The organism is Altererythrobacter litoralis (assembly GCF_036324225.1).
GTDB classification, from domain to species: Bacteria; Pseudomonadota; Alphaproteobacteria; order Sphingomonadales; family Sphingomonadaceae; genus Erythrobacter; species Erythrobacter litoralis_A.
Genome location: NZ_JAZDQV010000001.1, coordinates 1 through 55925, shown reverse-complemented (window position 1 = coordinate 55925; position 55925 = coordinate 1). Strand labels below are relative to the sequence as shown.

The 55925-nt window shown below is 62.3% G+C and carries 60 protein-coding genes (1 of these 60 running past the window's edge); 13 read left to right on the top strand and 47 right to left on the bottom strand.

The annotated features are described in order from the left end of the window. A protein-coding gene (locus VRS74_RS00300) for a FecCD family ABC transporter permease (protein ID WP_354143237.1) crosses the window boundary here: on the bottom strand, window positions 1-691 show its 5' portion. The gene continues 263 nt to the left of window position 1, outside the view; the window shows 691 of its 954 coding nt (coding positions 1-691); its start codon is at window positions 689-691; the stop codon falls past the left edge of the window. Continuing rightward, window positions 691-1551 carry an ABC transporter substrate-binding protein gene (locus VRS74_RS00295; protein ID WP_354143236.1) on the bottom strand — a complete coding sequence of 287 codons (861 nt, stop codon included), beginning with the start codon at window positions 1549-1551 and terminating at the stop codon, window positions 691-693. The genes VRS74_RS00300 and VRS74_RS00295 overlap by 1 nt, the downstream gene beginning before the upstream one ends. A 180-nt stretch (window positions 1552-1731) precedes the next feature. On the opposite strand from VRS74_RS00295, the gene VRS74_RS00290 reads away from it, so the two are divergent. The 10 genes from VRS74_RS00290 (at window position 1732) to VRS74_RS00245 (ending at window position 14709) form a co-directional block, all read left to right on the top strand. Next, a complete protein-coding gene (locus VRS74_RS00290; protein ID WP_354143235.1) occupies window positions 1732-2055 on the top strand; it encodes a hypothetical protein in 324 nt (107 codons plus the stop codon). Between the two features lie 143 nt (window positions 2056-2198). Further along, window positions 2199-4163, top strand: coding sequence for a putative bifunctional diguanylate cyclase/phosphodiesterase (locus VRS74_RS00285; RefSeq protein WP_354143234.1), 1965 nt, complete (start codon window positions 2199-2201; stop codon window positions 4161-4163). Between the two features lie 279 nt (window positions 4164-4442). After that, a complete protein-coding gene (mdh, locus tag VRS74_RS00280; protein WP_354143233.1) occupies window positions 4443-5405 on the top strand; it encodes a malate dehydrogenase in 963 nt (320 codons plus the stop codon). A 35-nt stretch (window positions 5406-5440) separates the two neighbouring features. Continuing rightward, complete coding sequence (gene sucD / locus VRS74_RS00275; protein ID WP_354143232.1) at window positions 5441-6331, top strand: succinate--CoA ligase subunit alpha; 891 nt, start codon at window positions 5441-5443, stop codon at window positions 6329-6331. A gap of 25 nt (window positions 6332-6356) precedes the next feature. Next, window positions 6357-9194, top strand: a complete 2838-nt coding sequence (locus tag VRS74_RS00270; RefSeq protein WP_354143231.1) for a 2-oxoglutarate dehydrogenase E1 component — start codon at window positions 6357-6359, stop codon at window positions 9192-9194. Between the two features lie 12 nt (window positions 9195-9206). Beyond that, on the top strand, window positions 9207-10430 hold the full coding sequence (gene odhB, locus VRS74_RS00265) for a 2-oxoglutarate dehydrogenase complex dihydrolipoyllysine-residue succinyltransferase (protein WP_354143230.1): 1224 nt from the start codon (window positions 9207-9209) through the stop codon (window positions 10428-10430). Window positions 10431-10544: 114 nt separating this feature from the next. After that, window positions 10545-11963, top strand: coding sequence for a dihydrolipoyl dehydrogenase (gene lpdA, locus VRS74_RS00260; RefSeq protein ID WP_354143229.1), 1419 nt, complete (start codon window positions 10545-10547; stop codon window positions 11961-11963). A gap of 63 nt (window positions 11964-12026) precedes the next feature. Next, window positions 12027-13373 carry an amidase family protein gene (locus VRS74_RS00255; RefSeq protein WP_354143228.1) on the top strand — a complete coding sequence of 449 codons (1347 nt, stop codon included), beginning with the start codon at window positions 12027-12029 and terminating at the stop codon, window positions 13371-13373. A 17-nt stretch (window positions 13374-13390) separates the two neighbouring features. After that, complete coding sequence (locus VRS74_RS00250; RefSeq protein WP_354143227.1) at window positions 13391-14080, top strand: PepSY domain-containing protein; 690 nt, start codon at window positions 13391-13393, stop codon at window positions 14078-14080. Then, window positions 14077-14709, top strand: coding sequence for a trimeric intracellular cation channel family protein (locus tag VRS74_RS00245; protein ID WP_354143226.1), 633 nt, complete (start codon window positions 14077-14079; stop codon window positions 14707-14709). The genes VRS74_RS00250 and VRS74_RS00245 overlap by 4 nt, the downstream gene beginning before the upstream one ends. Before the next feature lie 9 nt (window positions 14710-14718). Here the strand turns inward: VRS74_RS00245 and VRS74_RS00240 are convergent, their stop codons facing one another. The 36 genes from VRS74_RS00240 to rpsL form a co-directional block, all read right to left on the bottom strand. Beyond that, on the bottom strand, window positions 14719-15486 hold the full coding sequence (locus VRS74_RS00240) for a hypothetical protein (protein WP_354143225.1): 768 nt from the start codon (window positions 15484-15486) through the stop codon (window positions 14719-14721). A gap of 121 nt (window positions 15487-15607) precedes the next feature. After that, window positions 15608-16171 (bottom strand): hypothetical protein, encoded by a 564-nt coding sequence (locus tag VRS74_RS00235; protein ID WP_354143224.1) that lies wholly within the window; start codon window positions 16169-16171, stop codon window positions 15608-15610. 115 nt (window positions 16172-16286) lie between these two features. Then, window positions 16287-18446: a prolyl oligopeptidase family serine peptidase gene (locus VRS74_RS00230; RefSeq protein WP_354143223.1), complete on the bottom strand. Its 2160-nt coding sequence runs from the start codon at window positions 18444-18446 to the stop codon at window positions 16287-16289. A 54-nt stretch (window positions 18447-18500) separates the two neighbouring features. Further along, the gene (locus VRS74_RS00225) at window positions 18501-19868 is read right to left on the bottom strand and encodes a serine hydrolase domain-containing protein (RefSeq protein WP_354143222.1); all 1368 of its coding nucleotides are present in this window, start codon (window positions 19866-19868) and stop codon (window positions 18501-18503) included. A gap of 86 nt (window positions 19869-19954) precedes the next feature. After that, window positions 19955-20374, bottom strand: coding sequence for a 50S ribosomal protein L17 (gene rplQ, locus VRS74_RS00220; protein WP_354143221.1), 420 nt, complete (start codon window positions 20372-20374; stop codon window positions 19955-19957). Between the two features lie 162 nt (window positions 20375-20536). Then, a complete protein-coding gene (locus tag VRS74_RS00215) occupies window positions 20537-21592 on the bottom strand; it encodes a DNA-directed RNA polymerase subunit alpha (RefSeq protein WP_354143220.1) in 1056 nt (351 codons plus the stop codon). A 102-nt stretch (window positions 21593-21694) separates the two neighbouring features. Continuing rightward, window positions 21695-22084, bottom strand: coding sequence for a 30S ribosomal protein S11 (gene rpsK, locus VRS74_RS00210; RefSeq protein ID WP_017666383.1), 390 nt, complete (start codon window positions 22082-22084; stop codon window positions 21695-21697). A gap of 57 nt (window positions 22085-22141) precedes the next feature. Continuing rightward, window positions 22142-22510 carry a 30S ribosomal protein S13 gene (gene rpsM, locus VRS74_RS00205; RefSeq protein ID WP_354143219.1) on the bottom strand — a complete coding sequence of 123 codons (369 nt, stop codon included), beginning with the start codon at window positions 22508-22510 and terminating at the stop codon, window positions 22142-22144. A gap of 319 nt (window positions 22511-22829) precedes the next feature. Next, on the bottom strand, window positions 22830-23513 hold the full coding sequence (locus VRS74_RS00200; protein WP_354143218.1) for an SRPBCC family protein: 684 nt from the start codon (window positions 23511-23513) through the stop codon (window positions 22830-22832). A 67-nt stretch (window positions 23514-23580) separates the two neighbouring features. After that, window positions 23581-24225 (bottom strand): adenylate kinase, encoded by a 645-nt coding sequence (locus VRS74_RS00195; protein ID WP_354143217.1) that lies wholly within the window; start codon window positions 24223-24225, stop codon window positions 23581-23583. A 34-nt stretch (window positions 24226-24259) separates the two neighbouring features. Then, window positions 24260-25624: a preprotein translocase subunit SecY gene (secY, locus tag VRS74_RS00190; RefSeq protein WP_354143216.1), complete on the bottom strand. Its 1365-nt coding sequence runs from the start codon at window positions 25622-25624 to the stop codon at window positions 24260-24262. 105 nt (window positions 25625-25729) lie between these two features. Next, the gene (gene rplO, locus VRS74_RS00185) at window positions 25730-26254 is read right to left on the bottom strand and encodes a 50S ribosomal protein L15 (RefSeq protein ID WP_354143215.1); all 525 of its coding nucleotides are present in this window, start codon (window positions 26252-26254) and stop codon (window positions 25730-25732) included. A 70-nt stretch (window positions 26255-26324) separates the two neighbouring features. Beyond that, window positions 26325-26510: a 50S ribosomal protein L30 gene (rpmD, locus tag VRS74_RS00180; RefSeq protein ID WP_354143214.1), complete on the bottom strand. Its 186-nt coding sequence runs from the start codon at window positions 26508-26510 to the stop codon at window positions 26325-26327. Window positions 26511-26515: 5 nt separating this feature from the next. Next, window positions 26516-27274 carry a 30S ribosomal protein S5 gene (gene rpsE / locus VRS74_RS00175; RefSeq protein ID WP_354143213.1) on the bottom strand — a complete coding sequence of 253 codons (759 nt, stop codon included), beginning with the start codon at window positions 27272-27274 and terminating at the stop codon, window positions 26516-26518. Continuing rightward, a complete protein-coding gene (rplR, locus tag VRS74_RS00170; protein WP_354143212.1) occupies window positions 27274-27618 on the bottom strand; it encodes a 50S ribosomal protein L18 in 345 nt (114 codons plus the stop codon). The genes rpsE and rplR overlap by 1 nt, the downstream gene beginning before the upstream one ends. 1 nt (window position 27619) lies before the next feature. Beyond that, window positions 27620-28153 carry a 50S ribosomal protein L6 gene (gene rplF / locus VRS74_RS00165; RefSeq protein WP_354143211.1) on the bottom strand — a complete coding sequence of 178 codons (534 nt, stop codon included), beginning with the start codon at window positions 28151-28153 and terminating at the stop codon, window positions 27620-27622. Further along, complete coding sequence (gene rpsH / locus VRS74_RS00160) at window positions 28153-28548, bottom strand: 30S ribosomal protein S8 (RefSeq protein WP_354143210.1); 396 nt, start codon at window positions 28546-28548, stop codon at window positions 28153-28155. Before rpsH ends, rplF begins: the two co-directional genes overlap by 1 nt. 11 nt (window positions 28549-28559) lie before the next feature. Continuing rightward, the gene (gene rpsN, locus VRS74_RS00155; protein ID WP_354143209.1) at window positions 28560-28865 is read right to left on the bottom strand and encodes a 30S ribosomal protein S14; all 306 of its coding nucleotides are present in this window, start codon (window positions 28863-28865) and stop codon (window positions 28560-28562) included. 26 nt (window positions 28866-28891) lie between these two features. Beyond that, window positions 28892-29470: a 50S ribosomal protein L5 gene (gene rplE, locus VRS74_RS00150; RefSeq protein ID WP_354143208.1), complete on the bottom strand. Its 579-nt coding sequence runs from the start codon at window positions 29468-29470 to the stop codon at window positions 28892-28894. After that, window positions 29463-29783 (bottom strand): 50S ribosomal protein L24, encoded by a 321-nt coding sequence (gene rplX, locus VRS74_RS00145; protein WP_354143207.1) that lies wholly within the window; start codon window positions 29781-29783, stop codon window positions 29463-29465. Before rplX ends, rplE begins: the two co-directional genes overlap by 8 nt. Continuing rightward, window positions 29783-30151: a 50S ribosomal protein L14 gene (rplN, locus tag VRS74_RS00140; protein WP_061924894.1), complete on the bottom strand. Its 369-nt coding sequence runs from the start codon at window positions 30149-30151 to the stop codon at window positions 29783-29785. The genes rplX and rplN overlap by 1 nt, the downstream gene beginning before the upstream one ends. A gap of 59 nt (window positions 30152-30210) precedes the next feature. Next, the gene (rpsQ, locus tag VRS74_RS00135) at window positions 30211-30501 is read right to left on the bottom strand and encodes a 30S ribosomal protein S17 (protein WP_354143206.1); all 291 of its coding nucleotides are present in this window, start codon (window positions 30499-30501) and stop codon (window positions 30211-30213) included. Between the two features lie 11 nt (window positions 30502-30512). Continuing rightward, the gene (gene rpmC, locus VRS74_RS00130) at window positions 30513-30722 is read right to left on the bottom strand and encodes a 50S ribosomal protein L29 (protein ID WP_354143205.1); all 210 of its coding nucleotides are present in this window, start codon (window positions 30720-30722) and stop codon (window positions 30513-30515) included. Further along, complete coding sequence (rplP, locus tag VRS74_RS00125; RefSeq protein ID WP_354143204.1) at window positions 30722-31156, bottom strand: 50S ribosomal protein L16; 435 nt, start codon at window positions 31154-31156, stop codon at window positions 30722-30724. Before rplP ends, rpmC begins: the two co-directional genes overlap by 1 nt. 21 nt (window positions 31157-31177) lie before the next feature. Next, window positions 31178-31873 carry a 30S ribosomal protein S3 gene (rpsC, locus tag VRS74_RS00120; protein ID WP_354143203.1) on the bottom strand — a complete coding sequence of 232 codons (696 nt, stop codon included), beginning with the start codon at window positions 31871-31873 and terminating at the stop codon, window positions 31178-31180. A gap of 1 nt (window position 31874) precedes the next feature. Continuing rightward, window positions 31875-32252: a 50S ribosomal protein L22 gene (gene rplV, locus VRS74_RS00115; RefSeq protein WP_354143202.1), complete on the bottom strand. Its 378-nt coding sequence runs from the start codon at window positions 32250-32252 to the stop codon at window positions 31875-31877. Further along, window positions 32252-32527 (bottom strand): 30S ribosomal protein S19, encoded by a 276-nt coding sequence (gene rpsS / locus VRS74_RS00110; protein ID WP_354143201.1) that lies wholly within the window; start codon window positions 32525-32527, stop codon window positions 32252-32254. The genes rplV and rpsS overlap by 1 nt, the downstream gene beginning before the upstream one ends. 6 nt (window positions 32528-32533) lie before the next feature. After that, on the bottom strand, window positions 32534-33370 hold the full coding sequence (gene rplB, locus VRS74_RS00105) for a 50S ribosomal protein L2 (protein ID WP_354143200.1): 837 nt from the start codon (window positions 33368-33370) through the stop codon (window positions 32534-32536). A gap of 11 nt (window positions 33371-33381) precedes the next feature. Then, window positions 33382-33690, bottom strand: coding sequence for a 50S ribosomal protein L23 (locus VRS74_RS00100; RefSeq protein WP_354143199.1), 309 nt, complete (start codon window positions 33688-33690; stop codon window positions 33382-33384). Beyond that, complete coding sequence (gene rplD, locus VRS74_RS00095) at window positions 33683-34306, bottom strand: 50S ribosomal protein L4 (RefSeq protein ID WP_354143198.1); 624 nt, start codon at window positions 34304-34306, stop codon at window positions 33683-33685. The genes VRS74_RS00100 and rplD overlap by 8 nt, the downstream gene beginning before the upstream one ends. Before the next feature lie 3 nt (window positions 34307-34309). Next, window positions 34310-35131, bottom strand: coding sequence for a 50S ribosomal protein L3 (gene rplC, locus VRS74_RS00090; protein WP_354143197.1), 822 nt, complete (start codon window positions 35129-35131; stop codon window positions 34310-34312). A 255-nt stretch (window positions 35132-35386) separates the two neighbouring features. Further along, entirely contained in the window at window positions 35387-35698 is a 312-nt protein-coding gene (rpsJ, locus tag VRS74_RS00085; RefSeq protein ID WP_034905023.1) for a 30S ribosomal protein S10, read from the bottom strand. A gap of 326 nt (window positions 35699-36024) precedes the next feature. Next, window positions 36025-37200, bottom strand: coding sequence for an elongation factor Tu (tuf, locus tag VRS74_RS00080; protein ID WP_354143196.1), 1176 nt, complete (start codon window positions 37198-37200; stop codon window positions 36025-36027). A 92-nt stretch (window positions 37201-37292) separates the two neighbouring features. Next, a complete protein-coding gene (gene fusA, locus VRS74_RS00075; protein WP_354143195.1) occupies window positions 37293-39386 on the bottom strand; it encodes an elongation factor G in 2094 nt (697 codons plus the stop codon). 54 nt (window positions 39387-39440) lie between these two features. Further along, window positions 39441-39911 (bottom strand): 30S ribosomal protein S7, encoded by a 471-nt coding sequence (gene rpsG, locus VRS74_RS00070; RefSeq protein WP_354143194.1) that lies wholly within the window; start codon window positions 39909-39911, stop codon window positions 39441-39443. 145 nt (window positions 39912-40056) lie between these two features. Further along, window positions 40057-40428 carry a 30S ribosomal protein S12 gene (rpsL, locus tag VRS74_RS00065; protein ID WP_007164630.1) on the bottom strand — a complete coding sequence of 124 codons (372 nt, stop codon included), beginning with the start codon at window positions 40426-40428 and terminating at the stop codon, window positions 40057-40059. Between the two features lie 396 nt (window positions 40429-40824). On the opposite strand from rpsL, the gene VRS74_RS00060 reads away from it, so the two are divergent. Beyond that, window positions 40825-41163 (top strand): hypothetical protein, encoded by a 339-nt coding sequence (locus tag VRS74_RS00060; protein ID WP_354143193.1) that lies wholly within the window; start codon window positions 40825-40827, stop codon window positions 41161-41163. On the opposite strand, the gene VRS74_RS00055 is transcribed toward VRS74_RS00060, so the two are convergent. After that, window positions 41147-42127, bottom strand: a complete 981-nt coding sequence (locus VRS74_RS00055) for a copper resistance protein B (RefSeq protein WP_354143192.1) — start codon at window positions 42125-42127, stop codon at window positions 41147-41149. The genes VRS74_RS00060 and VRS74_RS00055 overlap by 17 nt on opposite strands. Window positions 42128-42156: 29 nt before the next feature. Beyond that, the gene (locus tag VRS74_RS00050) at window positions 42157-43863 is read right to left on the bottom strand and encodes a copper resistance system multicopper oxidase (protein ID WP_354143191.1); all 1707 of its coding nucleotides are present in this window, start codon (window positions 43861-43863) and stop codon (window positions 42157-42159) included. A gap of 80 nt (window positions 43864-43943) precedes the next feature. On the opposite strand from VRS74_RS00050, the gene VRS74_RS00045 reads away from it, so the two are divergent. Together VRS74_RS00045 and VRS74_RS00040 are read left to right on the top strand one after the other, a co-directional pair. Then, complete coding sequence (locus VRS74_RS00045; RefSeq protein ID WP_354143190.1) at window positions 43944-44216, top strand: metal-sensitive transcriptional regulator; 273 nt, start codon at window positions 43944-43946, stop codon at window positions 44214-44216. 194 nt (window positions 44217-44410) lie between these two features. Further along, window positions 44411-45361 (top strand): transglutaminase-like cysteine peptidase, encoded by a 951-nt coding sequence (locus tag VRS74_RS00040; protein ID WP_354143189.1) that lies wholly within the window; start codon window positions 44411-44413, stop codon window positions 45359-45361. A gap of 117 nt (window positions 45362-45478) precedes the next feature. On the opposite strand, the gene VRS74_RS00035 is transcribed toward VRS74_RS00040, so the two are convergent. The 7 genes from VRS74_RS00035 to VRS74_RS00005 all read right to left on the bottom strand — a co-directional run bounded on the left by VRS74_RS00035 (window position 45479) and on the right by VRS74_RS00005 (window position 55783). Beyond that, complete coding sequence (locus tag VRS74_RS00035) at window positions 45479-45688, bottom strand: hypothetical protein (protein WP_354143188.1); 210 nt, start codon at window positions 45686-45688, stop codon at window positions 45479-45481. Window positions 45689-45837: 149 nt separating this feature from the next. Next, the gene (locus VRS74_RS00030) at window positions 45838-47106 is read right to left on the bottom strand and encodes an HlyD family type I secretion periplasmic adaptor subunit (protein ID WP_354143187.1); all 1269 of its coding nucleotides are present in this window, start codon (window positions 47104-47106) and stop codon (window positions 45838-45840) included. 14 nt (window positions 47107-47120) lie between these two features. Next, window positions 47121-48167 carry a cell wall hydrolase gene (locus VRS74_RS00025; RefSeq protein ID WP_354143186.1) on the bottom strand — a complete coding sequence of 349 codons (1047 nt, stop codon included), beginning with the start codon at window positions 48165-48167 and terminating at the stop codon, window positions 47121-47123. After that, window positions 48164-50320, bottom strand: coding sequence for a type I secretion system permease/ATPase (locus VRS74_RS00020; protein ID WP_354143185.1), 2157 nt, complete (start codon window positions 50318-50320; stop codon window positions 48164-48166). Before VRS74_RS00020 ends, VRS74_RS00025 begins: the two co-directional genes overlap by 4 nt. A 28-nt stretch (window positions 50321-50348) precedes the next feature. Continuing rightward, window positions 50349-51752 carry a TolC family protein gene (locus VRS74_RS00015; RefSeq protein WP_354143184.1) on the bottom strand — a complete coding sequence of 468 codons (1404 nt, stop codon included), beginning with the start codon at window positions 51750-51752 and terminating at the stop codon, window positions 50349-50351. A 12-nt stretch (window positions 51753-51764) separates the two neighbouring features. Next, entirely contained in the window at window positions 51765-52490 is a 726-nt protein-coding gene (locus VRS74_RS00010) for an OmpA family protein (protein ID WP_354143183.1), read from the bottom strand. 29 nt (window positions 52491-52519) lie between these two features. Continuing rightward, entirely contained in the window at window positions 52520-55783 is a 3264-nt protein-coding gene (locus tag VRS74_RS00005) for a beta strand repeat-containing protein (protein WP_354143182.1), read from the bottom strand. Window positions 55784-55925 lie beyond the last annotated feature (142 nt).

The window sequence follows — 55925 nt, the reverse complement described above, 5'->3', positions numbered from 1 at the left end:
CGGTGAGGCCCACCCCGCCGACCAGCAGGGCCAGCAGCCAGCCGGGCCGCACGCCGAGCGACCGTGCCGCCGCCTCGCCCAGCGTAAGCGCATCGAGCGAGCGAGCAGCAAGCGCGAGCAGGCCGATCCCTGCCGCCACCAGCGGCGCGGCGAGCATGACATCGCGCCAGCTGCGATCGGTCAGCGCGCCATTCAGCCACAACACGATCTCGCTCATGGCGAAGGCGTTGGGAGAGAGAGTGATCGCCAGTGCTGTCAATGCTCCGGCGAGGCTGGCAATCATCAGGCCGGCCAGCGTGAACAGCGCGATCCCGCCAGTGCGCCCGGCAATCGCGGCAAGCATCGCCATGCCAGCCGCCGCGCCCGCCAGCGCCATCAGCGGCAAGAGCCAGGGGCTGGCCGAAAAGCCGAACCACAGGCTGGAAACCGCGCCCAGTGCAGCCATCGGAGCAATCCCGAACAGGCCGGGATCGGCCAGCGGATTGCGCAGATAGCCCTGCATCGCAGCGCCAGCCGCCCCCAATCCCGCGCCGATCACGACCGCCAGCAGTGCGCGCGGCAGGCGCAGCTCCATCAGGATCAACGTGGCATTGGGGGTCGTAGCTGGATCGATCCACACGCGCCCCGCAAGCAACGACAGCGGCAGCAACAGCGAGAGAAAGCCTGCGAAAACGAGTGTGGCACGGTTCATCATGTGCCTCCCGCCCTTATTTCGCTCAGCCGCGCCATGGCCCGAATGATCGTTGGGCCGCCGCAATAGAGCAATGCGGGATCGAAGCTTTCGACGCGCGTTGCCTTGAGCCGCGACAAGGCCGGGTGGCGTTGCGCACGCGCATCCCCGGCGACCAGCAGCACTTCGGGCGGATCGGCCAGAAGCGCTTCGAGCGAGAGGTAGTCCGCCTGCCCCATTCCCCGCAACGCGCTCTGATTACCGAACCCGGCGCGCCGCATCAATTCGCTCGCCAGCGTCGCCTTGCCCGGGACGATCTGCCCCGGCTGCCACAGCACTGCCGAAACCGCAGGCGTGCCTGGAGGTGCCGTACCATCCGCCAGCGCGGCTTCGATCCGCTGCGCCAGTTCCTCACCGCGACCTTGCTGCCCGGCAAGTGCGGCGATCTCGCGCACCTGTGCAATGCTCTCTTCAGGTGTGCTGGCGATGCCGACGAAACGGGTCGGGATATCCAAATCGGCCAGCGCCTGACGCGTGGATGGGGCAAGGAAAGTATCCGCCAGCACAAGATCGGGATCGAGCGCGAGCACTTCCTCCACCGTACCGCCGGTCCTGGGATATTTCTGCGCGACGCTGGCCGGGATCGAACTGCCTGCCGGATCGCGGCTGTAATGCGAGAGGGCAAGGATCTGCTCCGGATCGGCCACTTCGACCAGCATCGCATCGATGCAGGGGTTGAGGCTGACGATGCGCGGCATCGCACCAGCATCGCGCGCGCCGCTCTCTTGCGCGCCGGGCGCGCAGCCAGCCAGCGCCAGCGCGAAAGCCGGGAGCGAGCAAGCTGCAAGGCGTTTGCCGGTCGTGAAGAATCCAGTGCGCATCGATCCCCTTCGCCCGGCCAGCGATAGAGGCGGCGCGGCGGGGCTGCAAGCTGGCGCTCCTGCCCCTCGGAACGCGAAAGGCCATGGAAAACGTTCCGTTAACCCTGTCGCAGAACCAAGCCTTAGGCCGGGCCGGTTAGAGAGTGCTCAACCAGACAAATACCCCCTGAGGTCGCACCAATGCAGTTCTCTTCGAATGCCGCGCGTAATTTGCAGCGCGGCCCGCTCGCTCGCCTTATCGTTCCGGCCCGGCCCGAAGCCGCCGCCAACGACAATGGCGAGGAGCCGGTAAGCGAAGCCATGCTCGAAGCGTCGTTGCGGCATTTCGCCGCGTACGGACTTGGCGCGGCACGCGCGGCTCGCCTGCAGGCCGAATTCGCCTTCTTTGCCGGTGACCGCACAGCCTATCGCTGGTGGCTGGGTATCTGCCGCCTGCTCGACAAGCGCATGGCGATGATCGCAGCACGCGAATTCGAAACAAACCCGCCCGGAAAGATCGGCTGAAACCGCTCAGCCAATCTCTGGCGAAAGCGCCAATTATCTCAAGTTTAAGCCAATTCTTGAGAAAACGGCTCGAATCCATCAGGTATAATGGTAAGCGGCGCGTTAACCGGAAAGTGACGACTTCGTCCTATCACGGAGCTGTGATGGGACGGATCACCCACTTCGGCGCCCTGCGGGAACGCCTTTCGCTGCTATCGCGTGAGGACAATTTGTCTGAGCGGGTGCGCCGCATCCTCGTGTCCACGCTGTACACGCAGCCCACAAGCCTCGCGATCGGCGCGATCAACGGGATCGCATCGACTGCGATCGCCGCCTGGGTCTCGGGCATCGACATCCTCTATACCGGCTGCATCGTGCTCACCGTGATCGCAGTGGCGCGCGTCACGGCGGCGCTGGGCCTTTCGCCCGACGAGAACAGCAACAGCACCAACAAGCTTGAGATCGCCTATGAAGTGGGCGCGTTCAGCTATGCCTTCGTGCTCGGCGCGCTGGCGGCACTGGTGTTGGCGCTCAAGGCGCCGGCTTCGGTCGAAGTGCTGATGATCGCCAATGCCACCTGCTATGGCGTGGGCATCTGCGCGCGCAACGCCGGGCGGCCCACGATTGCGCTGGGCCAGATGGTGCTGGTCTGCCTGCCGATCATGGCAGCTTCGCTCTACGTCGGCACGATCGCATTCGTGGCGCTGTTCGTGACCATGCTGCTGCTGCTTCCCGCGATGTGGTCGATCACGCTCAACGTGTTCAAGGTGCTGCGCGATTCAATCAGCGCAGCCGAAACCAGCACGCAGCTGGCCGACAAAATGCAGCTGCTGGCGCGGACCGATGACGTAACCGGGCTGGCCAACCGCGCGGGCCTGAACCACGCGATGGTCGAAAGCATGATGACGCTCGAACCGGACACGCGCATGGCGCTGCTTTGGATCGACCTCGACCGCTTCAAGGAAGTCAACGACCTGTTGGGCCATCCTGTCGGCGACCGGGTGCTGGCGGAAGTGGCCAAGCGGCTGCGCGACATCGCACCCGAAGGATCGACCGTCGCGCGCTTCGGCGGCGACGAATTCGTGCTCTATAGCCCGGTTTCCGGACGCAAAGAGGCCGAGCGCCTCGCCAGCGAGATCCATATCGAAATCATGCGGCCGCTGCGGGTCGACAACCGCGCGCTAAACGTGCGCGCTTCGCTCGGCGTCGCGCTGATGCCCGACGACGCACAGGACATCGACACTCTGATGCAGCGATCGGACCTTGCGCTTTACCACGCCAAGGTTGCCGGCCGCTCGCAGACCAGCTTCTTTAATCCGTCGATGACGCGCGAGCTTGTCCGCCGCCGCGAGATCGAGGACGAATTGCGGCTCGCCATCATGCGCGACGAGCTGTCGATCTTCTTCCAGCCGATCGTGGACCTTGGGACAGGCAAGATTCGCTCGTTCGAGGCGCTGGTGCGCTGGTTCCATCCGGAAAAGGGCGAGCTGCGCCCCGACGAGTTCATCCCCGTGGCTGAGGAAACCGGCGTGATCGTGACGCTGGGCAACTGGATCACCGCGCAGGCCGCGCGCGCCTGCGCGCAATGGCCCGAGGACGTGAGCGTGGCAGTGAACCTTTCACCGCTGCAGATCCGCGCGCCCGGCGCCGCGCTGGGCATCCTCAACGCCCTGCGCGAGGCAAAGCTCGATCCCCGGCGGCTCGAGCTGGAGGTCACGGAAACGCTGTTCGTCGACGACACCCATGCCACCGCGGCATTCATCGAAGAGCTGTCTGACCGCGGCGTGCGCTTCGCGCTCGACGATTTCGGTACGGGTTATTCCTCGCTGGGCTACATCAACTCTTTCCCCTTCTCGAAGATCAAGGTCGACCGTAGCTTCGTGTCCGGCCCCAATGTCGGCAAGAAGAGCGACGCGATCATCCGCGCCGTGGCCGAAATGGGCACCACGCTGGGCATGGAGATCGTCGCCGAAGGGATCGAGACGATCGAGCAGGTGCGCGCGGTGCGCGAAGCCGGATGTACGCTGGGCCAGGGCTATTATTTCAGCCGCGCCGTGCCGGACTACCTTGCGGCAATGCTGCTGGCGCAGGAACGCGATGACGACCTGCCCAAGGCGCTGATGGCCTGAAGGCCATAGCAATCCCACCAACCAGACTATCTGCCTGAACCCGTTCCGCAGCCTGTTCTGCGGAACTGGATTGCCGATTCCAGCAGCTCTTATTGCTATTGCGAATTGTTTGCGAAAATTCCCTTGCAATTAGGGCATTTCGCAGTTGCATTCGCTTGCTGCGAGGCCTAGGTCGCCTGCAAATAGCCAGGCGTACTCCCTCACGGACGCAGGGGAACGCGCCACTTGCGGCCCACACCGTCTCAGCGTCCCGAGTTTGACGAAAGGACCCTTCCCCCAATGGCCCGCAAGAAGATTGCACTCATCGGCGCCGGCATGATCGGCGGCACGCTTGCCCACCTCGCTGCCAAGCACGAAATGGGCGATATCGTCCTTTACGACATTGCCGAAGGCATGCCGCAGGGCAAGGCGCTGGACATCAGCCAGTGCGGGCCGATCGAAGGCTTCGACGCCACCATCAAGGGCACCAACGATATCGCCGATATCGCCGGAGCAGACGTGATCATCGTCACCGCCGGCATCGCCCGCAAGCCGGGCATGAGCCGCGACGATTTGCTCGGCGTCAACCTTGGCGTGATGAAGGCTGTGGGCCAGGGCATCGCCACTCACGCCCCCAACGCTTTCGTGATCTGCATCACCAACCCGCTCGACGCGATGGTCTGGGCGCTGCGCGAATTTTCCGGCCTGCCGCACAACAAGGTCGTCGGCATGGCCGGCGTGCTCGACAGCGCGCGCTTTGCAACCTTCCTCGCGTGGGAATTCGGCGTGAGCGTGAAGGACGTGAACGCCTTCGTGCTGGGCGGCCACGGAGATACCATGGTCCCCGTCACCGCCTACACCACCGTTTCGGGCATCCCGGTCGACGATCTCGTCAAGATGGGCCGTTCGACCAAGGAAAAGATCGACGCGATCGTGCAGCGCACCCGCAGCGGCGGCGGCGAGATCGTCGCCCTGCTCAAGACCGGATCGGCCTATTATGCGCCCGCCACCAGCGCGATCGCCATGGCCGAAGCCTATCTGGGCGACCAGAAGCGCATCCTTCCCTGCGCAGTGCACCTCACCGGCCAGTATGGCGTGGATGACCTTTATGTCGGCGTGCCGGTGGTGATCGGCGCTGGCGGCGCTGAAGAAGTGATCGAAATCGCGCTCGACGGCGAAGCCAAGGCGAACTTCCAGGTCAGCGTCGACGCGGTCAGGGAACTGCTCGAAGCGTGCAAGGGCATTGAGCCGTCGCTGGCTTGACCTCGATTCTATCCAATCTTCTCAGGAGAGACTGAATGTCCATCCTCGTAAACAAGAACACCAAGGTCATCACCCAGGGCATGACCGGCGACACCGGCACCTTCCACACCCAGCAGGCGCTGGCCTATGGTACGCAGATGGTTGCGGGCGTGACCCCCGGCAAGGGCGGCAGCACCCATATCGGCCTGCCGGTCTATGACACGGTGGCCGAAGCCAAGCACGCCACCGGCGCAACCGCTTCGTGCATCTATGTGCCGCCTCCGTTCGCCGCGGATTCGATCCTCGAAGCGATTGACGCCGAAGTCGAATTGATCGTCTGCATCACGGAAGGCATTCCGGTGCTCGACATGGTGCGCGTGAAGCGCGCGCTCTCGGGCTCGAAATCGCGCCTGATCGGCCCCAACTGCCCCGGCGTGCTGACCCCCGGCGAATGCAAGATCGGCATCATGCCCGGTTCGATCTTCAAGAAGGGCAGCGTCGGCGTGGTTTCGCGTTCGGGCACGCTGACCTATGAAGCCGTGCACCAGACCACCATAGTCGGCTTGGGTCAGACCACCGCAGTCGGCATCGGCGGCGACCCGGTGAACGGCACCAACTTCATCGACGTGCTCGACATGTTCCTGAGCGATGACGAGACCAAGTCGATCATCATGATCGGCGAAATCGGCGGCAGCGCCGAAGAGGAAGCCGCCGAGTTCATCAAGGAACAGGCGAAGAAGGGCCGCAAGAAGCCGATGGTCGGCTTCATCGCAGGCCGCACGGCGCCTCCGGGCCGCCGCATGGGCCATGCCGGTGCGATCGTGTCGGGCGGCCAGGGCGGCGCCGAAGACAAGATCGCGGCGATGGAAGCGGCGGGCATCCGCGTCAGCCCCTCGCCATCCGAACTCGGCACCACGCTCGACGCGCTGCTGAAGGAACTCGCCTGACACGCCTCCTCCCCGGAGAATTGTAATGGGTAACGAAAGCCACGATTTCCTGCCTGAGCTCGGCGACCAGGACGGCCCGCAGCCCGGCCCCAGCTGGGGCAATCCGCGCTGGCTGGATGCCGTGTCGGATGCGGGCGCGGACCTGACTGCCGCGCTCGACCCCACACAGCTCAAGGCGGCGGTGAAGGAAGCGGCGGCAAAGGCCGGCAAGCCCGTCGATCCCAAGGCGATCGAGCAGGCGGCGGCGGATTCGATCCGCGCAATGCTGCTGGTGCGGCTCTATCGCGTGCGCGGGCACATGGCGGCCGATCTCGACCCGCTGGGCCTGCATGCGCACAACATGCCCGAAGACCTCTCGCTCGAATGGCATGGTTTTGCCGGCCAGGAAGACCGCGAAGTCTATGTCGGCGGGGTATTCGGCTTCGAATGGGTCAAGGTGCGCGACCTCTATGACGCGCTGCGCCGCACCTATTGCGGCAAGGTCGGCCTAGAATACATGCATATCGCCGACACCGAAGAGCGGCGCTTCCTGCAGGACAAGTTCGAAAGCCCGGGCGAAACGATCCAGTTCACCGACGAGGGCAAGCGCGCCATCCTGGGTGCTGTGATCCGCGGCGAGCAATATGAGGAATTCCTCGCCAAGAAATATGTCGGCACCAAGCGTTTCGGGCTCGACGGTGGCGAATCGATGATCCCCGCGCTCGAAGCGGTGATCAAATATGGCGGCGCCAACGGCGTGCGCGAGATCATCTACGGCATGGCGCACCGCGGGCGCCTCAACGTGCTCGCGAACGTTATGGGCAAGCCTTACAAGGTGATCTTCCACGAATTCTCGGGCGGCAGCGCCAACCCCGACGAAGTCGGCGGCTCGGGCGATGTAAAGTATCACCTCGGCACTAGCACCGATCGCGACTTCGACGGTATCGAAGTGCACATGTCGCTCGTGCCCAACCCTTCCCACCTCGAAGCGGTGGATCCGGTGGTTCTGGGCAAGGCGCGCGCGCAGCAGGCGATCCGCGACGACCTTTCGAAGCACGAGCAGGTACTGCCTGTGCTGATCCACGGCGACGCGGCATTTGCCGGCCAGGGCGTGGTGTGGGAATGCCTCGGCATGTCGGGCGTACCCGGTTACAACACCGGCGGCTGCCTGCACTTCATCATCAACAACCAGATCGGCTTCACCACCGCACCCAAGTTCTCGCGCGGGTCGCCCTACCCGTCCGACGTTTCCAAGGGCGTCCAGGCGCCGATCCTGCACGTCAATGGCGACGATCCGGAAGCGGTGACCTTCGCCTGCAAGCTGGCGATCGACTATCGCCAGACCTTCAAGCGCGACGTCGTGATCGACATGTGGTGCTATCGCCGCTTCGGCCACAATGAAGGCGACGAACCGAAATTCACTCAGCCACTGATGTATGACGCGATCCGCCAGCATCCCAAGGTGAGCTCGATCTATGCCGACCGGCTGATCGAGGAAGGCGTGATCGAGAAGGGCTATGCCCCCAGGCTGCGCGAGGAATTCGTCGCGCTGCTTGATGAGGAATTCGAGGCCGCCAAGAGCTACCAGCCCAACCATGCCGACTGGTTCGGCGGACGCTGGGCCGGGCTCAACAAGCCGCTCGATCCCGAAGGCGCGCGCCGCAATGTCGAGACCGCGATCGAAAAGAAGCTGTTCGACAGCATCGGACGCACCATCACTACGATCCCGGACGATCTTGAAGCGCACAAGACGCTGCGCCGCGTGATCGACGGCCGCGCCGAAATGTTCAAGGACGGTGACGGCTTCGACTGGGCCACCGCCGAAGCGCTCGCCTTCGGCAGCCTCGTGACCGAAGGCTTCGGCGTGCGCCTGTCGGGCCAGGATTCGGGCCGCGGCACCTTCAGCCAGCGTCACGCAGTGTGGGTCGACCAGAAGACCGAGGCCAAATACATCCCGCTGTGCCAACTGCCGCATGGCAAGTTCGAAGTCTATGACAGCCCGCTCAGCGAATATGGCGTTCTCGGCTTCGAATACGGCTTCGCGATGGCCGATCCCAAGACGCTGGTGCTGTGGGAAGCGCAATTCGGCGACTTCGCCAATGGCGCGCAGATCATGATCGACCAGTTCATCGCCAGCGGCGAAGCCAAATGGCTGCGCGCCAACGGGCTGGTGCTGCTGTTGCCGCACGGATACGAGGGCCAGGGGCCGGAGCACAGCTCCGCCCGGCTCGAGCGTTTCCTGCAGCTGTGCGCGAACGACAATATCCAGGTCTGCAACATCACCACCCCGGCCAATTACTTCCACGTGTTGCGCCGACAGATGCTGCGCCCCTTCCGCAAGCCGCTGGTCATCATGACTCCCAAGAGCCTGCTGCGCCATCCGAAGGCGAAGAGCAGCGCCAGCGAGTTCATGGGCGAACAGCACTTCATGCGGATCAAGTCGGACCTCAAGTCGATCGATGACAAGAAGGTCCGCCGCCTGGTGCTGTGCAGCGGCAAGGTCAGCTACGAGCTGATGGAAAAGCGCGACGAGGAAGGGCTCGAAGACGTCTCGATCGTCCGGATCGAGCAGCTCTATCCCTTCCCCGGCGAGCCGCTTGCCGCGCGCCTCAAGCGCATGACCGGCCTCGAAGAGGTGATCTGGTGCCAGGAAGAACCGCGCAATAATGGCGCATGGTTCTTCGTCGAAAGCCAGATCGAGCAGGCGCTGAGCGACGCCGGGCATGACGGCATGCGGCCGCGCTATGCGGGGCGCGATGCCTCCGCTTCGCCGGCCACCGGCCTCGCCAAGCGCCACCAGGAACAGCAGGAAGCCCTTGTGGCTGCCGCGCTGGGGCTGGACGGCAAAGCCAATTCAACCAAATCTTCCAAGAAGAAGGCCTGAGGAAACAAGCACATGGCCACTGAAGTCAAAGTTCCCGTCCTGGGTGAATCGGTCACCGAAGCCACTGTCGGCGAATGGCTCAAGCAGCCCGGCGAAGCGGTTGCGGCAGACGAACCGATTGCCAGCCTCGAGACCGACAAGGTCGCGATCGACGTGCCTTCGCCGGTCGCCGGCGTAATGGGCGAACACAAGGCCGCGGTTGGCGACACGGTCGAAGTCGACGCAGTCATCGCGCTGATCGAGGCAGGCAGCGGCGCTGCAGCCAAGCCCGCCGCAGCCAAGGAAGCTGCGCCCGCCCCCGCCGCCGCCAAGGAAGAACCCGCCGCGAGCGGCGACACGGTGACGATGTCGCCTGCGGTGCGCCGCGCCGTGCTGGAACACGGTGTCGATCCGACCACGATCAAAGGCACCGGCAAGGACGGGCGCCTGACTAAGGAAGACGTGCTGGCCGCGGCCAAGGCCAAGGAAACCGCCCCCGCGGCTGCGCAGGCCACCGCACCCTCGCCCGCTCCGGTCGCTGCTACTGCAGCCCCGGGCCGCAATACCGAGCGCGTGAAGATGACGCGCATGCGCCAGACCATCGCCAAGCGGCTCAAGGGCGCGCAGGAAAATGCGGCGCTGCTCACCACCTTCAACGATGTCGATATGTCGGCGGTGATCGAAGCGCGCAACAAGTACAAGGACCTGTTTGCCAAGAAGCACGACGTGCGGCTGGGCTTCATGGGCTTCTTCGCCAAGGCGGCCTGCCTCGCGCTGAAGGATGTCCCTTCGGTCAACGCCTACATCGAAGGCGATGAGATCGTCTATCACGACTATATCGACATCTCGGTCGCGGTTTCCGCCCCGAACGGCCTCGTGGTGCCGGTCGTGCGCGATGCCGACAAGAAGAGCTTCGCCCGGATCGAGAAGGACATTGCCAACTTCGGCCAGCGCGCCAAGGAAGGCACGCTGACCATGGAAGACATGAGCGGCGGCACCTTCACCATCTCGAATGGCGGCGTGTTCGGCTCGCTGATGTCGACGCCGATCATTAACCCGCCGCAGAGCGCCGTGCTGGGCCTCCACCGCATTGACGAACGCCCAGTGGTCGTGAACGGCGAGATCGTGATCCGCCCGATGATGTATATCGCGCTGAGCTATGACCACCGCCTGATCGACGGGCGCGAGGCGGTGACTGCGCTGAAGATCATCAAGGAAGCGATCGAAGACCCGACGCGGATGCTGATCGATTTGTAGAAACCACATTTTCTTCCGTTCGGGCTGAGCCTGTCGAAGTCCTGTCCTTCTTCAGGACCGACGGAAAAAAGGAAGTACGGCCCTTCGACAGGCTCAGGGCGAACGGAGATTGGAATGGCTGACCATTCATACGACTACGACGTCCTTGTCATCGGTGCCGGCCCCGGCGGCTATGTCGCGGCGATCCGCGCGGCGCAACTGGGCCTGAAGGTAGCCTGCGCGGAAGGTCGCGCGACATTGGGCGGAACCTGCCTCAATGTCGGCTGCATCCCGTCGAAGGCGATGCTGCACGGTTCGGAGAAGTATGAGGAGGCCGCGAACGGCACTCTCGCCCGCTACGGCGTGAAGCTGGGGAAGGTTGAACTCGACCTCGGCGCGCTGCTGGCCGACAAGGCCGACGCGGTGAAGGGGCTGACCGGCGGGATCGAGTTCCTGTTCAAGAAGAACAAGGTCGATTGGCTTAAGGGCTATGGCACGTTCAAGGACGCGCACACCGTCACCGTTGATGGTAAGGATTACACCGCAAAGGATGTGGTGATTGCCACCGGTTCCTCGGTCACTCCCCTGCCCGGCGTCGAAATCGACAACGACAAGCACATCGTGGTGGACAGCACCGGCGCACTCGAACTGCCCAAGGTGCCCAAGAAGATGGTCGTGATCGGCGGCGGCGTGATCGGGCTCGAACTCGGCAGCGTGTGGCGCCGCCTCGGGGCGGAAGTCACCGTGGTCGAGTTTCTCGACCAGCTGCTGCCCGGCATGGACATGGATATCCGCAAGGAAGCCGCGAAGATCTTCAAGAAGCAGGGCATGACGCTCAGGCTCTCAACCAAGGTCACCGGCTGCACCGTAAAGGGCAAGAAGGCCACGCTCACGCTCGAACCAGCCGCGGGGGGCGAAAGCGAGACGCTTGATGCCGATTGCGTGCTCGTTTCGATCGGGCGCAAGCCCAACACCGAAGGGCTGGGTCTCGAGAAGATAGGGCTCGAGCTCAACCAGCGCGGCCAGATCGAAACCGACCATGACTTCCGCACCAAGGTGGCCGATGAAAATGGGGCTGTGTGGGCGATCGGCGACGTGATCCCCGGCCCGATGCTTGCGCACAAGGCCGAGGATGAAGGCATCGCCGTCGCTGAAAACATTGCTGGCCAGACCGGCATCGTGAACCACGATGTGATCCCGGGCGTGGTCTACACCTGGCCCGAATTTGCAGGCGTGGGCCTGACCGAAGAACAGGCTAAAGAGCGCGGCGCGGTGAAAGTCGGCAAATTCCCGATGATGGCCAACAGCCGTGCCAAGACCAATCACGAGCCCGAAGGCTTCGTGAAGGTCATCGCCGATGCCGAAACGGATCGCGTGCTGGGCGTGTGGTGCATCGCATCGGTCGCAGGCACGATGATCGCACAGGCGGCGCAGGCGATGGAATTCGGCGCCACCAGCGAGGATATCGCCTATACCTGTCATGCCCACCCGACGCATTCCGAAGCGATCAAGGAAGCGGCGATGGCGGTGCAAGGGAAGCCGATCCACATCTAGCGAATTCGCGTTTGATTGCGCCCGCTTGGCTGCCTAAGATCGACAGCCGAGGGGGAGTTTGCCTTGGCCTATCCGAAACTGACTGACGAGCCCGGTGCGCTGGCGACCGCCGCCGCAATACGCGCTGGCGAGATGAGCCCACACGAAGCGGTGGAAGACGCCATCGCCCGGATCGAGCATCTCGACGTGCATGTGAACGCGGTGGTCGTGTGCGATTTCGAACGCGCGATTGCGACCGCAAAGTCGATGGACAAGCATAAGCCGGGAACGAAGCAGCCGCTGTTTGGCGCTCCGATGACGATCAAGGAAAGCTTCGACATAGCGGGGCTGCCCACTTGCTGGGGCCACCCGCCGCATCGGGACAATATCGCGCAGCGCGACGCGAAGGTCGTCAGCCGCCTGAAGGCGGCGGGCGTGGTGTTCCTGGGCAAGACCAACGTCCCGATCGACCTTGCCGACTGGCAGAGCTTCAATGCGGTCTATGGCCGCACCAACAACCCGCACGACCATACCCGTTCGCCGGGTGGATCGTCCGGCGGTTCGGCGGCCGCGGTTGCGAGCGGCATGGTGCCTTGCGAATATGGCACCGATATCGGCGGATCGGTGCGCGTTCCCGCCCATTTCTGCGGCGTGTGGGGCCACAAGACCAGCTGGGGCCTCGTCAGCAAGCATGGCCACGATCACCCGCTTATGGCGGGCAAGGACGCGCATGACGGCGCGCTTTCGATCGCAGGGCCGCTTGCGCGCAATGCCGAAGATATCGAGATTTTGCTGCGGCTGACGGCGCAGTTCCCGCTGCACGAAAGCAAGAAGCCGCTGAAGGATTGCCGCATTCTTGCGCTGCTCGACCATCCCTCGAGCCCGATCGACGGCAGCGTGCGCGGCCCGACTGAAGCTGCGCTTGCGGCGCTTGAAGCAGCCGGTGTGCGGGTGGACCACAAGAGCGACCTGGTGCCCGATCTCGCCATGCAGCATGACGATTACCTGCGAATGCTCAACGTGGCGATGGCGCGCGGCATGCCCTCGCCCGATGGCAAGCGTGCCACGGCGACCGACTGGTTCGACCTGCTCGACAAGCAGGCGCGCAACGAACTGGCATGGGAGCAGGTATTCGAAGCCTATGACTTCGTGCTCGCGCCCCCTGCCCCCGTCCTCGCCGTGCCGCATCGCGACGAGGCGGTGTTCCGGGGAACCCTCTCGATCGATGGGCACGACGAGCCGGCCGCAGGCGGGCTCGCATGGGCCGGGCTGGCGACTTTCCCCAATTTGCCTTCCACTGTCCTTCCCATCGGCAGCAGCATGGTGGGCGGCAGCGAATTGCCTTGTGGCATGCAAGTGATAGGGCCGCGCTGGCGCGACCTCGATTGCATCGCCGCCGCTCGCAGCATCGACGCGATCGTCAACTCTTAAGCTTCAAAGGAAAATTAATGGCGCGCCCACTGCTCATGCAGCGCTTTGCCAAATGGCATATCTGGCTCGGCTGGCTGGTCGGCTTTCCAATCCTGATGTGGATGGTGACCGGCCTGTTTATGGCGGCGCGCCCGATCGAGGAAGTGCGCGGCAATCACTTGGTCCTGGAGCAACCGGCTGAGGCCCTGGTGCTGCCCGGCAGTTCGCTGGCAAGCCCGGAATTCCCGATCCGCGAAATGCGTGCAGTCATGCAGGACGGGCGGGCAGTTGCGATCCTCACCGGCATGGATGGCAGCGTGCGCCGGGTCGACATGACCAGTGGCGGCGCCCTTCCCTCGCTCACGGCCAGCGATGCGCGGCGCATCGTGGCCCAGCGGATCGACGGCGGCGACAAGGTACTGAGCGTCACTGCATTCGAGGCGTCCGAAGTGCCGTTCGACTTCCGCCGCGAAATGCCAGTATGGCAGGTCGCGCTTGAGGGCGGCACGCATGTCTATGTCGGCCGCGATACGGGCCAGATCGAAGCGGTGCGCACGAGCTGGTGGCGCGCCTTCGATTTCATGTGGGGGCTGCACATCATGGACCTCCAGACCCGCGAGGACACGAGCCACCCGATCCTGATCCTGTTCGCCATACTGGGCCTGGTCGGCGCGCTGCTCGGCTGCGTGCTGATGTTCCGGCGGCGCAAGGCGCGCGTAACTGCATGAACGGTGCTGAAGTCCTGACTCCGCTGCTTGACGGGCTCGACATACTGGGACTGGCGATTTTCGCGCTAACCGGCGCGCTACTGGCGGCCAAATTGCGCCAGACTTTCGTGACGATGGCCTTCTTCGCGCTCGTGACCGGCGTCGGCGGCGGCACTGTACGCGACCTGCTAATCGGGGCGCCGGTGTTCTGGATGACTGACCCGTGGGTGGCGGCGATTTGCCTTGCCACCGCACTGATCGCCTGGTTCACGCCAACCCGCTGGTGGGAAGGGAAACTGCTCGACTATGCCGACGGTGCGGGCCTCACCGCCTATGCCGTCATCGGCAGCGCCAAGGCGTTATCATATGGGGTACCGCCGGTTCCCGCCGCGCTGATGGGGGTGATCACCGGCTGCGTCGGCGGGATCATCCGCGATGTCGTCGCCGGGCGCCCATCGATCATCATGCGGCCGGAGCTTTACGTTACGGCTGCTGCCGTCTCCGCCGCGCTCACTGCTGGCGGGATGGCGCTGGGGATCGCAAACCCGCTGGTGTGGGGCGCGGCCTTCCTGTCAGGCTTTGCCGTTCGCAGCGCGGCGATCCGCTGGCAGATCGCCCTGCCCAGCTATCACGAATCCGCCGAGAACTGACGTACCGGCTCAGTTGCCGGGTGATTCCGCCATCCCGTAGCGGTCATCCCCGCCGTCCTGGAGATCGCCGTCGATCGGCCCACCCGGATAGGAGGGAAGCTGCTCGGCGCGTTCGCCGGTCGCCGGTTGGGCGCCACGATCCACATTGGCCCAAGCGGCGCGATAGCGGTCATCGCTATGCTGGTTGCCCTGCACGGGCTCCGCAGCCGCGAAACCGTCGCCATAATCGACGGTGTCGATCCGGCCATCCGCGCCGATCTGGCAAGTAAAGCGGTCGCCGTTGAAGATCGTGCCGGTCACGCGCCAGCCGTCGCCGCTTCGGTCGACGCTGTCCACGCTGTCGATCCGCACATCGCGTTCGATTTCGGCGACGCACATGTCGACCGCGCCGTCGATGCCGCGCCCGCCGGTAGAGCGGCGGGTGTCGCGCCGGTCGCGATAGTCCTGGCGCTCGTAGCGGGAGTCACGATAGCGCTCGTCAAGATAGCGCCGATCGCGCTCCGAATTCGAGGCTGCGTTGGCAATCGCCGCGATCCCGCCGATGATCAGCACGCCCGCCAGCACGTCACCTGCATCGATCCGGTCGCGATGGCGATACCGCCAATAGCGGTGCCGTTCTGCCTTGAGCGAATCCGCGTCGAACACGCCGTGCATGGGAATGGCGGAATTGGCTGAAGGCGCGGCGCGCGGCATGTCCGCAGCGGCAGCGGGCGTCGCAGCCATCGAAAGAGCGGCAATCAGGCCGCTCAACGCGGCGAAGCGGTTAATCTGGGCCATCGGGTCCCTCCGGTTAAGGCGAGCGTCCACCACCGCTCCGATATCCTTTTGGCAGCTAGGCGGCCCAGGCTTAGCGAAGCCTGAACCGCCCATTGGTGGCTCTTGAAACGGTCAATCCTGCTCAGTTGAGCCCGCGGATGCCGCGATAATCGATGTCCACCACCCGGCCGCGATTGATTTCGCACTTGAAGCTGCCGCGATCGAAATCGCGACCACGGTTATAACTGCCGCGATCGTTGTAGCGGTCGTTGTAGCCGACGCTGTAGCGATCGGCCCCGCGCATGCCCCAAGGGCGCTTCCCGTCGACGATCAATCGGCCGGTGACTTCCCACCCGCGCCGCTCGCGATCGACATCGCGGATCTCGGTCACTTCGGCGAAGCGATAGCCCGCGCGGCGCGCATCCCGTTCCACAGCCGCCACGCAGCGTTCGACCGCAGCGCGCGAGTTGCCATGGCCATGGCGGCTTTCGCGGTAGCGATAGCCATCATTGTAGCGGTCCTTGCTCGCGGCGCTTGCAATGGCGGCGATGCCTCCGATGATCAGCGCCCCGGCGATCACATCGCCTGCGTCGATCCTGTCGCGGTTGCGGTCGCCGGCAAAAGCGGGGGTTACTCCGGCCAGTGCCATGGCACCCACCGCTGCGGTTGCGATCCCACCCTTCGCAAAGTTCCTGGTCTTGCTCATTTGAGGTTCTCCTCATCTGGGCCGTGGCGGGATTGCCGCGGCTGTGAGGAGAGAGCTAGGCGATTCGCGCTGTTAACTTGCTGAATCGCTGTGACAGCAATTGTTCAGCTAAGTCCTATTTTTCCTGAACATCACTATCTGACACCTCAAGTCCGGTGAAATGCGCCAGGAAGGCCAGCACGTCGGCACCCTCGTCGATCACCTTGTCGGTCGGCTTGCCCGATCCATGCCCGGCACGCGTTTCCACCCGGATGATACGCGGCTTGTCGCCCAACTCCGCCGCCTGCAGCGCCGCGGTGTATTTGAAGCTGTGCCCGGGCACGACGCGGTCATCCGTGTCTGCCGTAGTGACCAGCACCGCCGGATAATCCACTCCGTTCCGCACATTGTGATAGGGCGAATAGGTGCGCAACACGCGGAAGTCCTCTTCGCGGTTGGGAAAGCCATAGTCGTCGACCCAATAGCGCCCGGCGGTGAAGCGATCGAAGCGCAGCATGTCCATCACGCCGACGGCGGCATGCGCCGCATTGACCAAGTCGGGGCGCTGGTTGGTCACTGCGCCGACCAGCAACCCGCCGTTCGAGCGACCTTCGATCGCAAGACCATCAGGAGTGGTGTAACCTTCTGCCTTCAGGAATTCGCCCGCGGCGATGAAATCGTCGAACACGTTCTGCTTGTTCGCCCGGCACCCGGCATCGTGCCATTCTTTGCCGTATTCACCGCCGCCACGGATATTGGCCAGCGCGAACACCCCGCCCGCTTCGAGCCAGGCCATGCGCGTGGCCGAAAAGCCGGGAGTCTGCGAAATGTCGAACCCGCCATAACCATAGAGCAGCGTGGGCGCGGCCTTCCCGCCTTCCGCCAGTTCCTTGCTGCGCACGATGAAGATCGGGATCTGCGTCCCGTCCTTCGAGGCATAGAAGCGCTGCTCGATCGCATAGCGTTCAGGATCGAAGGTGAGTTCGGGCGTGGCGAAGATGCCCGTCTGGCCGTTTTCCAGATCGAGCCGGTAGATCGAGGCAGGCCGGTTGAAGCTCGTGAAGCTGTAGAAGGTTTCCGGATCGCCCGGTGTTCCGCCAAAGCCGCCCGCTGCGCCAATTCCCGCGAGCGCGATCTGGCCGACCGGCCTGCCTTCGAGGTCATAAAGCAGAGCCTGGCTGGTAGCGTCCTTGAGATATTCGACCACCAATCGCTCGCCCACGATCGACGCGCCCGAAATCGGTTCCTCGCGTTCGGGCACGACCAGTTGCCAGTCGGCCTGCTTGCTATCGAGGTCGACCATCACGATGCGGTATTTGGGAGCGTCGCTATTGGTGGTGAAATAGAGCTTGCCGCCCAATGAGGCGATCAGCCGCCAGCTATGCTCGAAGCCTGTCACGAGCGGCAAAGCATACCAGCGGTGTTCGCCGTTCCTGGCAAGGTCGATCACATGCACTTCATACCGGTCATCCGTGCCGGTCGAAGTAGTGATGACCGCCCAGCGCCCGTCATGCGTGGTGCGCACGGCATGGCCGCGCTCGGGGTGGTTCGGCGTCGAGAAGACCAACCGGTCCTCAGACTGCGAAGTGCCGATGCGGTGGTAATAAACGGCCTGGTTGTAATTGAGCGCCTGGAAGTCCTGCCCTTCCTCCGGTTCGGGGAAGCGCGAATAGAGGAAACCCTCGCTGCCGACCCAGGCGATTCCGGTGAATTTGGCCCAGCGGATTTCGTCGCCGAGCGGTTGCCCGGTCGCTACGTCGATCACGCGAATGATGCGCCAGTCGGTGCCGCCGTCCTGCACGCTATAGGCAAGCAGCGATCCATCGGGCGAAGGTTCCCACCCGGCCAGCGCGGTCGCCCCGTCCTTGGCCCATGCGTTCGGATCGATCAGCAGTCGCCTTGCGCCCTCCAGTCCCTCCTGCACATAGAGCTGCGACTGGTTGAGCAGGCCCGAATTGCGCGTGTAAAAATAGTTCCGGCCCGCCTTCTGCGGAATGCCGAAACGTTCGAAATCGGTAAGCCCCGCGATCTTCGCAGCAAACCAGTCGCGCTCTTCAAGCGAAGCGAGAAAACCTGCGCTCACCGCATTCTGGCGTTCCACCCAGTCGGCCACTTCGGGATCGATACGCACATCGTTTTCCAGCCAGCGATATGGGTCTGTCACCTGCTCCCCGAAGATCTCTTCCACTAGCGGCTCCGCACGAGTTTCGGGATAGCCAGCCAACGATTGCGCCTGCGCAGCAAGCGGCGCGGCGAGCAGGCTGGCACTCACGGCCAGCGTCAACATGCGGATCATCGGGAAATTCTCTCCAACAGGGTCTTGGGCGAGGACACTAGCGTTGCGACATGCTCAATCAAGCGCCGCCAGCACGTCGCGGGTGAAGGACAGGATATCGAAACGGCTGCCGACCGGATCCTCGCCACGCCGCACGATCACGACGTTGCGGCTGGGCACGATCACGACGAACTGGCCGCGATTGCCCTGCATGGCGAAAGTATCTGGGGGGATGCCGTCGGTCTTGTTGAACAGCCAGAAGCCAGCGCCATAGCCCAGCGGGCCATCGGGCTGCGGGCCTGATGGGGTGGAAACATAGTGGACCCAGCCTTCGGGCAGGATGCGCTCGCCGTTTGGCAGGACACCGTCGTCCAGATAGAGCTGGCCAAGCCGCGCCAGATCGCGCGCGGTCGACCAGACCTGGCTGGAGAGGATATAGTTCCCCTGCCAGTCGGTCTCAGCGACGGTGTGGCTCATGCCAAGCTTGGCAAACAATTCGGCAGGCGGGTGTTCTACGAACGTGCTTTTGATCGCCTGCACCGCCGCGAGCGTATCGTTGTTGGCATAGCGGAACGCTGATCCCGGCTGGTGCACCAATGGCCAGTGCAGCGCGGTTTCCTCGACAGTCGATCCTCCGAAATAGAGCGGATCGGTGCGATTGCCCGGCGTGTCGGAATAGCGGCCCGACGCCATGCGCAGGAGTTGATCTATGGTGATAGAGCGGCGTGTGTAATCCTGAGGACTCAATCCCAATCCTGCAAAACGATCTACTGATGTATCACCACGCTGCACCGCCGCACCAACCAGTGTAGCGGCTATGCTCTTGGCAACCGACCAAGTGCGCTGGGGGACCTTGGGGCCAAAGCCCTCGGCATATCGTTCCGCCACGACCTTGCCATTGCTGGTTACGATCGTCGCTGTTGTCCTTGGGCCATTCTGACTGAATGCACTGCCAATTGCATTTTGGATGTCGGAGTGAACGACTGGCCCCTGCGGGTCTGCTTCAGCCGGCTTTTGCTCCCGCACCATCGCTGCGGGAGGCATGGATCCGCCTATTGGCAGCAACGAACAACCTTGCTGTGAGTCGTGAACCGCTCGTCGAGGCGCCATTCCATCTGCCCATTGGACATCGACATGGCTGATTTGAGGCGCACTCCCTTTCGGGTTGCCTATGCCATGCCGAACAATTTCAAACTGCAGCTTACCGATGACTGTATCTTGTGGCGCCTGGATTCCCGCCAGTTCCCACTCCATCACGCTTTCAGGCGTCCGCGTGGCACCATTCCGCTCCGCATTGGCGATGGCCCCGCACAGAAACAACGCCTTGTACCCGGCGGCGAGCGCACGATCATAACGCGCATCGAGTTCGTCCTGCGTGGTCGATTGCGCGGCAAGCGGGGCGGAAGCGAGCAGCGCCAGCGCTGCGAAAGTGGTTCGAATCATGCGCGCGACACTACGAGCGGGCCGGCAAAAGAAAAAGGGCCGGCGGATCGCTCCACCGGCCCTTCGCTGTTTAGCTTCGAGCGCGCTTACGCGTCTTCGAATTCTTCTTCGCTCATGACCGGGCCCGAGTCCTGGCCCTTGGCGTCGGTGTCGCGCTCTACGAACTCGATCACTGCCATCGGCGCAGCGTCGCTGGCGCGGAAACCGGCCTTGATCACGCGGGTGTAGCCACCGTCGCGGTCCGAATAACGCTCAGCTAGCACGTCGAACAGCTTCTTGAGCTGGGTTTCGTCACCCAGGCGGCTCATCGCCAGGCGGCGGTTCGAAAGGCCGCCGCGCTTCGCGAGCGTAACCAGCTTTTCGACATAGGGACGCAGTTCCTTGGCCTTGGGAGCCGTGGTAAGGATCTGCTCGTGCTTGATCAGCGCAGCTGCGAGGTTGCGCAGCAGGGCGTGGCGGTGGCCGGTCTTGCGACCAAGCTTACGCTGCTTCATTCCGTGACGCATAATTCATTCCTTTTTTTGCCGACCCCTCCGGGCGGGAAAGCGAAGCTGACCATCAGGTCAATCCGGTTCCCACTTTCCCTGAGGGGATCGGGCGTTCGCAAAGGGGCCGTTTCAGGTACCCCAGTTCTGGCGGCGGTTTGGGCCCGCCGCCGATAGCCCTGATTAGCCCAGCAGCTCCTGTTCGAGCTTCTTAGCCATTTCCTCGATGTTCTCAGGCGGCCATCCGGGGATGTCCATGCCGAGGCGCAGACCCATGCTGGAGAGCACTTCCTTGATCTCGTTGAGCGACTTGCGGCCGAAGTTCGGCGTACGCAGCATCTCGGCTTCGGTCTTCTGGACCAGGTCGCCGATGTAGATGATGTTGTCGTTCTTGAGGCAGTTGGCCGAACGCACCGACAGCTCGAGCTCGTCGACCTTCTTGAGAAGGTAACGGTTGAGCTGGTTGGCATCCGATTCCTGCGGTTCTGCGGCCTGGCCGATAAGGCCAGTCGAAGGCTGCGGGATACCGTCTTCGAAGTGCACGAACAGAGTCAGCTGGTCCTGCAGGATGCGCGCGGCATAGGCCACGGCGTCTTCGGGGGTGACGGTGCCATCGGTTTCGACGGTCAGCGAGAGCTTGTCGTAGTCGAGCTCCTGCCCGACGCGGGCATTCTCGACCTTGTAGCTCACCTGGCGCACCGGCGAATAGAGCGAGTCGACCGGGATCAGGCCGATCGGCGCATCAACCGGGCGGTTCGCCACGGCAGGGGAATAGCCCTTGCCGGTGTCGGCGGTGAGCTCCATGTTCAGCGTGGCGCCTTCGTCGAGATGGCAGATCACGAGATCCTTGTTCATCACCTCGATATCGCCAGAAACGGCAATGTCGCCGGCCTTGACTTCGCCAGGGCCGGTGGCGGAAAGCTGCAGCCGCTTGGGGCCTTCACCTTCCATCTTGAGCGCGATCTGCTTCACATTGAGGACGATGTCGGTCACGTCTTCACGCACGCCGGCAAGCGACGAGAATTCGTGGAGCACGTTCTCGATCTTGATCGAGGTGATCGCGGCGCCCTGCAGCGAGCTCAACAGCACACGGCGCAGCGCGTTGCCGAGAGTGAGGCCGAAGCCACGCTCGAGCGGTTCGGCGACGAAAGTGACCTTGCGGGTCTTGTCGCCGCTTTCCTTGATCTCGAGAGCGTTGGGCTTCTTCAGTTCCTGCCAGTTCTTCATATTGACGGACATGGATTTCCCCTAGGGTTCAGGTGCGGACAGGACCGGAGCGCTGGTAACGCGTCCGGTCCGTTGGGAGGCGGCGACCGTAACCGGCCGCCGGGCAGGTACGGATCAGACGCGACGGCGCTTGGAAGGCCGCACGCCATTGTGCGGGATCGGCGTCACGTCGCGGATCGACGTGATGTTGAAGCCGACCGCAGCGAGACCGCGCAGTGCGCTCTCGCGGCCCGAGCCAGGGCCCTTCACTTCGACTTCCAGCGTGCGCACGCCGTGTTCGGCGGCCTTCTTGCCGGCGTCATCCGCGGCGACCTGCGCTGCATAGGGAGTCGACTTGCGGCTGCCCTTGAAGCCCATCATGCCTGCGCTGGACCAGCTGATAGCATTGCCCTGCGCGTCGGTGATAGTGATCATGGTGTTGTTGAAGCTGGCGTTGATATGCGCAACGCCGCTGGTGATGTTCTTCTTGTCGCGGCGCCGGATACGGCCTGGTTCGCGTGCCATCGTGTGTGTCCTTTAGCTCGTCAGAAGGAAAAAGCGGTTCGGGAAACCCGGTCCGGCTTACTTCTTCTTGCCCGCGATGGGCTTTGCCTTGCCCTTGCGGGTGCGGGCGTTGGTGTGCGTGCGCTGACCGCGAACGGGCAGACCGGCACGGTGGCGCAGGCCCCGGTAGGAGCGCAGGTCCATCAGCCGCTTGATGTTCATCGCGGTCTGCCGACGCAGGTCGCCTTCCACGGTGAATTCGGCGTCGATCGCTTCGCGGATGCGCAGCACTTCCTCATCGCTGAGGTCCTGCACGCGGCGGGTGTGATCGATGCCAAGCTTGTCGGCGATCTGGACGGCCGTGGTACGGCCGATACCGTGAATATAGGTGAGCGCGATGATAACGCGCTTGTTGGTGGGGATATTGACCCCGGCAATACGAGCCACTTACTTCTCCATGCTCCACAGGGTCCCGCCGGAAACCGGCCTTCCCCTATCTCAACGCGATCCTTCGCCATGCCCGAAACCGCCAAGCTGGTGCTCAAACGGCAAAAAGCCCGGTTGGCGCGCATCGGGCTGCCGCCTGCCGGACTGTTTTCGAACATGTCGAATGAGGGCGCGCTTAATGCGATTCTCTCGCGGCGTCAACCGCCAAGCGCACGCGACACGTCACACAGCCCGATATGGGCCGCGATCGACGAATTGCAAGGCTACACCAACTCAACCGCCCGGTCAAAACAAGCCATGTGGATTGGACGCCGTGCTGTCACTTATCCTTGCCCGCCATCGCATCGATCGCTTCTTCGAGGCTTAATTCGCGCGGCGCGGCAGCCTGTTCATCTGCTTCAGCTTCCGGCGCGGGCTCAGGATCAGGCGCAGGTTCTGCCTTGGGCTCATCGATCCGTCCAAGCAATTGGGCGAGACCATTGAGTTGCTGGCTCATCACGCCATCGACAGCCGGAGCGATCACTTCCACCGGATAGCGCATGAAGCCGCCCACGGCGTACTCCCACACGATCCGCGTGCCCTTCTCAGTTTCGCTCATCGTGATGGTGAGCACTCCGTTCGCCGGTTCGCTTTGCAAGGGCCCCAGCCCGCCACGCATGCGCAAGGCATGTTCGGGATAGGCCTGGATCACCCGCATGTGCTCGGCACTGCCTTCAAGCGTGATGCGACTGGCGTCCGGATCTTCGGGGATACGTTCGCAGAAACAGCCACCGGCCTTGGGCGTCAGCGTCAAATTTGCGGCATCGCCCGACCAGGTATGGCCAGAGTTCCACCATTTTGCGGGGCTGATCAGCGCCAGCCACACTTCCTTGGGAGTCGCATCGACCACCGCCGCGTCGCGGGTGACAAAGCCGTCACCACCGCTCTGGATGACTTCGGCCTGCGCTGGCAGCGCCACGGCGAGCATTGGCGCGCAGAGCGCTGCCGCAAGCTGGTTTCTCATGTTGTTGAACCCTCCCTTTGCCGCATGGTCTAGGCGAGACGCGGCCAAGGGAAAAGGGCCATGCGGATCAGCCGAGGATCGCGTCGATCGCGGCGGCCACTTCGTCGATGCTGGCCATGCCATCGACCCGGCGGACGATTCCGCGCGATTCATATCCGGGCAGGATCGGCGCAGTCTTGGCGCGATATTCCTGCATCCGCGTTCGCACGGTTTCCTCATTGTCATCAGGACGCCGCTTGAATTCGGTGCTGCCGCATGCGTCGCACACGCCCGGCGTCGCAGGCGGGTTGGCCGTGTCGTGATACAGTGCCCCGCAATTGCCGCATGAGAAGCGCCCGGTGATCCGTTCGACCAGAGCGTCCTCGTCCACTCCAAGCTCGATCACATAGTCGAGCGAGCGGCCGTGCTTCGTGAGCAGTGCGTCGAGCATCTGCGCCTGCATTTCGGTGCGCGGGTAACCATCGAAGATCGCGCCGGTGGCAGGGTCCATCGCCGCAAGTTCCGCGTCGATCAGTTCCGAGACGATCTCGTCCGAAACGAGTTCGCCGCGGTCCATCACCGCCTTGGCCTTGATCCCCACCGGGGTCTGCGCCTTCACCGCCGCACGCAGCATGTCGCCGGTCGAAAGCTGGCGCATGCCGTATTGTTCCACCAAGCGGCCGCTCTGCGTGCCCTTGCCCGCTCCGGGAGGCCCGAGAAGAATGATGTTCATGTGACTACTCAACCCCCCGAAGTGCCGGATTGGCTTAGCGCATGCGGCCTTTCAACTTGGCCTTCTTGATAAGGTCACCATACTGGTGTGCCAACAGATGCGACTGGATCTGAGTGATCGTATCCACCGTCACATTGACCACGATCAGCAGGCTGGTGCCACCCAGGAACAGCGGGATGCCGGTCTGTGCGATCATGTATTCCGGAATGACGCAGACCAGCGTCAGGTAGATCGCGCCGACCACCGTAATGCGCGTGAGCACATAGTCGAGATAGTCGGCAGTCCGCTTGCCCGGGCGGATGCCGGGGATGAAGCCGCCGTTCTTCTTCAAATTCTCAGCCGTTTCCTCAGGATTGAAGACCACTGCGGTATAGAAGAACGCGAAGAACATGATGCCCAGTGCATAGAGCGTCATATAGATCGGCTGGCCGTGCTGCAGATACTGGTTGAGCGACTGGATCACGCTGCCCGCACCGCTCGACGGATCGATCGAATTGCCCGCGAACTGCGAAATCGTCAGCGGCAGCAGCAGCAGCGAGCTGGCAAAGATCGGCGGGATCACGCCTGCAGTGTTGAGCTTGAGCGGCAGGTGCGAACTGTCCGCCTGCATCATGCCGCGCTGCGTTGCACGCTTGGGATACTGGATCAGCAGGCGGCGCTGGGCGCGTTCCATGAAGCTGATGAACAGGATCAGCACGATCACCATCAACACGAAGCCGACGATGATGCCCGCGCCGATCGAACCGGTGCGGCCACCTTCGAAAAGGTTCGAAGTGAAGGTCGGGAATTGCGCAACGATGCCGGCCATAATGATGAGCGACACGCCATTGCCGATACCGCGGCTGGTGATCTGTTCGCCCAGCCACAGCAGGAACATGGTGCCGCCGACGAGGCTGATCACAGCGCCAACGCGGAACATGTAACCGGGACTGACCACGGCCTGCAGGCCGGCGGCATTGGCAAAGCTTTCAAGCCCCGCAGCCAGAAACCAGCCCTGGATCGCGCACAGGAACACCGTGCCATAGCGGGTGTACTGGTTAAGCTTTTGACGCCCGGTGGTGCCTTCCTTCTTGAGCGCAGCAAGCGTCGGATGCAGCGCCGCTGCCATCTGCACCACGATCGAGGCGGTGATGTAAGGCATCACGCCGAGCGCGATCAGGCTCATACGCTCAAGGCTGCCCCCGGTGAACATGTTGAACATGTCGAGGATGCCGCCCTGCGTCTGCGCAGCCAGCTCGCGCAGCGCCAGCGGGTTGATACCCGGCAGCGGCACGAAGCTGAGGAAACGGAAGACAATAAGCGCACCGATCGTGAACCAGATACGCTGGCGCAGTTCGGTGGCTTTGGAGAAGTTCGCGAGGTTAAGATTGCTCGCAATGCTGTCGGCGCGTGATGCCATGGGAACGAATGAATCCTAGCTTGTCGCCGGTCCCTCCCGGCTGTCGGAAGGACACATAGGAAGCGAAGGGCCCGATGTCGAACCCCCGCTTCCCGATTTCGTCGATTACTTGGCCTTGGCAGCCTTGTTGGCCTCGCGGCGCGCGGCCTTCTTTTCATGCTCGGGCTGGGCCGGAGCGATAACTTCGACCGAACCGCCAGCCTTTTCGACTGCGGCGATCGCGCCCTTGGTAGCGCCGGTAACGACGAACTTGACCTTCGCGGTGATTTCGCCCTTGCCCAGCAGGCGGACGCCGTCCTTGCCGCCGCGGACCAGGCCCGCTGCGCGCAGAGTCGCTTCGTCGAGATCCTTCTTGGCGTCGAGCTTCTTGGCGTCGATGAACTTCTGGATCATGCCAACGTTCACTTCGGCATAGTCCTTGCCGAAAGGATTGTTGAAGCCGCGCTTCGGCAGACGCATGTGGAGCGGCATCTGGCCGCCTTCGAAGCCCTTGATGGCAACGCCCGAACGGCTCTTCTGGCCCTTCTGGCCGCGGCCACCGGTCTTGCCCTTGCCCGAGCCGATACCACGGCCCACGCGGATGCGGCCCTTGCGGGCGCCGGCATTGTCGCGGATGTCGTTGAGTTTCATGATGTGTGCACTCGCTTTCGCTTTGTTTCGCGCTGGAAAAGTGAGCCCCGCCGAAGCGGGGTCACGGATATTAGTCGATCACAGCCACAAGATGCGGGATCTTGGCGATTGCGCCACGCACCTCGGGGGTGTCCTGGCGTTCGACGATCTTATGCGTCTTGTTGAGGCCCAAGCCGATCAGGATCTTGCGCTGGGCTTCAGGACGGCGGATCGGCGAACCGATCTGCTTGATCTTGATGGTTTTCTTGTCAGCCATCTAACTTACTCCACGATAGCAGCGGCTGCAGCTTCAGCTTCAGCTTCGCTGGCGCCACCGCGGCCGAGCAGGTCGGCGATCTTCTTGCCACGACGCTGGGCAACCGACTTCGGCGAAGTCTGGTTCTGCAGCGCGTCGAAAGTGGCGCGGATCATGTTGTAGGGGTTCGACGTACCGACCGACTTGGTCACAACGTCGGCCACGCCCAGGCTTTCGAACACGGCGCGCATCGGACCACCGGCGATGATACCGGTACCCGCAGGTGCAGTGCGAACGGTCACCTTGCCGGCACCGAAACGGCCATTGCCGTCGTGATGCAGCGTGCGGCCTTCCTTGAGCGGAACGCGGATCATCTTCTTGCGAGCAGCAGCGGTCGCCTTCGAGATGGCTTCCGGCACTTCGCGCGCCTTGCCATGGCCGAAGCCGACACGACCCGAGCCGTCGCCCACGACAACCAGAGCTGCGAAGCCGAAGCGCTTGCCGCCCTTCACCGTCTTCGAGACGCGGTTGATGTGCACCAGCTTTTCGATGATGCCGTCATCTTCCTCTTCGCGGCGCGGGCGACGCTCTTCGCGTCCACGGCCACGACCACGACCGCCTTCACGGCCACCACGGCCACGTCCGCGGCCCTCGTGCTGTTCGACTTCGGCGTCCACGGCTTCTTCAACCGCCGGAGCAGCCTCCTGGGCCGGAGCTTCGGTCGCTTCAACCGCAACGGTCGCTTCGACCTGGGTTTCTTCGTTTTTGGTTTCGTCAGCCATCATCAGAACTCCAGCCCGCCTTCGCGGGCGGCATCGGCCAGCGCCTTGACGCGGCCGTGGAACAGGAAGCCGCCGCGGTCGAACACGACGGTGGTCACGCCGGCCTTCTTGGCCGCCGCGGCGATATCCTTGCCCACCTGGGCAGCGGCATCGACATTGGCGCCCGAAGGCTTGCCACCAAGGGTGGAAGCTGCGGCCAGGGTGCGGCCGTCGGCATCATCGATGATCTGCGCATAGATGTGCTTGCCGGTGCGGTGCACCGACAGACGCGGGCGACCGCCGGCATTGCTCTTGAGAGCGGTGCGCACACGGCGACGACGACGTTCAAAGAGAGAAAGCTTTGCCATCTTACTTCTTCTTCCCTTCCTTGCGGAAGACATACTCGCCGCGGTACTTGATGCCCTTGCCCTTATACGGCTCGGGCTTGCGCCAGCGGCGGACTTCGGCGGCAAACTGACCAACGGCCTGCTTGTCGATCCCCGAGATTTCGACCGTGGTCTGGTCCGGGGTCTTCACTTCGAGGCCTTCGGGCACGTCGAGATCGACATCGTGGCTGTAGCCGAGCTGGAGCTTCAGCTTCTTGCCCTGGGCGTTGGCGCGATAGCCCACACCCGTGATCTCGAGCACCTTGGTGAAACCCTCGGTCACGCCTTCGACCAGGTTCGAAACTAGCGTGCGCTGCATGCCCCAGAAGGAGCGTGCGGCCTTGGTGTCATTGGCCGGCTTGACCTGTATTTCCTCACCGTCGATCTTGTAATCGATCAGGTCGGAAAGGCCCATCGAAAGGGTACCCTTGGGGCCCTTCACGGTCATCGTGCCGTTGTCGATATTGGCGGTGACCCCGCTGGGGATCACCACCGGCTTCTTGCCAATGCGGCTCATCAGAACACCTCCGCCAGCACTTCGCCGCCGACGTTCTCGGCACGCGCTTCGGCATCCGAAAGCACGCCCTTGGGGGTCGAGACGATGGTGATGCCAAGGCCGTTGCGGACAGTCGGGAGCTCCTTGCTGCCCGAGTAGATCCGGCGGCCCGGCTTGGAGACGCGAGCGACATGCTTGATCGCAGGTTCGCCCTCGAAATACTTCAGTTCGATCCGCAGCGCCTTGTGCTTGCCGGTGCTGTCTTCGCTGTAGCCACGGATGTAGCCTTCGCGCTGGAGCACCTCGAGCACGTTCGCACGCAGCTTGGAAGCCGGCGAAAGGACGCTGTCCTTCTTCGCCTGCTGGCCGTTGCGGATACGGGTGAGCATATCACCCAGGGGATCGGTCATAGCCATCTGTCAGATCCTCACCAGCTCGACTTGGTCACGCCCGGGATCATGCCCTTGTTGGCAAGATCGCGGAGTTCGATGCGGCAAAGCCCGAACTTGCGGTAATAGCCGCGCGGGCGGCCGGTGGTGTTGCAGCGGTTGCGCACCCGGGTCGGGTTTGCATTACGCGGGATTTCCGCCATCTTCAGGCGCGCGATCAGACGTTCGCCCTCGTCGAGCGACTCGTTGTCCGCAATCGCCTTCAGCTTGGCGTATTGGTTTGCGTACTTCTTGACGAGCTTCTTACGACGCTCGTTCTTGTTGATGGAACTCAGTTTCGCCATGGACTTAAGCTCTCCTGGTCAGCGGCTCACGCCGCTTCCTTTTCTTCGGTCTGTTCGACCGGGAACGGGAAACCGAACAGCTTCAGCAGTTCGCGCGCTTCCTCGTCGGTCTTTGCGGTAGTGGTGACGATGATATCCATGCCACGCACCTTTTCGATCTTGTCGTAGCTGATCTCAGGGAACACGATCTGTTCCTTGAGACCCATCGCATAGTTGCCACGACCGTCAAACGACTTGGGGTTGAGCCCACGGAAGTCGCGGATACGCGGCATTGCGATGGTCACGAGGCGGTCGAGGAATTCGTACATACGGTCGCGGCGCATGGTAACCTTGCACCCGATCGGCATGCCTTCACGCAGCTTGAACTGCGCGATCGACTTCTTCGCCTTGGTGATGACCGGCTTCTGGCCGGCAATCAGCGCCATTTCCTCGGCAGCGGTCTGGACCTTCTTCTTGTCCTGGCTCGCCTCGCCCACACCCATGTTGAGCGTGATCTTTTCGAGCTTCGGAACTTCAAGGCGGTTCTTGTAACCGAACTTCTCGGTCATCGCCTTGACGATCTGGTCTTCGTACTTCTGCTTCAGGCGGGGGGTATAATCAGCCATCGATGGTCTCCCCACTCTTCACGGCAACGCGCACCTTCTTGCCGCCCTTTTCTTCGAAACGGACGCGGGTGGGCTTGCCAGTCTTCGGATCGGCCACCGCGACTTTCGAGATGTGCATCGGAGCCTCGCGGCGCTCGATGCCACCCTGCGGGTTGGCCTGGTTCGGCTTGCGGTGACGGGTGGCGACGTTCACGCCTTCGACAACGACCTTGCCTTCCTTCGGCATGACCTGGGCGACCGTGCCGGTCTTGCCCTTGTCCTTGCCCGAAAGGACGACGACGTTGTCACCCTTCTTGATCTTAGCGGCGGCCATCACAGCACCTCCGGAGCGAGCGAAATGATCTTCATGAAGCCGCGGCCGCGCAGTTCGCGCACCACCGGGCCGAAGATACGGGTTCCGATCGGCTCTTCGTTCTTGTTGACGAGCACGGCCGCGTTGCTGTCGAAGCGGATCACGCTGCCATCGGGACGGCGGACGTCCTTCTTGGTGCGCACGATGACGGCGCGGTGCACGTCACCCTTCTTCACGCGGGCGCGCGGCTGGGCTTCCTTCACGGAAACCACGATCACGTCGCCGACAGACGCGGTACGACGCTTCGAGCCGCCCAGTACCTTGATGCACTGGACGCGCTTGGCGCCGCTGTTATCCGCGACGTCGAGATTGGATTGCATCTGGATCATTGATCCGTTTCCTTCTCACTGGCTTGCCGGAACAAGTCCGGCAGTTCCCTACGTCTAACTCAGTTGCTCGCGGCTGCGACGTCGAGGTCGGCTTCCACCGCCTGCATGCCACCTGCCTGTACCCGGTCCTTCACGGCCCAGGTCTTGGTCTTCGAGATCGGCCTGGTTTCCTCGATGCGGACCACATCGCCAATCTTGTATTCATTCGCTTCGTCGTGAGCATGATACTTCTTCGAACGACGGATGATCTTCCCGTAGAGCGGGTGCTTCACCTTGCGCTCGACCAGCACGGTCACGGTCTTGTCGGTCTTGTCGGAGGTGACGGTCCCGATCAGGATACGCTTCGGCATCGTTTAACTCCTCAAGCCTTGGCAGCGGCGGTTGCCGCACGCTCGTTCTGCAGCGTCTTGATCTTGGCGATCGAACGACGCACTTGCTTCACGCGTGCCGGCGCTTCGAGCTGGTTGGTCGCAGCCTGGAACCGAAGGTTGAACTGCTCGCGCTTGAGCTCGACGAGCTCCGAGGCCAGTTGGTCATCGGTTTTGGTGCGCAGATCTTCGATCTTGCTCATCATTCGCCTCCCAGGTGCGAGGTGTCGCCCAGGCGGGCCACGACCTTGGTCTTGATCGGCAGCTTCATGGCTGCACGTTCGAAGGCTTCGGCGGCCAGCGGGCCGGCAACGCCGTCGAGTTCGAACAGGATGCGGCCCGGCTTTACGCGAGCTGCCCAGTATTCGATCGAACCCTTGCCCTTACCCTGACGGACTTCGGCAGGCTTCTTCGACACCGGAACGTCTGGGAACACGCGGATCCACAGGCGCCCCTGGCGCTTGATGTGGCGGGTGATCGCACGACGCGCAGCTTCGATCTGGCGCGCGGTGATACGCTCGGGTTCGAGCGCCTTCAGGCCGTATGAGCCGAAGTTCAAGGTGGTGCCGCCCTTGGCGTCGCCCTTGATCTTGCCCTTGAAGGCCTTGCGGAACTTGGTTTTCTTCGGTTGCAGCATGGTTCTTTCCTAATCCTGCAATCAGCGAGCCGGGCGCACGCCGGAAGTCTGCGCTTCCATCATGAGGCGGTCCTGCGCGGTCGGATCGTGAGCGAGGATCTCGCCCTTGAAGATCCACACCTTGATGCCGATGATGCCGTATGCGGTGAGCGCTTCGGCTTCGGCATAGTCGACGTTCGCACGCAGCGTGTGCAGCGGAACGCGGCCTTCGCGGTACCATTCGACGCGTGCGATTTCCGCACCGCCAAGACGGCCGCCGCAGGTGATCTTGATGCCTTCAGCGCCCAGACGGAGCGCCGACTGCACCGCACGCTTCATCGCACGACGGAATGCAACGCGGCGGATCAGCTGATCGGCAATGCCCTGTGCGACGAGCTTGGCGTCGATTTCCGGCTTGCGGATTTCAACGATGTTCAGCTTCACTTCGCTGTCGGTCATGCTGGCCAGCTTCGAGCGCAGCTTTTCGATGTCAGCGCCCTTCTTGCCGATGATGACCCCGGGACGCGCAGCATAGATCGATACGCGGCACAGCTTGGCCGGGCGTTCGATCACTACCTTCGAGATCGCTGCCTGCGGCAGGCTCTCGACGATGTACTTGCGGATCGCGATGTCTTCCTTGAGCAGCTTGGCATAGTCACGCCCTTCGGCGTACCAGCGACTGTCCCAGGTACGGTTGATCTGCAGGCGCAGACCGATCGGATTGCTCTTCTGGCCCATCTTACGCCTCTTCCTGCTCGCGTACCACGATCCGCAGCCGGCTGAACGGCTTGAGGATCCGGGTCGACTTGCCGCGACCGCGGGTGTGGAACCGCTTCATGGTGACCGACTTGCCGACCGAGGCTTCCGCCACGACGAGCGAGTCGACGTCCAAATTGTGGTTGTTCTCCGCATTGGCGATCGCCGAAGCAAGCACCTTGCTGGCGTCCTTCGCCATCGCCTTCTTCGAGAAAGCGAGGATGTTCATGGCCTCTTCGGCCTTCTTGCCGCGGATCAGCTCGGCAACGAGGTTCAGCTTCTGCGCCGAACCACGGATCGTGGTGCCGACGGCCAGCGCCTCGTTATCGCCGACGCGGCGGGGTGCCTTTGCCTTGCCCATTAGCGCTTGCCCTTCTTGTCGGCGGCGTGGCCCGGGAAGTTGCGCGTGGGCGCGAACTCGCCAAGCTTGTGGCCGACCATCTCTTCCGAAACCGAGACGGGGATGAACTTCTGCCCGTTGTAGACGTTGAACGTCAGGCCAACGAACTGCGGGAGAATGGTCGAACGACGCGACCAGGTCTTGATCGGCTTGTTGTTGTTTGTTTCCTGCGCGTCCTCCGCCTTCTTCAGAAGGCTGAGTTCGACAAACGGACCTTTCCAGACGGAACGTGCCATTAGTCCTTACCTCTTCTTCTTGGCGTGGCGCGAACGGATGATCATTTTGTCCGTCTGCTTGTTGTGGCGGGTGCGGGCGCCCTTGGTCGGCTTGCCCCACGGGGTCACCGGATGGCGACCGCCGCTGGTGCGGCCTTCACCACCACCGTGCGGGTGGTCGACCGGGTTCTTGGCGACACCGCGGGTAAGCGGCTTCACGCCCATCCAGCGCTTGCGGCCGGCCTTGGCGAAGTTCTGGTTCTGGTTGTCGGGGTTCGACACCGCGCCAACCGTACCCATGCAATCGGCCCGCAGGTAGCGCTGCTCGCCCGAGTTCAGGCGTGCGATCACCATGCCGCGGTCACGACCGACGATCTGCACATAGGTGCCTGCGCTGCGAGCGATCTGGCCGCCCTTGCCCGGCTTCATCTCCACATTGTGGCAGATGGTGCCGACCGGCATCTGGCCCAGCAGCATCGCGTTGCCCGGCTTGGTGTCGGTCTTTTCACCGGCCACAACCTGGTCGCCGACAGCGAGGCGCTGCGGAGCGATGATATAGGCCTGCTCACCGTCTTCATACTTGATGAGCGCGATGAAAGCCGTGCGGTTGGGATCATATTCCAGGCGCTCGACCGTCGCGGGCATATCCCACTTGCGGCGCTTGAAATCGATGAAGCGGTACTTCTGCTTGTGACCGCCAGCCATGCCACGCGAAGTGACATGACCCTTGTTGTTGCGTCCACCGGTCTTGCGCTTGCCTTCCGTGAGCGACTTGACCGGCTTGCCCTTCCAGAGCTTGGTCTTGTCGACAAGGATGAGGCCGCGGCGTGCGGGGCTCGTCGGATTGTAGTTCTTGAGTGCCATGGTTCCTGCCCTCAGATCCCGCTGGTGATGTCGATCATTTCACCCTCAGCGAGGGTGACGATCGCTTTCTTCACGTCGGTGCGCTTGTAGGCCTTGCCCTTCCAGCGCTTGGTCTTGCCCTTCACGACGATCGTGTTCACTGCCACGACCTTCTTGTCGTAGATCGCTTCCACCGCTTCCTTGATCTGCGGCTTCGTCGCGTCGCCAGCCACCTTGAACACAACTGCGTTCTGTTCCGAAGCCATGGTCGACTTCTCGGTGATGTGCGGGGCGATGATCACGTCGTAGTGACGCGCGTCGATTTCCTGCTTCTTAGCCATTGAAGCGCGCCTCCAGCTTGGCGACCGCGTCCTTGGTCAGGACCAGCGTGTCGTGGTTGAGGATGTCGTAGACATTGGCGCCGATGGCGGGGAGCACGTTCACGCCCGGCAAGTTGCCGGCGGCCTTCTTGAAGCCTTCGTTCACGCATTCGCCGTCGATCACAAGGACCTTGCCGGTCAGGCCGGCCTTGTCGAGGTGACCCTTGAGCGCCTTGGTCTTGGCGTCCTTGAGCTCGAGGCTGTCGACAACCACGAGGCCGTCCTTCGCCTTGCTCGAAAGCGCCATCTTCAGGCCGAGCGCACGCAGCTTCTTGTTCAGCGACTGCCGGAAGTCACGCTTGCGCGCACCGTGAGCCTTGCCGCCACCGATGAAGATCGGGGCTGCGCGGTCACCGTGGCGGGCGGTACCACCACCCTTTTGGCGGCCGAACTTCTTGCCGGTACGGGCAACGTCCGAACGTTCACGGGTCGGACGGGCAGTGCCACGGCGGTTTTCAAGCTGCCAGGTGACAATGCGGTGCAGGATGTCGGCACGCGGCTCGACTCCGAACACGGCATCGTTGAGCTCGATATCGCCCGACGCCTTGCCGTCGATTTTCTGGACCTTCACCTTCACGGATCAGCCCTCCTTGTTTTCGTCGCTTGCCGGAGCGTCAGCTGCGGGAGCTTCTGCTTCGGGAGCGGGAGTTTCGGCTGCGGCTTCGACTGCGGCTTCTTCAACCGGAGCTTCAACCACGGTCTCTTCGACCAGCGGAGCGGCGTTGAGATCGATCACTGCGCCGGGGAACGGCAGCTCTTCGGGGAGCGGCAGCTTCACAGCGTCGCGAACGAGCAGCCAGCCGTTCTTCGAGCCAGGGACCGAGCCCTTGACGAAGATCAGGCCGCGCTCTGCGTCGGTGCGAACGACTTCCAGGTTCTGCTGGGTGCGCTGACGGTCGCCCATGTGGCCGGCCATCTTCTTGCCCTTGAACACGCGGCCCGGATCCTGGCGGTTACCGGTCGAACCATGTGCGCGGTGCGAGATCGAAACACCGTGCGTTGCACGCATGCCCCCGAAGCCCCAACGCTTCATCGCGCCGGCAAAGCCCTTACCCTGGGTGTGACCGGTGATGTCGACCTTCTGGCCAGCCACAAAGTGATCGGCGCTGATGGTCGAACCAACCGGTACGAGGGCATCTTCGCTCTCGACGCAGAATTCAGCCACGCGCTTCTTCAGCCCGACCTGGGCCTTGGCGAAATGCTCGCGCTGCGGCTTGTTGACATTCTTCTGCTTGGCTTCGCCCGCACCCAGCTGGACCGCGAAGTAACCATCGCGATCGGCAGTCCGGTGCGAGACGACCTGGCAGTCTTCCAGCGACAGAACGGTCACGGGAACGTGACGTCCGTCCTCCTGGAACAGGCGGGTCATCCCGACTTTCTTTGCGATAACGCCAGTGCGCATCGTCTAACTCCTAAACAGAGGCACACGAGGCCCATCCCCGCGTGCTTGCCAGCCCGAATTTTTTATGCATCGCCCCGTCCGGGCTGAGTGCTAACCATGCCCGAAGGCCTGGAGAGCTAGACGGGGGACGCAGCCCGGATGAACTCCGGCGGTATCCCAATGTCTTGCCGATCCCGAGAGATCGACGGGGCCGTTGGAGCCCCTTAATTCCGCAGCCGGTTTAAGGTCGGGCCGGAAGACCTGAGAAAAAGCGGATTAGGCCAGCTTGATCTCGACGTTCACGCCTGCAGCAAGGTCGAGCTTCATCAGCGCGTCGACGGTCTGGGCGTTGGGCTGCACGATATCGAGCAACCGCTTGTAGGTGCGCACCTCGAACTGCTCGCGCGACTTCTTGTCGATGTGCGGGCCGCGGTTCACGGTGAACTTCTCGATACGCGTCGGCAGAGGAATGGGGCCACGAATAAGAGCACCCGTGCGACGCGCGGTGTCTGCAATCTCACCAGTAGCCTGGTCGAGAACACGATGGTCGAACGCCTTGAGGCGAATGCGGATATTCTGAGCTTCCATTACCTACACCAATGCGAAAGAGCCTAAGGAGCCTCTCGACCCCTCAAAAAAACAAAGGCCCGCCCCGCTTGCGCCCGGTCTCCCGGAAAGGGCGGCCCTTCAAAATTCGTCATGCGAGGACGAATCCTCGCGTTCGGGCGCGCCTATACGGTGGTAGCGGGATTCTGGCAACCCCGTTTCCATCGAAATTTGGCCCAAAAACTGGGCACGCGCCGTATGATTGCCCTGTACCTGAAAATCAGGACCGGGCTCTCATAAAAAGGGGCCCGGCACCCTCTCGGGAACCGGGCCTCCTCTTTTCGCTGCAGGCCATGGCCTGCGCGCGATTACTTGGTGATCTTCGAGACCACGCCCGAACCGACGGTGCGGCCGCCTTCGCGGATTGCGAAGCGCAGGCCTTCGTCCATGGCGATCGGAGCAATCAGCTTGACGCTGATGGTCACGTTGTCGCCCGGCATGACCATTTCAGTGCCCTCGGGGAGGATCACTTCACCGGTCACGTCGGTGGTGCGGAAGTAGAACTGCGGGCGGTAGTTGGCGAAGAAAGGCGTGTGACGGCCACCTTCGTCCTTCGACAGCACGTAGACTTCGGCGCTGAACTCGGTGTGCGGGCTGACCGAACCGGGCTTGCAGAGGACCTGGCCGCGTTCAACCGCTTCACGAGCGACGCCGCGGATCAGGGCGCCGATGTTGTCGCCAGCTTCACCGCGATCGAGCAGCTTGCGGAACATTTCTACGCCGGTGACGGTGGTCTTCTGGGTGTCCTTGATGCCGACGATTTCAACTTCGTCGCCAACATTGACAACACCGGTTTCAACGCGACCAGTAACCACGGTACCGCGACCCGAGATCGAGAACACGTCTTCGATCGGCATCAGGAAGGGCTTGTCGACCGGACGGTCGGGCTGCGGGATGAATTCGTCCACGGCCTTCATCAGCTCGAGGATCGAGTTTTCACCGATTTCCGGATCGCGACCTTCGAGAGCGGCCAGAGCCGAACCCTTGACGATCGGAATATCGTCGCCCGGGAAGTCGTAGCTCGAAAGCAGTTCACGAACTTCGAGTTCGACTAGCTCCAGGATTTCCTCGTCGTCGACCTGGTCGACCTTGTTCATGTACACGACCAGCGCCGGCACGCCGACCTGGCGAGCAAGCAGGATGTGCTCGCGGGTCTGCGGCATCGGGCCGTCAGCAGCGTTCACAACCAGGATCGCGCCGTCCATCTGCGCAGCGCCGGTGATCATGTTCTTCACATAGTCGGCGTGGCCCGGGCAGTCGACGTGAGCGTAGTGACGCGCGTCGGTTTCATATTCGACGTGTGCGGTCGAGATAGTGATGCCGCGCTCGCGCTCTTCCGGAGCCTTATCGATGTTTGCGAAATCAACCGGGGCGCCGAGCACCTTGGTGATCGCTGCGGTCAGCGTGGTCTTGCCGTGGTCGACGTGACCGATGGTGCCGATGTTGCAGTGCGGCTTGGTCCGCTGGAATTTTTCCTTAGCCATTTCTCAAATAACCTCTGGTTAGAATTGAATCGATGCGGGAGAAAAGGCGGCACCCGCTGAATCAGGCGCCGCCCCTAGACGGTGTCGCTCGCTTAAGCAAGCTTCTCCTTGACTTCCTGCGCGACATTCGCCGGCACTTCGTCATAGTGGCTGAACTGCATCGTGTACTGGGCGCGGCCCTGAGTGAACGAACGCAGCTCGTTGACATATCCGAACATGTTGGCCAGCGGCACGTTTGCCTCGACCACCTGAGCGTTGCCGCGGGTGTCGGTGCCCTGGATCTGGCCACGACGGCTATTGAGGTCGCCGATCACGTCGCCCATGAATTCTTCAGGGGTGACGACTTCGACCTTCATGATCGGCTCAAGCAGCTTGATGCCGGCCTTGCTGGCCACTTCGCGCATCGCGCCACGTCCGGCGATTTCGAACGCGATCGCCGACGAGTCGACATCGTGATACGCGCCGTCCACCAGGCGGATGCTGAAGTCGATGATCGGGAAGCCGACCAGGTGGCCGCTTTCGGCCTGCTCGCGGAAGCCCTTTTCGATAGCCGGGATATATTCGCGCGGAATGTTGCCGCCCTTGATCTCGTCTTCGAAAATGACGCCCTGGCCGCGCTCACCCGGAGTGACGACAACCTTGACGCGGCCGAACTGGCCCGAGCCGCCCGACTGCTTCTTGTGGGTGTAGTCGACTTCGACTTCACGGCCGAGCGACTCGCGGTAAGCCACCTGCGGTGCGCCAACGTTTGCTTCGACCTTGAACTCGCGGCGCATGCGATCGACGAGAATGTCGAGGTGGAGCTCGCCCATACCCTTGATGATCGTCTGGCCCGATTCGTGATCGGTCGAGACGCGGAACGAGGGATCCTCAGCGGCCAGGCGGTTGAGCGCGACGCCCATCTTTTCCTGGTCGGCCTTGGTCTTGGGTTCCACCGACAGTTCGATCACCGGCTCGGGGAATTCCATACGCTCGAGGATGATCGGCTTGGCCGGATCGCACAGCGTATCGCCAGTGGTCGTGTCCTTCATGCCCGCCAGCGCGACGATGTCGCCAGCATATGCTTCTTCGATGTCCTCGCGGTTGTTCGAGTGCATCAGCAGCATGCGGCCGATCTTTTCCTTCTTGTCCTTCACCGAGTTCAGGACCTGGCCCTTCGTCAGCTTGCCCGAATAGATGCGGGTGAAGGTGAGCGAGCCCACGAAGGGATCGTTCATGATCTTGAACGCCAGCGCGCTGAACGGCGCATCATCGCTCGAAGGACGCTCGGCTTCCTCGTCGCTGTCAGGCAGGACGCCCTTGATCGCGGGAACATCGAGCGGCGAAGGCATGTAGTCGACCACTGCGTCGAGCAGCGGCTGCACGCCCTTGTTCTTGAACGCCGAACCGCAGGTCACAGGCACGAAGTCGCGCGCCATGGTGCCCTTGCGGATGAGGCGCTTGAGCGTCGCCACGTCGGGCTCGTCGCCTTCGAGATAGGCTTCCATGACATCGTCGTCTTGCTCGACGACTGTCTCGATCAGCTTTTCACGATATTCAGCCGCCTTGTCGGCGAGCTCGGCCGGGATTTCGACATATTCGAATTCCGCTCCAAGGCTTTCGTCCTTCCAGACGATGCCGCGGTTGTTGACGAGGTCGACAACGCCCTTGAGGCTGCTTTCCGCGCCGATCGGGAGATACAGCACCAGCGGAGTGGCGCCGAGACGGTCGATAATTGACTGCACGCAATAGTAGAAGTCTGCGCCGGTACGATCGAGCTTGTTGATGAAGCACATCCGCGGAACACCATACTTGTCGGCCTGGCGCCATACGGTTTCCGACTGTGGCTCAACGCCCGCAACGCCGTCGAACACCGCGACCGCACCGTCGAGCACGCGCAGCGAACGCTCGACTTCGATGGTGAAGTCGACGTGCCCCGGGGTGTCGATGATGTTAATCCGGTGCTTAGGGCCCTTCCCGTCTTCAGCCGACCAGAATGTGGTGGTCGCAGCCGAGGTAATGGTGATCCCGCGCTCCTGCTCCTGCTCCATCCAGTCCATCGTCGCGGCACCATCGTGCACTTCGCCGATCTTGTAGGACTTGCCGGTGTAGTAGAGGATACGCTCGGTAGTCGTGGTCTTGCCGGCATCGATGTGAGCCATGATGCCGATATTGCGGTACCGCTCCAGCGGATATTCGCGTGCCATGTTAAGTCTCCGTGAGGGGGCCTGCCCCCTAGATAGGTTTTACCAGCGCCAAAATTACCAGCGATAGTGCGAGAACGCGCGGTTGGCGTCAGCCATGCGGTGCGTGTCTTCGCGCTTCTTGACGGCATTGCCACGGTTGTTCGCCGCATCGAGCAGTTCGCCCGATAGGCGCGCAGCCATGGTGGTTTCGGGGCGACCGCGAGCGGCGTTGATCAGCCAGCGGATGGCGAGCGCCTGGGCACGCTCGGGGCGAACCTCGACCGGCACCTGGTAGGTCGCACCGCCAACGCGGCGGCTGCGTACTTCCACCTGCGGCTTCACATTGTTTAGCGCATCGTGGAACATCTGGATCGGATCGGCCTTGGCCTTCGCTTCGACCGTTTCGAGCGCGCCATAGACGATGCGCTCGGCAACGGACTTCTTACCATCCAGCATGAGGTTGTTCATGAACTTCGACAGAACCTGATCCCCGAACTTCGGGTCAGGCAGGATTTCCCGCTTCTCGGGACGACGACGACGTGACATCTTATCTAAACTCCTTCGGAGTGCGGCAACACCTCCGTGTTGCCTTGCGGCTCCAGCCCGCTCCCCTACCCGGCCACCCAAAGACTACCCTGTAGGTAGCCGGGTGGCGCATCGGGCCGGAGCCGGACCTTCCCGCGCCTAAACCTTACTTCGGCCGCTTGGCGCCGTACTTCGAACGGCTCTGCTTGCGGTCCTTCACACCCTGCGTGTCGAGCACGCCGCGAAGCACGTGATAGCGCACGCCTGGAAGGTCGCGCACACGGCCGCCGCGGATCAGCACGACGCTGTGTTCCTGCAGGTTATGGCCTTCGCCGGGGATGTAGGAGATGACTTCGCGCTGGTTGGTCAGGCGCACCTTGGCAACCTTGCGCAGAGCGGAGTTCGGCTTCTTCGGCGTCGTGGTATAGACGCGCGTGCAGACGCCGCGCTTCTGCGGGTTCTGCTCCATCGCAGGGACCTTGCTCTTGGCCTTCTGCGGGGTGCGGCCCTTGCGGACCAGCTGGTTGATCGTCGGCATAAGTACTCTTCACCGTATTTATGGCGGCGACTTGATGCGATCGGGATGGAGGTTGCTCGTTCACCCAGCCCGTTCGTGCTGAGCCTGTCGAAGCATGACGGGCTGTGCACGCGGCGGCATGAACAAGCTGAAACGCTCCACCCAAAAGCCACTGGCCACCGGGTTACTTTGACGGCTGCCCCAAAGTGCCTTGCCCTTCCCGCATCCGTTCGCCCCGAGCTTGTCGAAGGGTCGAATGCGGAAAAAGCCGATGGCACCCCAATAGAAAAGAGCCACGCCGCAACAGCGACTGGCCCCCGGGACATGACCGGCAATGTTCAGCTCTATTGGCCTTGCGAGGCCAAAGGCCCCGTTCGGTTGGCGCGCCCTTATGTTGGATTCGCCCAAAGGTCAAGGATGGCGTGGGGTCCAGTCACGATCCCCTGCGCCCTAATCCCGATCGTCCCGCCGGTCATAGCGCCGGTCGCGCTTTTCCTGCCCGCGCGGCACGGCACGCAGCAGGAAAAGCCATCCGAAGCGCTCTATGCCGAGCTGGAGGCACGCGCGCTAGGCGCAGCGCGCGAGCTGGTGCAGCGCGAACGCAGCAAGCAGGTGGCGGATTTGCTCCCGCTGCTCGACCATATGGTGAAGAACCGGATGGAAGGCCGCGCCTATATCACCGGGGTGGATGTGACCAAGATCATCGCCGAAAATGCGGAGATGATCAGAGACAACCTTCTTAAAACCAACCCCTGATACCGAGCAGGAACTTCCAGCCGGTGGGGTCATCGCCCGCGGCGCGCGCGATATCCGCCGTCTCTCCCAGTTTCGCTTCATATTCCACGCCGACATAGGGCGCGAATTCGCGCACGATCTCATAGCGCAGGCGCAGGCCGGGCTCGATCTTGGTCAGCCCAGCGCCGATCCCGCGTTCGGGGATGTCCTGGGCTGAGGATTCCAGTTCGACCCGCGGCTGCAGGATCAGGCTTTGCGTCATCTTCTGGTCGTATTCGCCCTTGAACCGCGCGGTAAGGTCGCCCCGGTCGCTCAGGAAGGCCGCGGCGTCGACGTGGAACATGTAGGGCGCGAGCCCCTGTATGCCGAGCGCGAGGTGGCTGCGCGTTTCGGGCTCGATATCCAGCCGCGCGCCTGCCTGCAGGTCGAAGAAGGGGCCGATCGCGTGGCTCCACAGCGCCTGCACTTCGGCATCCTCGGCGCTGCCGCCGATCTCGCCTTCACCTTCGGTCTTGAGCACGAATTTGTCGATGTCGCCGCCGTACCAGGCCTGCGCGTCCCACAGCCAGCCGTCCTCGCCGCGCTCTTCCGGGATGCGTGCCTCCAGCCGTTCGACCAGCACCATACCGGTGGTCATTTCGCCATGCATGCGGCGGTTTTCCTCGCGGGCGGTGGCCATCGCGTCGGTGCCCCAGATCGCGTCGGCAGCGTGGAGCGGGCCTCCGAGCGCACGCGGTGGAACCGCGCTTTCGGGTGCGGCGCCTGGCACGGACCTGTCCACCATCGGCATAGTGTGCTGCGAGTGGTCCATCGCGCCATGATTGGTGTGATCGTCCTTCGGCGGGCATTGCTCGGGCGGTAAATGCCCCATCGCGCAATGGTCCATCGGGGCAGGCGTAGGCGTGGGAGCTGGCGCGGGTGCCTGCTGGTGCGCAGAGTGGTCATGCGCCGAATGGTCCTGCGCCATGGCGGGGGGCGCTAGCATTGCAGCGCCGGCAAGAAGGAGCGCGCGCATCAGTGGTGCCCCCCGTGCGGGAAGGGCCGCACCGTCACCACCTGCATCATCCCGGCGTGCATGTGGTAGAGCAAATGGCAGTGGAACGCCCAGTCACCTGGCTCATTAGCGGTGAGGTCGAAAGTAGCGGTTCCGCCCGGCTGTACCACCACCGTGTGCTTCAATGGCTGGTGCAAATGGTCCGCGCCATTGACCAGTTCGAAGAAATGGCCGTGCAGATGGATCGGATGCGCCATCATCGTATCGTTCACCAGCTTCACCCGCACCCGCTCGTCATATCCGAAGCGGATCGGATTGTCGGTGACGGCGGAGAAGGCCTTGCCGTCGAACGACCACATGTAGCGTTCCATATTGCCGGTGAGGTGGATCTCCAGCTCGCGCTCGACCATGCGGTGCGGGTTCATCCGCTTCGCCTTGAGATCGGTGTAGCGCAGAACGCGATGCTTGACCTTGTCGAGCCCGAGGCCGGAGAAATCCATCCGGTCGACCGGCATCGGCGCAATCATGTCGACCCCCGGACCGACCTCCACGTCATCTGGCACCAGGCTCTTGTCGCGCATCGAATGGTCCATGCCGCCCATATCGCCATGCCCCATCGCGGAATGGTCCATCATCCCCATGCCCATGTCGGCCATGGTCAGAGTCGGCACTTCGCGCAGCGGCGGCGGAGTAGCGATATGTCCGGGATGCGAAGTCAGGCTGGCAATGCCCATGCCGCTGCGGTCCATCGCTTCGGCGACAAGCGCGTGGCTGCCATCGGGCGGGGTCACGATCACATCATAAGTTTCTGCCACCCCGATCTGGAATTCGTCCACCACCACATCGGCCACATCGATCCCGTCCGCCGCGATCACCGTCATCGGCACGCCGGGAATGCGCACGTTGAAGAAGGTCATCGCGCTGCCGTTGATCACGCGCAGCCGCACCCGCTCGCCGGGCTTGAACGCCAGCTGGAGGTTGTCCGCCGGGCCGTGGCCGTTGATGAGGAACGTATAGGCCATGCCGGTCACGTCGGAGATGTCGCGCGGGTTCATCCGCATCTTGCCCCACATGCGGCGATCCGCTCCGCTCATCTCGCCATCGGTGGCGGTCTGCATCTGGCGGTTGAAGTAATGCTCGCCCACCTTGAGCTTGCGCATGATATCATGCGGATGCATAGGCGTGAATTCCGACAGCAGCACCACATAGTCGCGGTCATAGCGCGGATCGGGCTCAGCGCTTTCGATCACGATCGGCCCATACAGCCCGGCCTGCTCCTGCAGGCCCGAATGGCTGTGCCACCAATAGGTGCCGCTTTGGCGGATCGGGAATTCGTAAGTGAAGGTTTCGCCCGGCTTGATCCCGGGGAAGCTGACGCCCGGGACCCCGTCGAACTGGAAGGGCAGCAGCAGCCCGTGCCAGTGGATCGAGGAATCCTCCGCCAGCTTGTTCGTCACATGCAGGCGGAGGTTCTGCCCTTCCTTGAGGCGGATCAGCGGACCCGGCACCGTGCCGTTTACGGCATGGGCATGGCCCGCGCGGGCACCGGTCATGAAGTGGTGGTCGCCGATCGAGAGATGGATATTCTCTCCCGACAGTTCGCCGAAGCCGCGCCGCGCATGCGGCAGCGATGCGCCCTTGGCCCAGGCGGGCACGGGAAGCGAGGCAGCGGCGGCTAGGCCGACAGTGCTGGTGATCAGACGGCGGCGGGAAACAGCAATAGACATACAGGAGTTCGCAACTTGTAGACTTGGGGATCGGTTCCCGCTATATACCCCCGTAGGGTATATGGAAAGAGGCTATTTCGATGTCCACACAAGCCAGCGCGAAGATCAACCGGCTCAACCGCATCGCCGGCCAGGTACGCGGCGTGGCGAAGATGGTCGAGGAAGACCGCTATTGCATCGATATCCTGCACCAGATCCAGGCAATCAAATCCGCCCTCCTCAAGGTCGAGAGCCAGATCCTGAAGGATCATGCCGCCTGCTGCGTGGCCGAGGCGATCGCTTCGGGCGACGCGAAGGAACAGCGCGCCAAATTCGAAGAGCTGGTCGATTTGATGGAACGCGCGCGGTGCTGATCCTCCACTGGACGGTTCTGGCCGCAAATAGTCACCTTGGTGCGACGGGAGACGGGCCGCCGGATTGACCCTCGCCTGCCGCGCGGCACGCCCTTTCCTGCAGCCCGGCGATAACTTCCCGTCAATCAGCCCTACCGGTTTGGTAACCTTGTCTTCAAACCGCTTGGTCACTCCTGTTGCGGCAAACAGGGACCATGTTCAGGAAGTCCCTCCTTGCTGCAGGTGCCGCAACCGTGCTCGCCGCCGCGCCGCTTTCGGCCGCTGCGCCGCTGTCGGTTACGGTGCCCAGCGCCATGGCGCTGGCAGCAGTCGGGATTTCGGAAGTGGCCTGCCATCTGCAGCCCGCCGCTTTCACCGCGCAGCTCGCAACTCCGCCAATTCCTGCCAGCCACCCGCTCGCCACCCCCGCCGCGGCCCGGATAGCCAACAGCGCGGCGATCCTGGGCGGCCAGATGAGCGCGCTCGAGAAGATGCGGCTCGCGCAGGCAGGCATCGAGATGCCGGCCCCGGCGCCACGGCCACAGGCGCTCACTCTCGCCAACCCCAACGCTTGCGCCGCGATCGGCGCGCGTGTCGCCAGCGCAATCGCTCCTGCCACGACCGGGCGCGTCCTCGGCACCCAGCGCGTGCGCATCGGCCGCACCCCCTTCGACGCTGATTGGAAGCGGGTGTCAAGCAAGGGGCTGTCGCGGCGCGACCTCACCCGCACAGTGGGCGCGGTACCGCAGGACCGCGGGGAATTGCTCGGCACGATTAACAGCTGGGTCAACCGCAATATCCGCTATCGCGACGACCGCCTACTGCACGGCACCGCCGATTACTGGGCCGACGCGCAACATACGCTGCGCAGCGGAACCGGCGATTGCGAGGATTACGCGATCCTCAAGATGCAGATGCTCGCCGCCGCTGGCGTGTCGCGGGGCGACCTGATGCTGACGCTTGCCCGCGATACCGCTCAGCGATCTGATCATGCCGTGCTGCTGGTGCGCCAGGGCGACGATTGGGTAATGCTCGACATGGCGAGCGACCGGATCGCGCCTGCCGCCGCAGATTACGGCTATCGCCCGGTGATGAGCTTTGCCGGCAAAGATCGTTTCATCCACGGCACTGCCGTGGGCGAAGCCCAGATGCAGCGCCCGGTGTAGATCGCGCTGAACCGCTGACGCTCCGCCCTGGCTCGCAAGAAGCCGGACCCGCTACTTAGCACTGACGCTTTCCTTGCCGCTGAGCAGCGCGTTCTGTTCGCGCAGCAGGTACAGGATTTACTCGTTCTGCGACTCGATCTTGGGAAGGACAGCCCTGACCAGCGATGGCGGGGAACCTTGAGGCATGCTGTCGAACACGTCTTCCATCCGCTCCGACAACTGGCGTCGAATGGCCGAGGAAATCCGTTCCCGCTGCTTTTCCGGAAGGAATTGATATGCAATCGTCCCTCCTAGCGCGGCGATGCCGATTGCTGCGGACGTTCTCATGATAATCTCCTGGCCTATGCCGGGCCTTGCTGACGACGCGCGGGATTGCGCGCGTGAGGCAAGCATGCGCCCGACCCGGACAGTGGATCGATAGGGTAACCTACCTAGAGCAGGCGATGCGCAGGCCCGCTTCGCGGGGCGCGAAGGGCTCAGCGCTCGGTCATCGCCTCGTTGAGGCCGCGCGTGATCGGCTTCATCAAATAGCTCAGCACGCTTTTCTTGCCGGTAATGATCTCCACGTCGCAGATCATGCCGGGCACGATCGGCAGGCGCTGCCCGCCACGGGTGAGATAGGAACGGTCGGTCTCGACCAAAACGGTGTAATAGGTCTCGCGCTCGACTTCGTCATAGACGCTGTCGGCGCTCACCTGCAGCACATGGCCGCTCAGCCCGCCATAGGTCGAAAAATCGTAAGCGGTGACCTTCACATTGGCCGGATCGCCCACTTTGATGAAGGCGATATCCTTAGGTGCAACGCGCGCTTCGACCAGAAGCTTGTCGCCCACCGGCACGATCTGCATGATCTTCTCGCCCGCGCCCACGAAGCCGCCCACGGTGGTGACCTGCACATCGTTGACGATGCCGTCTGCGGGCGAACGCAATTCGTTGCGATCGCGCCGCGCAGCAGCGCCGCGAATGGTCTGCTCGTTCACCGCGATGCGGGTGGCAAGTTCGGACCGCTCGTTGAGCGCCTGCTGCTGGAATTCGCTGCGCGCCGCCGCAAGGTCGGCCTGCGCCTGGTTGATCGCCGCCTGCGCGCGGGCCACGCCCTGCCGCGCCGCAGTGAGCCGCCCGCGCGTGTCGACAAGGTCGCGCTGCGCAGTGATCAGCTCGGTGCGTGGGACGATGCCCTTGGCCGCGAGCGGTTCGAGCATATTGACCTGATCCTGCGCCAGCCTTGTGCTGTTTTCCAGCGCCGCCACGGTCGCCTGCGCTTCACCAAGGTCACGGCGGCGCTGCTCGACCGCAGCGGCAAGCCCTCGCTCGCGGCTGCGCGCAGTCGCCAGGCGCACTTCCTGCAGGCGCCGTTCGTCGGCGCATTCCTCGCCTTCTCCGCAGCCCAGCGCAGTGCCGGTCGCTTCGCCTTCGAGCCGTGCGGCGCGCGCGCTCAGCCGATCGTTCTCGGTTTCGAGGCGGCTCAGTTCGGAATCGGCGATGTCGTCATCGAGCCTGACCAGCAACTGGCCTTTCTTGACGCTCTGGCCTGAACGCACGAGGATTTCCTCGATCACCGATGGCTCCGCCGGCTGCACCAGCTGCGCCTTGGACGAAGGGATCACCTTGCCCATGCCGCGCGTCACCTCTTCGGTCTGCGCAAGGCTGGCCCAAAGCAACAGGGTAAAGAAGGTCACTGCGCAAGCCGCGATGAGCTTCCGATTGGGATCCCAGTCGGAAACGATTTCGAACCACTTTTTCACTGTATCCGCTGTACTCACTGTGCGGCCTCGCCTGCCTCCGTAAGCGCATTGGCCGGGGCGCTTTCACCCTGGTTCGCCCGCGCCGCCGAATAGGCGCCCGAAGCGGCGACCGGATCTGGGATCGACAGGCGCCAGCTCTTGGTGGTGTCGATCCGCCCACCCACGTCGCTCGGCGCGTGGCGGTCGGTCACAAGAGGGGTCACGGTGAGACCCGGCGTCAATTCGGGTTCGACCGGAACGAGATCGGCTTCAAGCATTCCGCGCAGCCGGTCGAAATCGATCGACGGCACGGCTTCGTAACCATTCCAGCGGCCGGTAAACGAGCCCGCTCCGCCGGGGCGACCGGGGAAGCGGTAGAAGATATGCGTGCCGATCTGCTCGATCTTAGCGAGCGTAAAGGCCCAGCGCGGCACGACGTAATCGGCGTGGTAATGCGTGGCGGTGCCGACCGAAGGCTCGACCCCGCCCGCCAGCATGGCTTCCGCCACCGCTTTCGATTCGCCCCACTGCCGCGCCATCGGCTTGCGCAGCAGCGCGCCGTCGCAGGTGAAGCTGAATTGGCAAACGGGCTGGTAAACACCTTCGTATACCACGCCGCACACCGACTTTGGATAAGCCGGGTGCCGCATCCGGTTGAGCACCACTTGCGCCACGGCGCGCTTGCCCTGCAGCGGTTCGTTCGCCGCTTCGTAATAGATCGCCTGCGTCAGGCAGGTGAACGCGCTGCGATATTGCTGGCTGCTCTTGGGGATGGCGCTGAAGCCCGAAACCCGGCCCAGCGGCAAAACGGCCGTGGGGATCAGCGCGTTGCGTTCCTGCGCGCTCACGCCTTCGATCAGAAGTTCGGCCTGCGCACCCTGGTCGAGGTTCTTGAGCCGCGCCACTTCGCTCGAGCGCATCGAAATGCCGCTTTCAGCGCGAGACGGATCGGGGCTGCCGATCACAAAAGCCAGCGCCACGATGAACACCGTCAACAAGCCGCCACCCAGCGCCAGACGGCCCGGCGTCGCACCGCTGCTGTCGCGCCAGGCCTTCGCCCTCGAGGCGACTTGCCCGGTCACTTGGAGGTTTCCCCCTGCGCCATATCGCCCTGCGCACTGGCGCGGGCGAGAATCTCTTCCTTACTACCGTCAGCCACGACGCGGCCCTTGTCGAGCACGATGATGCGGTCGCACAGCTCGAACAGCGCCGGGCGGTGCGTCGAAATCAGCAAGGTCTGCTCGGGCGAAAGCGACTGCTTGACCCGTTCGACGAACTGCCGCTCGGTCTGCGAGTCCATCGCGCCGGTCGGTTCGTCGAGGAACAGCAACTCGCACGGTGTCACAAATGCACGCGCCAGCGCCAGGAAGCTGCGTTGTCCGCCCGAAAGGCGGCGGCCCTGCTCGCCCACGGCGCGGTCATAACCGGTGTCATCGCGCGCCAAGAAATCGTCCGCGCCGCTCATGCGCATCGCTTCAAACAGTCGCTCATCGTCGACCTCGGGGGCTCCGAGCATAAGATTTTCTTTGATGGAACCGGTAAACAAGGTGGCATCCTGACCCACAAAGCGGAAGGCATTGCGAAGGTCCTGCGGCCGAAACTGCCGCGAGTCGATGTTATTTACCAAGAAAGCGCCTTCATTCGGCTGATATAGGCCGCAAATTAACCTACCCAGAGTAGACTTTCCCGAAGCGACACGCCCAATCAGGCAAATCCTTTCGCCCGGCTTGATGGTGAGGTTGATCCGGTCGAGCGCAGCCACTGGCGCATCGGGATAGGAGAAAGTCACGTCTTCCAGCTTGAGTTTGGCCTTTCTCACCGTTGCTGGCAGCATGGATGAGCCCTGCTTGCGCTCATCAGGCACTTCGAACAGCCGTTCGATCGATTCAAGCGTCTCACGCGCCTGGCGCCCCCGGGTTAGCAGGAAGGCAATCTGGCCGACCGGCGCAAGCGAGCGGGATGACAGCATCACCACCGCGATAATCGTACCCATGGTGATCACACCGGCGTCGAACAGATAATAACCGCCGACCACTAAAGAAATCGACGATACCTGCTGGCAAGTTTGTGCCAGCCCGACGGCTATCGACTGGATCTTCTTCAAGCGCTGCTGCGAGACGCTGCCGATATCCGCGAGGTTGTACCAGCGGCCCATCATGGCGCGTTCGCCATTCATCGACTTGAGCGTTTCCATGCCAGCCACAGATTCGACCAGCAGCGTCTGCTGCAAGCCATGATCCGCCTGGGCATCGCGCGCCGCATCGGTAACCTTGCGCTGCAGAAAGAAGCCGGCAGACGCCATCAGAACCATTGCCACTATCGGGACCAGCGCTAGGTAGCCGGCGATATAAGCGATCACAGCCACGAACAGCAAAAGGAAGGTAATGTCGACGATCAACACGATCGTCGTCGAGGCGAAGAAATCGCGCACTACGGCATATTCACTGACCCGCGCGGCGAGCGCGCCGGTATTGCCCTGCCGCGAGGCTAGCGGGAGACCCATGACCCTCCCAAAAATTTTTTGCGACAGTTTGATATCGAGCCGACGACCTATCTCGTCGATCACATTGGTCCGCGCTGATCGCAGCGCAAACTCCATCGCGAAAGCTAGCAGCACGCCGACACCGAGGACCCAAAGGGTGGACACTGCGCGGTTCGGTATCACCCGGTCATAGACGTTCATGGTGAAAAGTGGCAGCGCTAACGCCAGTATGTTGATGATCAGCGAAGCGACCAGCACCGCCCGGAAGGCCTTGCGTTCCTTTCGTAGCTCGCCCCAGAACCAGTGATGGCGCGCTTTCTGATGCCACGGCGCCTCTTGCTCGCGCAGCGCATCCGGATCACCGAATATGCTTAGGAACTGACCGGCGTACTCCGATGCAACTTCGTCCCGGCTCATCCAGCGTGCTTCGCCGCTGTCGGGCGTCCAAAGCAAAAGCTCGCCTTCGCGCGCCTCCTGGATCACGGCGCCCTTGCCGTCTGAGGTTGAAATCAAAGCCGGATAAGCGGCATCGCGCGTCGGAAGCCTCTTGAAATCATGACGTTCGAAATCAAGCCCGGTGAGCTCAATTGCAGCCTCGGCCTGATGGAACGGCAAGCGCCCGGTTGCATCACGTGCGAGGGCGTCAAATTGCGATGGGGAGAAGGCGACACGATAGCGACGCGCCAACTCGCCGATACACTTGATCAGCGGATCATTCGCCTGCAGCGCGTCCATGTTCATGTTCTGCAGCACGAAAACCTCGCATTTGTCTCAACTAGGCTTAGTTGGCGTAACGTCGATAATCGTTTTCCGCGTCTTTCGAAGGACCGTAATCGAACCGCTCACGCTCGTTCTTGCCCGCACCCGCGCCTGGCGCGATGTTGATCGCGGTCAGGAAACGGTTGGTGGACGCCAAAACCTGATACTGCGCAAAGATCTCAGAAAAGCGCGAAGTTTCAAACCGAACCTGAGTATTGTAGCGCGTATTCTGCGCATCAAGCACGTCGAGCAGCGAACGTCGTCCGACGTCGAACTGGCTGCGATAGCTCAAGAGCAGATCGTCGGCCACCTCGGACTGCCGGGCCAGTGCTTTGCCAATGTTCTGCTCCGCCTCAAGCGTGGTCCAGGCATTGGCCGCGTCTTCCTCGGCACGGCGGGTCATTTCGTGCAGGCGATAGCGCGCCTGAGAGGCACGATGCACCATTTCTTGGTAGTTGCCGCGCTTGCGCCCACCGTCGAAGATGTTCCAGCGGAGGTAAACACGCGCCTGTACATCGTTCGTTTCGCCGGCAAAGCCGTCGATATCCTCACCAATGCGGCCCCGCACGTCGACGCCTACAGTGGGGAAGAATTCGCCCTTGGCAGCCATCACTAAACCGTGTGCCGCATCGACGTCAGCCTGCGCTTCACGCACCAGAGGGTTATCGGTTCGGGCCATGCCAATGGCCATATCGCGCGACGTGGGCATCGATGACAGGAGGTCGGGTGGCAGGGCTGGCTGGTCGATCGATATGCCTGCAAGGCGGCGAAGCGAGTTCTGCGCCACTTCGAGAGCCTGCTTGGCTTCTTCCTCGCGCACAATCGACGACTGCAGCCGCTCTTGAGCCTGCTGCAGGTCGGCGATTGATATTGATTCCTGAGCAACGCCCTGCTCGAGGTCGCTCACCAGCGCCTCATGGAAGGCCCGGTTATCTTCGCTGGCGGCGGCAATGCGCTGTTGCAGCATCACATCAAGATACTGGCGAGCCACCTGCAGCGCGATGAACTCTGAACGCTCAACCACGCGCAGCGATGCGCCGTCGACGCGTGCCGCCTGGCGCAGCAATTCGCCACGGCGACGGCCGAAGTCGAACATAGTCCAGTCGATCGTGCCTTGTGCCTCGAGCGGATAAAGCTCGTTATTGGCGATACCCAGATTACGACGGGTGTTGTTTTCCAGCCGTCGGATACCAGCCGAAGTTTCCACGTCGATGCGCGGGTAGTACAGCGATTGCGCCTGCTCGCGTTCGAACTGGATCGCTTCCGTGTTGTACTGCGCCTGCATGATTTCCGGGTTGGACATGATGGCGGTTTCGATCGCATCCTGCATTGAAACCGTGCTGTCTCCAGACTGCGCGATGGCGCCCGAAGAAGCGGCGGCCAAGAGTGCGGCGGCGGCGAAGCTTGTGAGTGTTGCTTTTTTCATCTCGCCCTCCTCTTAGCGGACCTGGATTTCGACGCGGCGGTTCTGCAGCTCGCGAACGCCGTCCTCGGTCGGCACGCGCGGCTCTTCCTCGCCCTTGAACTCGACGGTCACGGTCGCATTCGGCACAGCCGGGCGCAGCATGTCAGCCACGTTGTTGGCGCGCGCTTCGGACAGGCGCATGTTGTAGGCGTTCGAGCCCGACTTGTCAGCGTGGCCGATCAAATTGTAACTGCTCCAGTTGCAGGCCCCGGCATTGGCGGCAATGAAATCTATCACCTGCTGAGCTTCGGTTGCCGGAGGAACTGCGTCGTCCCATCCAAAGAAGATCAGCGCCGGATTGTCGCATACGGCCGGAGGCGGCGGAGGTGGCGGCGGAGGTGGCGGCGGAGGTGGCGGAGGCGGCGGCGCAGGCACAAAGCTCATCATCTCGTAAGCTCGCACGCACTTGCCAATCGAAACGGGATCCTTTGTGCCCGACTTGAGATATCCCATCGCGATACCGCACTGCGCCTTGGCTTCATTAGCCCAAACATGACGCGCATCGTCGGCGTTGATTATAGACGGGTTCTTCGAGGCGGAGAGCGCTCCCTCGAACCGCATCTGGATCTCACCGCGCAGGGTATCCCTGCCCATCGCCATCAGCACTTCGGCATCGCTGCCTTGCGCCAGCGCAGCCTGGTTAGCCACCATACCGATTGCCAGCGAAGTCGCTGCCGCCAACGCCTTAGTCAAACGCATTTCATTCCTCCTCGTTAAAGGATCTTATTTCAAGCGTGCATCGCTGCAAGTGCTGCTGCCTCTTCGGTCATGTCATCTGCGATGCCGTTTTTGAAAGCGAATGCGCCCGTCTCGATCATTGCCGCCAAAGTGTCATTACCGAGGTAACCATTTTCATTTGCCAAAACAACGAATTCGTTTGTCGAGCTGGCAAAGTGCTCGATCACGCCGTCTACGGTATGGCCGGCCATAACGTCGTCCATTATGTCGACCACCTTCACAGTCACGCCACTTTCGCCAAGGCCAGCAGCCTGCGCGAGGCTTTCGTCGCTGGTTTCCGGGGCCAGCGAAAGCAGAGCATCCATCAACGAGCCACTCGCATCAAGGGCCCCCATCATCGGGGCTGCAGCGGCAAATGCCGCGCCTTCGGCTAGGAATTCGACCATCCCTGTGGCTCCGATGCCATTTGCGCCGAAGTCCGCAAGGTCAGCCATGCCATCAAAGGTAAAGGCATCATCGTTTCCAAACTTACCATCAACGCTAACCAAAAGCGGCGTTTCTGCTGATGACGTCCAGTCAACCAAAACAGCGCCTTCGAAGTTACCGAGGCTGTTCATGGCAACCATTTCGAAGGTCGAACCACCAGCAAAGCTGCGGAACTCAGAGGAAATTGCCGAAGCATTACCATCAAAAGCGCCCGCTTCACCGGAATTGACCATCAAGGCGCCGAGACCCGCAGTAGCTATCATCGAAGCAGCGAAGCTGCGCGAGTTGAGCAGTTCAGCAAAGAGATCGTTGGCTGGCTTTGTTTCGGTATTTGGCTGTTCTGCAATTACTGGATCCAACTCCGCATTCGCCGCAACGTATTCCACCCCATTCCTTACGAATGAAGCAGTTTGCGTGACAACAACCTCGCCATCGGCTTGAGATGTCTCAAGATCAAAAAGGAGGGGGTTGGTCACACCATCACGATATCCTAGCGCGATTGCAGTGATTCCAAGGTCTGTGAGACTAGTAAACTCGTTTGCCTGGTAGACGCCGTCGCCGTCGTCCTGCCAAACTCCAAATTTTGCCCAAATGACTTGACCAACATCGGACTCTTCCAAGAGACCGTCATTGTCGGCTCCCTGGATTTTATCGAAGGCCGCCAAGGCAGCTAAAGCTCCCCCAGTCGAAGCATCCCCGAAACTGAACTGGAGAGCGCCCCCTTCAAGAATTGCGAAGAAACCGTCGTTAGGGCCTACCCATGCAGATGAAGCCTTCTCACCAGATCCGGTATAATCGATCAGCGGCCCTTGATCAGTTCCGAGGAAACTAATCGCGTCGTCCCCATCTATATCCATAGCGAGCGTGGAGAAGGTAGGGTTGACTGTTATGTCGAGGTTGCCGGAATCCACCTCGTCTCCATCTCCATCAATGACTGAGATGGGTACGGTGAAGTTTACCGGGTTGTCCGATATAACGGAGGCGCCAAAATCACCAATTTTGAACGGCTGACCACCAGAATTTAGGAATTCGAGGCTATTGTAGCCATCCTCTGTGAAGGCTGCAATCCGAGTGTTACTCACCACTCCTGCTACAGTTACTGTGTCCGTACCCCAAGTGACAGTGAAGGAGTGACCTCCGATATCGTAGCTGTCATTTCCATCCGCCCTGAAAATTTCAAGCGCATCGTTGTTATATAGGATGGTGATCTCAACGATCTTGTCCAGCTGACCATCGCCAACGACGTCGTTGTTATCTGTTCCAGTGACAGTGTTATCGTCGCTGGCAGCGATTGTAATTGTGCTTTCAGCCGCTCCACCTGTAATTTGCGTGAACAGGGCTGAAGCACCATTCGCAGTGTAATGACCACTAAATGTGTGGTTGTCCCCACCAAGGTCTTCGTAGTCTAATTTGCTCGGAGGATTGCCAACCAGATCGATCACAAAATCGACAAGCATAGCTTCGCCTGTTTTCACTGAGTTACCGTCGCTAATGCCGCCTTCATTGGCATTTGTATTTACTGAGCCGGCTTGGTCGGGGCCTTCGATTGGCGTCAATAGCAGGTCCTGGCTTCCAATTGTTCCAGGATTGTTAAAGCCAGCCCAGGATCCATTGCCGCCAACAAAGTCGTAGCCACCGTCGTTGAAATCGACGTCAGTTACCGAGTCTATCGGTTGAAAAATTTCAACTGAATACTGGTCGTCAATGGTAGCAGGGTCGTCCAAGGCTAGTTTGAAAACTAGTTCCGAAAAATACGGACCTTGCAGATCAGTAAAGTCGGTAAGTGTGGTACTTCCTGGGACTTCTGGACCCGTGTAAGCATACAATATTGGGCCAGTGGTCGATGAATTACCGTCTGCATCAAAGATGATGTAGTTAAGCGGCGACAAGCCCGAAGTCAGGTTTTGAGCTTCGAGAGTACCATCGGCGAAGTCACCATTGATGTCAGGAAGGCCAATGGTATTTGCAGTCGTAAAGACTACTTGCCCACCGTCAGCACCATAATTGTCATCGACATCGGGAGTGGTGCCGATGAGCGCTCCATCGAGGTTGAATTCGCCGGCTGCACCGGCAAAATTGGCTAGAGAAGCAGTCGCTGGGGCGACCGCGCTCGGAACATCGTCCGAGACCGCAACGCTGACTGTCGCCGACGCCGTGTCGCCATCAAGGTCGGTCGCCACAACATTCACATCGCCCAGGTCGTACGTGTCGTCCTGCGTAAACAGCGGGTGGCTGTCGTAATTGTTCGACAAGGTCGCCGTCACCGTCGCCGTGTTGTCAACCACACCCAGCGTCAGCGTCACGACCAGCGTGCCGCCATCCGATCCGGTGATCGTGTTATCGTCAACACGTAACCAAGTTAGGCTGGAGTCCAGATTGTCCAGCGCATTGGGACCATCGGCAAACGCGATCGACACAATGTCGTCCGAGCCTTCTGTAAAGGTCGTCGAGCCGCTGTTCGTCACCGGCACCGCAGGATCGCTGCCGTCGCTCAGGTTCTCATCATCAACCAACAGGCTGATCGGCAACCCTGCCATCGGATCCGCACCATCGGTAATGCTGATCGGCTGCGTCGCCGTATCAATATCAAGATCACCATCGGTCAGCGTGTAGGTGAACGAGGCGTCAATATCGCCCGACGTCTGGTCAAGGTTCAGGTTCGGATCAAACGTCCAGTTCCCGAACATGTCCATCGTATAGCTGCCATTGGCATTGCTGTACGTTCCATCCGTCCCATCCTGCGGTACAGCCGTCACCACACCACCAACGTTGAACGATGTCACCGTCGCACCATCAGCGCCCTCGGTGTCAGGCGTACCATCGGTCATGACGTTGCCACTGATCGGCGCAACCGCATCCTCAGCTACATCAATGTTCGACTGATCAGTCGCCGTCGGAACATCGTCCGAGACCGCAACGCTGACTGTCGCCGACGCCGTGTCGCCATCAAGGTCGGTCGCCACAACATTC

Bases quoted from the DNA above. Each gene is read 5' to 3' on its own strand.
- VRS74_RS00295 (WP_354143236.1), bottom strand. From the start codon at position 1,551: ATGCGCACTGGATTCTTCACGACCGGCAAACGCCTTGCAGCTTGCTCG.
- VRS74_RS00290 (WP_354143235.1), top strand. From the start codon at position 1,732: ATGCAGTTCTCTTCGAATGCCGCGCGTAATTTGCAGCGCGGCCCGCTC.
- VRS74_RS00285 (WP_354143234.1), top strand. From the start codon at position 2,199: ATGGGACGGATCACCCACTTCGGCGCCCTGCGGGAACGCCTTTCGCTG.
- mdh (WP_354143233.1), top strand. From the start codon at position 4,443: ATGGCCCGCAAGAAGATTGCACTCATCGGCGCCGGCATGATCGGCGGC.
- sucD (WP_354143232.1), top strand. From the start codon at position 5,441: ATGTCCATCCTCGTAAACAAGAACACCAAGGTCATCACCCAGGGCATG.
- VRS74_RS00270 (WP_354143231.1), top strand. From the start codon at position 6,357: ATGGGTAACGAAAGCCACGATTTCCTGCCTGAGCTCGGCGACCAGGAC.
- odhB (WP_354143230.1), top strand. From the start codon at position 9,207: ATGGCCACTGAAGTCAAAGTTCCCGTCCTGGGTGAATCGGTCACCGAA.
- lpdA (WP_354143229.1), top strand. From the start codon at position 10,545: ATGGCTGACCATTCATACGACTACGACGTCCTTGTCATCGGTGCCGGC.
- VRS74_RS00250 (WP_354143227.1), top strand. From the start codon at position 13,391: ATGGCGCGCCCACTGCTCATGCAGCGCTTTGCCAAATGGCATATCTGG.
- VRS74_RS00245 (WP_354143226.1), top strand. From the start codon at position 14,077: ATGAACGGTGCTGAAGTCCTGACTCCGCTGCTTGACGGGCTCGACATA.
- VRS74_RS00240 (WP_354143225.1), bottom strand. From the start codon at position 15,486: ATGGCCCAGATTAACCGCTTCGCCGCGTTGAGCGGCCTGATTGCCGCT.
- VRS74_RS00235 (WP_354143224.1), bottom strand. From the start codon at position 16,171: ATGAGCAAGACCAGGAACTTTGCGAAGGGTGGGATCGCAACCGCAGCG.
- VRS74_RS00230 (WP_354143223.1), bottom strand. From the start codon at position 18,446: ATGATCCGCATGTTGACGCTGGCCGTGAGTGCCAGCCTGCTCGCCGCG.
- VRS74_RS00225 (WP_354143222.1), bottom strand. From the start codon at position 19,868: ATGATTCGAACCACTTTCGCAGCGCTGGCGCTGCTCGCTTCCGCCCCG.
- rplQ (WP_354143221.1), bottom strand. From the start codon at position 20,374: ATGCGTCACGGAATGAAGCAGCGTAAGCTTGGTCGCAAGACCGGCCAC.
- VRS74_RS00215 (WP_354143220.1), bottom strand. From the start codon at position 21,592: ATGTCCGTCAATATGAAGAACTGGCAGGAACTGAAGAAGCCCAACGCT.
- rpsK (WP_017666383.1), bottom strand. From the start codon at position 22,084: ATGGCACGCGAACCAGGCCGTATCCGGCGCCGCGACAAGAAGAACATC.
- VRS74_RS00200 (WP_354143218.1), bottom strand. From the start codon at position 23,513: ATGAGAAACCAGCTTGCGGCAGCGCTCTGCGCGCCAATGCTCGCCGTG.
- VRS74_RS00195 (WP_354143217.1), bottom strand. From the start codon at position 24,225: ATGAACATCATTCTTCTCGGGCCTCCCGGAGCGGGCAAGGGCACGCAG.
- secY (WP_354143216.1), bottom strand. From the start codon at position 25,624: ATGGCATCACGCGCCGACAGCATTGCGAGCAATCTTAACCTCGCGAAC.
- rplO (WP_354143215.1), bottom strand. From the start codon at position 26,254: ATGAAACTCAACGACATCCGCGACAATGCCGGCGCCCGCAAGGGCCGC.
- rpmD (WP_354143214.1), bottom strand. From the start codon at position 26,510: ATGGCTGACAAGAAAACCATCAAGATCAAGCAGATCGGTTCGCCGATC.
- rpsE (WP_354143213.1), bottom strand. From the start codon at position 27,274: ATGATGGCTGACGAAACCAAAAACGAAGAAACCCAGGTCGAAGCGACC.
- rplR (WP_354143212.1), bottom strand. From the start codon at position 27,618: ATGGCAAAGCTTTCTCTCTTTGAACGTCGTCGTCGCCGTGTGCGCACC.
- rplF (WP_354143211.1), bottom strand. From the start codon at position 28,153: ATGAGCCGCATTGGCAAGAAGCCGGTGGTGATCCCCAGCGGGGTCACC.
- rpsH (WP_354143210.1), bottom strand. From the start codon at position 28,548: ATGGCTATGACCGATCCCCTGGGTGATATGCTCACCCGTATCCGCAAC.
- rpsN (WP_354143209.1), bottom strand. From the start codon at position 28,865: ATGGCGAAACTGAGTTCCATCAACAAGAACGAGCGTCGTAAGAAGCTC.
- rplE (WP_354143208.1), bottom strand. From the start codon at position 29,470: ATGGCTGATTATACCCCCCGCCTGAAGCAGAAGTACGAAGACCAGATC.
- rplX (WP_354143207.1), bottom strand. From the start codon at position 29,783: ATGGCCGCCGCTAAGATCAAGAAGGGTGACAACGTCGTCGTCCTTTCG.
- rplN (WP_061924894.1), bottom strand. From the start codon at position 30,151: ATGATCCAGATGCAATCCAATCTCGACGTCGCGGATAACAGCGGCGCC.
- rpsQ (WP_354143206.1), bottom strand. From the start codon at position 30,501: ATGCCGAAGCGTATCCTGATCGGGACCGTCACCTCCGACAAGACCGAC.
- rpmC (WP_354143205.1), bottom strand. From the start codon at position 30,722: ATGAGCAAGATCGAAGATCTGCGCACCAAAACCGATGACCAACTGGCC.
- rplP (WP_354143204.1), bottom strand. From the start codon at position 31,156: ATGCTGCAACCGAAGAAAACCAAGTTCCGCAAGGCCTTCAAGGGCAAG.
- rpsC (WP_354143203.1), bottom strand. From the start codon at position 31,873: ATGGGCCAGAAGAGCAATCCGATCGGTCTGCGCCTGCAGATCAACCGT.
- rplV (WP_354143202.1), bottom strand. From the start codon at position 32,252: ATGGGCAAGGCAAAGGCACCCCGCCGCGTCGGCGATAACGAGGCGCTG.
- rpsS (WP_354143201.1), bottom strand. From the start codon at position 32,527: ATGGCACGTTCCGTCTGGAAAGGTCCGTTTGTCGAACTCAGCCTTCTG.
- rplB (WP_354143200.1), bottom strand. From the start codon at position 33,370: ATGGCACTCAAGAACTACAATCCGACGAGCCCCGCACGCCGCGGCCTC.
- VRS74_RS00100 (WP_354143199.1), bottom strand. From the start codon at position 33,690: ATGGCTAAGAAGCAGGAAATCGACGCGCGTCACTACGACGTGATCATC.
- rplC (WP_354143197.1), bottom strand. From the start codon at position 35,131: ATGCGCACTGGCGTTATCGCAAAGAAAGTCGGGATGACCCGCCTGTTC.
- rpsJ (WP_034905023.1), bottom strand. From the start codon at position 35,698: ATGGAAGCTCAGAATATCCGCATTCGCCTCAAGGCGTTCGACCATCGT.
- tuf (WP_354143196.1), bottom strand. From the start codon at position 37,200: ATGGCTAAGGAAAAATTCCAGCGGACCAAGCCGCACTGCAACATCGGC.
- fusA (WP_354143195.1), bottom strand. From the start codon at position 39,386: ATGGCACGCGAATATCCGCTGGAGCGGTACCGCAATATCGGCATCATG.
- rpsG (WP_354143194.1), bottom strand. From the start codon at position 39,911: ATGTCACGTCGTCGTCGTCCCGAGAAGCGGGAAATCCTGCCTGACCCG.
- rpsL (WP_007164630.1), bottom strand. From the start codon at position 40,428: ATGCCGACGATCAACCAGCTGGTCCGCAAGGGCCGCACCCCGCAGAAG.
- VRS74_RS00060 (WP_354143193.1), top strand. From the start codon at position 40,825: ATGGCGTGGGGTCCAGTCACGATCCCCTGCGCCCTAATCCCGATCGTC.
- VRS74_RS00055 (WP_354143192.1), bottom strand. From the start codon at position 42,127: ATGCTAGCGCCCCCCGCCATGGCGCAGGACCATTCGGCGCATGACCAC.
- VRS74_RS00050 (WP_354143191.1), bottom strand. From the start codon at position 43,863: ATGTCTATTGCTGTTTCCCGCCGCCGTCTGATCACCAGCACTGTCGGC.
- VRS74_RS00045 (WP_354143190.1), top strand. From the start codon at position 43,944: ATGTCCACACAAGCCAGCGCGAAGATCAACCGGCTCAACCGCATCGCC.
- VRS74_RS00040 (WP_354143189.1), top strand. From the start codon at position 44,411: ATGTTCAGGAAGTCCCTCCTTGCTGCAGGTGCCGCAACCGTGCTCGCC.
- VRS74_RS00035 (WP_354143188.1), bottom strand. From the start codon at position 45,688: ATGAGAACGTCCGCAGCAATCGGCATCGCCGCGCTAGGAGGGACGATT.
- VRS74_RS00015 (WP_354143184.1), bottom strand. From the start codon at position 51,752: ATGAAAAAAGCAACACTCACAAGCTTCGCCGCCGCCGCACTCTTGGCC.
- VRS74_RS00010 (WP_354143183.1), bottom strand. From the start codon at position 52,490: ATGCGTTTGACTAAGGCGTTGGCGGCAGCGACTTCGCTGGCAATCGGT.
- VRS74_RS00005 (WP_354143182.1), bottom strand. From the start codon at position 55,783: ATGACCGATGGTACGCCTGACACCGAGGGCGCTGATGGTGCGACGGTG.